We start from the raw sequence: 56,577 nt of genomic DNA, 5'->3' as shown, positions 1-56,577 counted from the left end.
GCGCTGCGGGAGCTGCGGCGCGTCACCAAGCCGGGCGGGCGCATCGTGATCTGCGAGTTCTCGACCCCCACCTGGGCGCCGTTCCGGGCCGTCTACCACCAGTACCTGCGGCTGCTGATCCCCGCGTTCGCCCGCCTCTCCAGCGATCCCGACGCGTACAGCTACCTCTCCGAGTCCATCCTCGCGTGGCCGGCCCAGCGGGATCTCGCCGACGCGATGGCCGACGCCGGCTGGCACGACCTCGCATGGCAGAACCTCGCACTGGGGGTGGTCGCCATCCACCGCGGGTGGGCGTGATGACCTGGTCGCTCGGCGTCGACGCCACCCACACCTGCCCGGTCAAGGTCCGTCATGCCTTCACCTCCGGTCTCGCGACCCCACCCCCGCGGCCGCTGCCGTCGTACGCCTTCTCCACCCGGGCGGCCGCCGCACGGCTGCTGGACGAGTTCGTCGCCGCGCAGGAACCCGCCTCGGTCGCCGATCTGCGTCCTCTGTCGCATCTGCCCGCGGCCGAGCGGGAACACGCCTGCTCGCGGGCGATGACCGACGGCGCACGGGTGATCGTGGGCGCCACGCTCCCCTCCGACCCGGCCGGGCACCGGCACGGGACGGCGGACATCCTCGTGCGCGGTCGTGCCGCGGCGACCGGGCGTCCCGGGTATCGAGCCGTCCAGGTGCACGGCCGCAGGGTGCTGGACGCGCGCCCCCAGAGCGCCCTCCTCACGAGCACGTTCGCGGCACCCCGTCCCGGCACGGGGCATCGGCTCGACGGGGTCGACACCCGGCTGTCGCGCGTCGGCGACCGGCTCGAACTCGCACATCTGTGGCACCTGCTGGACGCCGCGGGCCACGCCAGCGAGGGCGTCCGTCTCGGCGGACTCGTCGGGACCGACCGGCAGGGGGTCATCGCGTGGATGCCGCTGGACGAACCGTGCGTCCCGGACAGCCCGCGGGTGTCGGACGGCAGCGAGGCCGTGTCCGTCATGGTGCGGTACGCGGAGGAGTTCGGATTCCGGCTCCGCACGGCCCGAGCCGCCAGGGTGGATGCGCCCGGCCAGATCGCCCCGATCCGGACCATCGAGTGCGACAGATGCCAATGGTGGCCGGTGTGCCGGAGGATGCTGGACGGCGACGACCTCAGCCTGCGCATCGCGAAGTGGCCGCTGGACGTCCATGAGATCTCGGCTCTGCGGTCGCTCGGCGTCACGACCGTGGCCGACCTCGCGGCAGCCGATCTGACGACGCTGCTGCCCCGCTACCAGGCGCTCGTCGCCCATCGGGCGGGCGTCGACGAGCGGCTCGGCGCCGCGGCCCGCCGGGCGCGCATGATGGTCGGCGGCATCGAGCTCGAACGGACGCGACCGGGCCCGATTCCGTTGCCATCGGCTCCCGTCGAGATCGACCTCGACATCGAGGCCTCCGCCGACAGCCGCGTCTACCTGTGGGGCTTCCTCGTCCATGACCGGAGGACGGATTCCGAGCCGTACTACCGCTCGTTCGCCCGGTTCGCCGACCTGACCGAGGAGACCGAGGGCGAGTTGGCGCTCGCGGCGCTCACCTGGCTGCGGGATCTCGTGCTCGCAACCGATGCGCGCGTCTATCACTATTCCGACTACGAGCTTGTCCGCCTGGCCGCCATCGCGGCCGCGACGCCTCGGCTGGCCTGGGCGCCGGCCTTCGCCGCCGAGCGGTTCGTCGACCTGTTCGCGTCGGTGCGGGAGCATTTCTTCGGGGTCCACGGACTCGGGCTGAAGAACGTCGCCCATTCCGGACCGGGGTTCCGGTGGCGCGATCCCGAGCCGGGCGGGCTGAACTCCCAGTCGTGGTTCCGCGCGGCCGTCCACGGACCCGCTACGGGCCGGGAGGCGGCACGGCGCCGGGTGCTCGCCTACAACGAGGACGACGTCCGGGCGACCTGGCACCTGCGACGCTGGCTGCGCGACCTGTCCTGAGCCCCACCGAACGCTCCAGAACCACCGGAAATTCGCGAAGAACCGGCAGGTTGAGAGCGTTCGGCGGGGCTCAGTGCCGGTTTCGGAGCGTTCGGTGAGGCTCAGGACCGGGTTGCTGCCGCCGCCACCGCCGCGGCAGCCCGTCCGGGCAGCGACGACACGCGTTCCCGCAGCCGCGACGCGTCGACCGGGACGACGATCACCTCGATCCCGCGCGGTGGCTCCCTGAGCGCGACGAGCGCCTCGTCCACCGACGCGCGCCGCGCAGGCACCCCGTACCCGGTCGCGAGCGCGACGAGGTCGACGCCCTGTGCCGTCCGGTACACGCGATCGAACGTCTCCGGGTCGACCGCACCCGATTCGAGCGTCGCGAAGATCGAGCCGCCGTCGTCGTCGGCCACCACGATCCGCAGGACCGGCTCGGGACCGGACCCTCGCAGCAGGCCGTTGGAATCATGCAGGAACGTGAGATCCCCGCACACCAGGGTCACCGGGGCGTCCGCGCCCAGCGCCACCCCGGCCGCGCTGGACACCACGCCGTCGATTCCCGCGAGTCCGCGGTTGGCGTACACGAGCGGCGACCGGGCGGGAACCGGGGCCAGGTCGAGGTCGCGGACGATCTGGGACGGCCCCACGAACAGGGCGCCCGCCTCGTCACCGGCGGCCGCAAAGCACGACAGTATCCCGGCGGCGAGGCGCCACCCCGTCTCGCCCTCCCCGTACGAGCGGGCGACGTCCGCGGCGAGAAGCGCATCGGCGGCACGCCACCGAGACGTCCAGGCCCCGTCCTCCGGGTCGAGCCGCACACCTCCGGCGACGGTCCGCACCCGCCAGGTCGGATCCGGCCACGTGGGGCGCCCGCTCACGGCCACGATCTCCACCCCGTCGCGGGACAACAACCGGGTCACCGGACGCGACAAGGTGGGATGCCCGAAGACGATCACTCGCTCCACGGCCGCCCCGAGCTCGGTGTCGAGCAGCAGCCTGCCGCACGAGAGCGCGGCACCCGAGCGGGCATTGCTCGACGGCTCGGCGATGAGCGGAAGGTCGGCGACGGCGGCGAACGCCGCCGCCTCCATCCCGATCGCCGCAGACGCGTCCCCGGCCACGACCACGGTCGCCGGTCCGCCTCTCAGCTCGACCGGCGCCGGGCCGGGTCGCGGAGACGCGACGAGAGGTGACACCGCCGGCGCGGCGGCAGTGCCGAGCAGCGGGTCGGCGAGCTCGACGTTGACATGGACCGGGCCCGGGTCGGCGCTGAGCGTCCCGGCCGCGGCGACGACGGCACGGGCCACGTGCGCGCCCCAGGAACGGGGATCCTCCGACGACGCGACACGCACCGCGTCGCGGACGAAGCCCGCGAACACCCCCACCTGCCGGGTGGTCTGGTTCGCGCCCGTTCCCACGAGCGAGGACGGTCGATCCGCCGACACGACGACCAGCGGGACGCCCGCGTGATCGGCCTCCATGACCGCCGGGAGCAGGTTCCCGACCGCCGTGCCGGACGTCGTGACGATCGCCACGGGACGTCCCTGCGCCCGCGCGATCCCGAGAGCCAGGAAACACCCCGAGCGCTCGTCCACGCGTACGTGCAGCCGCGCCGCGGACCGGGCGGCCGCCACGGCGAGCGGACCACTGCGCGACCCGGGCGCCACGACGATGTCGGTGACCCCCTGCGCCACCAGGTGAGCCACGACGGCGGCGCCGAGGGACGACGAGGCGCTCATGCGCGTACCGGGGTGGCCGCGGACGCCGGCGGCGGCGCGACCGTCGCGCGCCGCTGTTCCCAGGCAGCAGCCACGTCGGGCGGCGCCTGCCAGCGATCGAGCAGCGCCGGATCGACGGCGACATCGCGAACGGGCAGTTGGCCGTTGACGGCGACGAGCGGCTGCACCGTCACGTCCCCGGCGAGCAGCGGAACGGTGTTCAGCCCGCATGCGAACGGCAGGTCGGGAAGGGCGGCGGCCAGCGCCAGGCCGGCACGGATCCCGACCGACGTCTCCAGCGCGCTCGACACCACCACCGGCATCCCCAGCTTCTCCACCAGGGCCAGCGCCCGGCGGACGCCGCCGAGCGGCTGCACCTTGACGACCGCGATGTCGGCGGCGCCCAGACGTCTCACCTCCAGCGGGTCGGACGCACGCCGGATCGACTCGTCCGCCGCGATGCGCAGGTCGTACCCGGTGCGGGCGAACGACAGCCGCAGCTCCGCCAGCTCCGCCACCGTCGCGCACGGCTGCTCGGCGTACTCGAGATCGAATCGGTTGAGCTGGCGCAGACCGCGATCCGCCTCGGCCACCGACCACCCGCCGTTGGCGTCCACCCGGATCCGGCCCGACGGACCCAGCGCGGCCCGGACGGCCTCGACGCGCTCCAGGTCGGCGGCGATGCCCTGCCCTCGCTCGGCGACCTTCACCTTGGCGGTGGCACAGCCCGAGGACCTCACGATATGGAACGCCGCGTCGGGCGCGACGGCCGGCACCGTGACGTTCACCGGAACCCAGCGCCGCACCGGCGGCGGGTACTCACGGGTGGCGGCCTCCACGGCGCAGTCCCACCAGGCGGAGGCCTCTGCCGGCGGGTACTCGGGGAACGGACTCCACTCCGCCCACCCCGCCGGGCCGCGGAACAGCATGCCGTGCCGAACGTCCAGCCCGCGGAACCGGACCCTCATCGGGATCTGGTAGACCCGGACGCCGTTGATCATGTGGCCAACACTAGGCGAACGACGGGTGCTTCCGGATCGGCAGCCGGCACACGGGCCCGGGTGTCCCCGGACCAGGCGCGGCGCACGGCCTCAGCCCGCGTCGGTCCCTGAAAGGGGGTTGTGCCCGGCAGGCACCCGTTCGCCCGAGGGGACCGGCCCCGGCGGCGTCCCGTCCCCCCATGGGCGTCCGCCGAGGGACTCCCTGCCGTGGGGAGTGAGGAACCCGGCGAGGTCGGGTCCCCTGGGCACGACCTGGGTCGGGTTGATCCCCGTGTGGACGATGTAGTAGTGCTGCTTGATCTGGACGAAGTCCGTCGTGTCCCCGAAACCGGGCGTCTGGAACAGGTCCCGCAGGTACGCCCACAGCACGGGCAGCTCGGCGATCTTCTGCCGGTTGCACTTGAAGTGCCCGTGGTACACCGCGTCGAAGCGCACAAGCGTGGGGTACAGCCGGACGTCCGCCTCGGTGATGGTGTCGCCGACCAGGTAGCGACGTGTGGCGAGCCGCTCCTCCAGCCAGTCGAGGGCGGTCCACAGGCGCTCGTAGGCCGCGTCGTACGCGTCCTGTGACGTCGCGAAGCCGCACCGGTACACACCGTTGTTGACCTCGGTGTAGACGCGGCGGCTGACCTCGTCGATCTCGTCACGGTGCGCCTCGGGGTACAGGTCGGGCGCCCCGGGACGCTGGTGGGCGCGCCACTGCGACGAGAAGTCGAGCGTGATGCGTGCGAAGTCGTTGGTCACGACGGCGCCGGTGGGGACGTCCACGACCGCCGGCACGGTGATGCCCAGCGGGTAGTCGGGGACGCGGGCGAAGTAGGCCTGCTGCAACCGGTGGATGCCCAGGACCGGATCCACCCCGCCGGGGTCGAGGTCGAAGGTCCAGGACCGTTCGTCGTGCGTGGGAGCGGCCAGCGCCAGCGAGATGACGCCCTCCAGTCCGAGGAGCCGGCGGACGATGACCGTCCGGTGCGCCCAGGGACAGGCACGGGCGGCGGCCAGCCGGTAGCGACCGGGCTGGACCGGCCACACCATCTCACCGATCCTCTCCCCCGTCGGCCCCCCGGGCGGGGCGTCGGCGGTGATGCGGTCGGTGATGTAGCGCGCGTCGCGTACGAACTCTCCGGTGTCAGCCATGCGTGGGTCCTCCCGTCGGTGGCAACTCGCTGACCCCAGCCAACCACGCCGCCGTCAGGAGGCGAAGCGCCCGCCGCCGGATCGTGGCGGCTCGGCCGACTCGGCGGTCACCTCGACCCCGGCCCGGGCGGCGAGTTCGGTCGCGACCGCCGCCACCCAGGCGGCGGTTCCCACGACGTCCAGGTCGCGACGGGCCACCGATCGTCCGCGGCCGACCTCCACCGCGAGCGACGCGAGGCCGCCCGGCCATCGGCGAACCGCGACCGCCTCGATCCGATCCCAGCCGACCCGGCGGCCGACCAGCGGCGAGACCCCCGCCTCGGTGAGCCGCAGCACGAGCGTCCCGGCGAGCACGAGCGTCCCGAGGCCGGCGAGCGCGAACGCGGCGGTCAGCACCAGGCCCCAGGTGTCGTGCGCCATGAGCAGACCGGTGACGGCCGCCCCGAACCACCCGAGCGCGATCACGAGCGTGGCGACCGCGACGGGGCTCACGACGAGACGGCGGGAGGAGCTCACCCGATCACCAGACCGAGGGCCAGCCCGACGGACGCGACCAGCTCGGCGATGCCGGTGAGCCGCAGCACGCCGATGAGGCGACGGCCGAGCGCCCCTCGGACGATCACGACCGTCGTCCATCCGAGCAGCGGGGCCGCGGCGAGCCCGAGCAGCGCCCACGGCGTGGTGACCAGCGCGGCACCGGCCACGGCCACGAGCGCCGTGACCGCCAGGGACGCGTACAGCCAGCGCGTCCCCTCGTCCTTCATGATCGTCGCGAGGGTCCGCTTCCCGGCGGCGATGTCGGTGTCGATGTCGCGCAGGTTGTTGGCCACGAGGACCGCGCAGGCGAGGTTGCCGACCGCGACGGCGGCCCACCACGCCGCGACCGGGACGCCGCCGGACTGCACGTACACCGTCCCGAGCACCGCCACGAGGCCGAAGAAGACGAACACGAAGACCTCCCCCAGCCCGGCGTAGCCGTAGGGATGCCGGCCACCGGTGTAGAACCACGCCGCCAGGATGCAGGCTGCGCCCACGGCGAGCAGCCACCAGTGTCCACTGCGCTCCACGACGACGAGGCCCGCGCCCGACGCGACGCCGAAGCAGCAGAACGCGGCGTTCTTCACCGCCTGCGGCGACGCCGCTCCCGACCCGACCAGCCGCAGCGGGCCCACCCGCTCGGCGTCGGTTCCCCGGATGCCGTCGGAGTAGTCGTTGGCGAAGTTCACGCCGACCTGGAGGGCGAGCGCGACGACGAGGCAGCCCACGGCGATGAGCGGATCCCAGGCCCCGGCATGGTAGGCCACAGCCGTGCCCGCGACGACCGGCGACAACGCGGCAGGCAGAGTCCGCAGACGGACTCCCTCAATCCACTGGGCTGCCGTCGCCATCCGTCGCACTCCATTCCGCCGCCATCTTCTGCCGGTCCAGCTTTCCATTCGCCGTGCGCGGGAACGCCGCGAACCGCCGCAGCTCCCGCGGAAGGGCCGCCGGCGCGACGTCCAACAGTCTGTGCAGCTCGGCGAGAGCGATGCGGCCGGTGGTCGCCGCGACCACCCGTGTCCCCCAGTCTGCGTCGGGCACGCCGAGCACGACCACGGGGACGGGGGCGGCGGCGTCGAGCAACCGCTGCAGGTGGGCCAGATCGACGTTGACGCCCCCGCTGATGACGACGTCGTCGGCGCGTCCCAGCACGCGCAGCCTCCCGTCGGGGTCGACGATCCCCCGGTCGGCGGTGCGGAATCTGCCGCCGGCGAGCGCCTCGGCCGTCAGGTCGGGACGCAGCCGGTAGCCCGAGAACAGCGTCGGGCCGGCGATCCACAGCCGGCCGACGGCGTCGGTGCCCACCTCCACGTCGGCGAGGGGGCGCCCGTCGTACACGCAGCCTCCGCACGTCTCGCTCATCCCGTACGAGGTGACGAGCGCGATCCCCTCCTCGCGGGCCCGCGCGACGAGACCCGGCGGGATCGCCGATCCGCCCACGACGACGGCGGCGAAGTCGCGCAGCCGAGCCAGCACGTCCGGCCGTTCCAGGGCGCGATGAAGCTGCGTCGCGACGATCGACAGGTACTCGCGGCCGGACCCGGGAGCGAGGTCGCCGAGATCGGGCCGGGCGAATCGCGGCCGGGTCCCCGCGTACCGGCTCCGCACCAGCGTCATCATCCCCGCCACGAAATTGACCGGCAGCGCACACGTCCAGACACCGGTTCCGCCCAGCCGGTCGTGCAGCGCGTCGGTCGCCGCCCGGAGCGCGGCGCGCGACAGGACGACCGCCTTGGGCGCGCCCGTCGAGCCGGACGTCACGGTGAGGATCCCCGCGTCGGCCTCGGCCACGGGGATGTCGGGCGCCAGCGTCGCGAGCGCCGCCGCGTCCCCCTCGGCGACCGTCGCGAGAGGGGCGCCGTCCTCCAGCGCCGGGCCGAGCGCCGGCCACACCTCGTCGGCGGCCACCACCCGCATCCGCTGCACGCGGCCACTGTAGACCCGGAGATGGATCCGACGACGCGGCCGTAGAATAGGGGTATGCCTCGGGTCGTGATCGTGGTGGTCGTCGTGATGCTGATGATCTATTGCGTCGTCGACATCGCGATGTCGGGCCCCTTCAAGGTGCGGCTGATGCCCAGATGGTTGTGGCTGGCCGCGGTCATCTGCCTGCCGCTCGTCGGCTCGGCGGCGTGGCTGATCTTCGGCCGCCCGCGTGTCGAGCCCCCGCCGAAGAAGCCGACGGCGCCCGACGACGACCCCGATTTCCTGCGTCGTCTCTGACCGCCACCGCTTGTCAGCGCAGACGTGCTGTCTCATTCCGCGAAAGCGCGCATTTCGAAATCGCGCCGTGGGCCCCTTGCGGAACCTGACACGATGTACGACATGAAACCTGTCAGTAGCGTCGACGATGACGTGATTGGGCCCGTTCGGCGGGCCCAAGGCACTGTGTCCGCGTCGGCCCCGAGCGGATACTGAGGAGCAGCCCATGATCGGTCTGGTCGTCGTCTCACACAGCCATGCCCTCGCCAAGGCGGCGGTCGGCCTGGCATCGGAAATGATCCCCGCGGATTCCGACCTCGCGATCGCGATCGCCGCGGGCCTCGATGACGTCACCATCGGCACCGACGCCGCGAAGATCGAGGAGGCGATCCTCGAGGTGGACAGCCCCGACGGCGTCCTCGTCTTCCTCGACCTCGGCAGCGCGATCCTGAGCGCCGAACTGGCTCTGGAGTTCCTCGATCCCGACGTCGCCGAGCGCGTCCGGCTCACACCGGCACCTCTCGTCGAAGGCCTCGTCGCGGCCGTCGTCACGGCGGCCGCGGGCGGAACGCTGGACGAGGTGGAGGCCGAGGCGCGCGCCGGCGCGTCTGCGAAGGCGCAGCATCTCGGCGGTGACGCGGCCGCACCGGTCGCCGCCGCCGAGGAACTGTCGGCCGCGGATCGCATCTCCGCCCAGTTCGCCGCCCCGCACCCGCACGGGCTCCACGCCCGGCCCGCCGCCGCGCTCGTCGCGGCGCTGCGCGGTCTCGACGCGACGGTCCGGATCGTCAACCTCTCCTCGGGCACCTCGGCGAGCGCACGCAGCGTGACACAGGTCGCCGCGCTCGGTGCACTGGCGGGCGACCAGCTCTCCGCCGACGCGGCCGGGCCCGACGCGGACGCCGCGCTCGAGGCCCTCACGGCCCTCGCTGCCGTCAACTTCGGCGATCCGATCGATGACGAGAGCCCCGCCGCCGACAGCGCGGAGGAGATCACGGTGACCGAGAACGCCGGCACGGGCATGGCGGTCGGGCCCGTCCACCGCGCGGCGCTGACGGTCTCCGTCGACGGCTATGTCGACGCAGGGGCGCCCATCGAGCTCGAACGCAGCGCCGCCGCCCACGCCGAGGCGCTCGCGTATCTCAACCAGTACGCCGACGACCCGATCTTCGTGGCCCAGTCGGCCATGCTCGACGATCCGGAGCTGGTCACGGCCGTCGAGGGTGTCATCCGCAGCGGTGTGAGCGCCCCCCGCGCGTGGCAGGTGGAATGCCAATCGCTGGCGCAGCGGTTCGAGTCGCTGGCGACCCCGTACCTGCGCGAACGTGCGGCCGACGTGCGCTGCATCGAGCGCCTCATGCTGCTGGCCCTCACCGGGCAGGCCCTGGCGCCGACCAACCCGACCGAGCCGTCCATCGTCGTCATCGACGAGTTGGACGCTGCGACGGCGAAGTCGGCCGACGCCGAACTCGTCCGCGGCTTCATCACCCTCACCGGCGGACGCACCGGGCACGGCATCCTCGTCGCCTCCGGCCGCGGCATCCCGGTCGTCGCCGGCGTGCCCGGCGCCGCGCAGTTGCGCACCGGCGACATCGTCGCGATCGACGCGACGCAGAACACGCTGCTGGTCAACCCCGACGACGACGCGCTGGCCGAGTGGCAGGCGCAGGCCGACACCCGGCTGCGCGTGCACGAGGACGCGATGGTCCATGCCGCGGAGCCGGCGGTCACCCGGTCCGGCGTGCGGGTCCTCGTCGAGGCGAACGTCGCGTCGCTGGCGGACGCCGCCACCGGCCAGGCATACGGCGCCGAGGGGTCGGGCCTCGTCCGCACCGAGTTGCTGTTCGCCGAGCACCCCGTACCCCCGTCGATCGCCGAACAGGCCGAGGTGTTCGTGGGCATCGGCGAGGCGCTGGGCGGGCGCATGATCACGATCCGCACCTGGGATGTCGGCGGCGACAAGCCGCTGCCGTTCCTGCCGCAGGAGCAGGAGGAGAACCCGTTCCTCGGCGAGCGCGGGGTGCGAACGATGCGTCGCGTCCCCGAACTGTTCCGTGACCAGCTCGCGGCCATCGTCGAGGCGTCCAAGCGGACGCCCGTGCGGGTGCTCGTGCCGATGGTGACGAACCCGGACGAGGTGCGATGGGTGCGCAGGCAGCTCGACATCGTCGCCGAGACCCATCCCGAGGCGCTCGATCTGCCCGTCGGGATCATGGTCGAGGTGCCGGCCGTGGCGGTCCGCGCCTCCGACTTCCGATCGCTGGTCGATTTCGTGAGCGTCGGCACGAACGACCTGACGCAGTACGCGCTGGCCGTCGACCGCGGCAACGCGACCGTGGCCGAGCTCGCGCAGGGGGCCCATCCGGCGGTGTTCGACCTCATCGAGGCCGCGCATCACGGACTCGGCGCCGACGTCCCGATCGCCGTCTGCGGCGACCTGGCCAGCGACCCGGCGTTCACCACGCGACTCATCGAGTGCGGTGTCACCGAGCTGAGCGTGCAGCCGCTGCAGGTGCCGCTCATCAAGCGGTCCGTGCGGGCCGCGGGCTGACGGAGGGGACCCGCCCTTCGGCCGTCAGACGAGCGGCCGGACGGGCGGGACGATCCCGTCCTCGATGGCGCGCTTCAGCAGGTCGAGCTTGTTGTTCGCAGGCCGGTTCGCCTGGGTGTATTTCATCCGGATCCGCTTCAGGTACTCCTTCACCGAGTTCTCGGTGATGTACAGCCGGCGCGCGATCTGCGGGATCTCCAGACCGCCGGCGTACAGCGACAGGACCTCCTTCTCGCGGGCTCCGAGGTTCGCCTCGACGTACGGCGCGTCGCCCTCGATCGCGGCCAGCACCTCCTGTGAGATCACCATCTGGCCCTCGGCGACGAGCAGGATGCCCGCGGCCATCTGCGCCAGCGGCTCGGCCTTGCGGCACACGCCGTGTGCGCCGCCGGCCAGCGCTCGGCGGAGGGCCCGCGGATTGTCGGCGATCGAGTAGATGAGCACCTTGTAGCCTGCCTCGATCAGCGCCTCGGTGTTCGTCTTGGGATCGGAGTCGTCTCCGAGCTGGAGGTCGAGCAGGACGACCTGTGCGCGGCTCCGGGCGCCCAGGAAGCACTCCACCGTGCTGGCACCCGGAACGATGGCTATGCGCGGCTCCGATCGCAAGGCGCCCGCGATCCCGAGCCTGATGGCCTCGTGGTCATCGATCACTGCCGCCTTGATCGGCATCGAGACGCTCACGTCTGCGTCACCTGTCCTTCTTGGTCGATCGAGATGAGTGTATGGCCACCGTCGGTGTCGGTCATGATCGTGACGAGATCCCGATAACCCTCGGGCGCCACCCTGGCGACGATCCTGCCCTCCGACGACGCGTCGGCGGCGGCCGCGAGCCGCCGGTGGGCCGCCTCCCGCGCGGGCTCGGGGAGAGCCCCCTGCCGGTTGTCGATGAGCGTCACCGAGACCCCTCGCTCCCGCGCGGACTCGACCGCCTGCGCCACGAGCGGCGCGGCCAGGTTGCGCGCCGTGATCGAGTCCCGCAGCCGGGCCTCGAGCCGCAGGCAGTGCGCCCGCTCGCTCTCGGAAAGGGGGACGCTCGTGTCGGAGAGCCGTTTCAGCATCGGCTCGACCGATGCCCGGACGCCCGCCATCCACACGTCCCGCCGCAGCAGCGCCGAGAAGAGGCCCGCCGCGCGGGAGGTCGCCTCCTCGAACTCGGCGCGGGACTGCTTGACCTTCACTCCGACGAGGGCGAGCCAGCGCAGCAGATTGTCGGCCAGCAGAAGGCCGACGAAGAGCGCCGCCAGCGAGATGAGGTGGGCGATCAGCGACGACCCGGTCCACAGTGTGGCGAGCACGCCGGCCGCGGAGAGCAACGCCAGCACCGACCACGATCCGCGGGAGGTCCCCCGGGCCCGCACCGCGAACAGGATCACGACGGCGAGCAGGATGCTGCTCGCGTTCCAGCCGCCGCCGCTCGCGCCCTGCAACGCCGACGCCCCGGCGAGCAGCACGGCGATCGCCGACGTCTCGCCGACGCGCAGGCGCGCGCGCACGCGAGGCCCGAAGGCGAGGACGCCGGCAGCGGACATCAGGAGGAGCGTCAGCCATTCGCCCGTTCGCCCCGCGACCGCCGCGTCCGCCACGCCCAGCGCCATCATGAAACCGGTCTGGAGGCGCCCGATCCACACGAGCCCGTCGACGTCCACCTGCGCGCCGAGGGTTCCGGCGATGTCGGACGGGATCTCGCGCGCCGTCCCGTCCACGTCGCCGGTCCACGTGAGACGGACGGTCGTCCCCTCCCCCGGCCTGGACGTGACGACGGCGGACCCGCCGACGCTGTTCATCCGCTCCTGCACGGCCAGACGCACTCCGAGGCGCCGCTCGGGCACCTCGGAGGGGTCGAAGCCGACCCCGTCGTCGCTGACCGTCAGCCGGACCTCGACGGTCCGCTCGTCGCCGCCCACCACGCCGGTGACGGCGATGTGTGCCGCGGACGCGTGCCGCACCGCGTTGCGGACCCCCTCCTGCGCGGCGCGGGCAAGGGCCAGCCCGACGTGGTGCGGCACCGACACTCCGGGCTCGCAGGTCACGTGGACGGTCGCGTTCACCGACGCGTCGGCCACGAGGCGGGTGATCAGCTCGACCGTCTCGGGCCCGGTGAGCTGCTCGGCGGGGTCGCCGTTGTCATAGCTCCTCAGCGCATCCCGCGCTCCCGCAGCCATCTCGGCGATGCGGTCGGTGCTGATGGTTCCCCGGCCCGCTGCCGCGAGCGTCGTCATCACACGGTCGTGGAGGAGCGCGTCCAGGATGCGCTGCTCGCGTCGCATGGAGGCGCGGATCGCCGTCTGCTCGGCGATCGCGGCCGCACGGTCGGTGGACGCGTCGAGCTGCTCCGCCGCGCGATGCCCGACGCCCAGTGCCAGCGACCACCCGACCGCCTGGGCGAGCAGCACGAGGGATTCCTGCGTCGCGAGCAGCACTCCGACCGCGCCGCCCGACTGGTCGAGGCGCAGGAAGCCCCACGCCAGCGCAGCGGCCGGCGTCACGACCATGGTGACCCACGTCTCGCGTCCGGCCCACGCCAGTGCGATCACCGCGATGCCGATGACCGGCCACAGGAAGGGCCGCACCGACGACGCCGACCCGTGCCAGGCGACCTGCCAGGTGGACAGCGCCGCGAAGACGGTCGCGGCGTACAGCGCCTGGATGACCGGGGCGGCCTGCGGCCGGGCCGTCGAGAGGACCATCCCCAGCGTGCAGGCGACCAGGAGCAGCGCGACGACGCCGAGCCACGGGCCGTCGACCGAGGCCGGCTCGCCGAACCCGACCCCGACCACGGCGATCCCCGCGACGACCGCGTACAGCGCCAGGGCACGGTTGACGGACACGTCGAAGGCACGGGTGGCCAGGTCGGAGCGGTCCATCAGGGGGGATTGTGCCACGGCCCGGTCTCCTTACGAGGAGACCGGGCCATGAAGACCGCGTTCGGCGATCGAATCAGCTTGTGACCTGAGGTTTGCCGCTGTCGCCACCGCTGCCCTTGACGAAGCTGCCGATGATCTCCTGCAGATCGACTCCGGTGGTGTTCTTCAGCAGTTCGGTGATCTGAACCACGTTGTCGGTGACGGTCTTCGGCAGTTCGCCGGCCCCGTCGGTGGAGACGACGGTGAGCTTCTCGATGGCCGACATCGGCGCGGCCACTTCCTTGGCGACCTGCGGAAGCACGCTGACCAGCATCTCGAGCACCGCGGCCTGGTTGTAGCGTGCGTAGGCGTCGGCCCGCTTGTGCATGGCCTCGGCCTCGGCCTGGCCGGTCGCGAGGATGGCCGCACCCTTCGCCTCGCCCTCCGCCTGCAGCGCCTCGGCCTCGGCCATGCGCCGCGCCTTCTCGCCCGAACCGGTCAGCCGCAGCGTCTCGGACTCGGCCTCGGCGCGCGCGATCGCCGCGAGCTTCTGCGCCTCGGCCTGCAGCACCGAGGCATTCCGGTTGGCCTGCGCCGCCGTCTCGACGCGATACCGCTCGGCGTCGGCGGGACGCCGCACCTCGGTGTCGAGCTGACGCTCTTTCAGTGCGGCCTGCCGGACGGCGACCTTCTCCTGTTCGGCGAGGATCGCCTGGTCCCGGTCGGCCTGGGCCAGCGGACCCGACGACGCGGCCCGAGCGGAGGCCGCGTCCGTCTCGGCCTTGATCTCGGCCTGCTTCAGCATGAGCTCCCGGTGCGCGATCGCGATCTGCTGCTCGGCCGCCAGGCGCGACTGCTCCGCCGCCTGGCGTGCGGCGGCCTCGGCGACGGCGGCGACCTGGCCCACCCGGGCCGACTCCGGTCGTCCGAGGTCGGCCAGGTAGGTGCCGTCGTCGGTGATGTCCTGGATCTGGAAGGCGTCGAGGACGAGACCCTGGCCGGTGAGGGACGACTCGGACTCGTCGGCGACGCGTTGGGCGAAGGCGGCGCGGTCGCGGATGATCTGTTCGACGGACAAGGAGCCGACGATCGAGCGCAGCGCGCCGGCCAGGGTCTCCTGCGTGAAGGTCTCGACCTCCTCCTGCTGGGTGAGGAAACGCTGGGCGGCCGCCCGGATGGAATCCTCGTTGCCACCGACCTTGACGATGGCAACGCCGTCGAGGTTCAGTTTGATCCCCTGCCCCGACACGGCGCCGCGGATCTGGACGGGAATGCGGCGGCTGGACAGGTCGAGGACGTGGAGACGTTGCACGAAGGGGAGCACGAAGACGCCGCCGCCCATGACGACCTTCTGCCCCGACAGGTCGGTCGAGACCGTGCCCGTTTCGAGGTTGGTCACCTCTTTGCCCTTGCGACCGGTGATGATGTACGCCTCGTTCGGGCCGGCGACCTTGTAGCGGCTGACGACCAACCAGCCCAGGAGGACGAACAGGACGACGAGACCGATGATGGGGATGATGAAAGCAGGCATTGCTGCGGGTTCCTATCGATAGGTCGGGCGGACCCGAACGGATGTCGGGGACAGGACGTCTGTGACGGTCACCTCGGTTCCCTGGGCGATGGGAACCGTCGAGCGAGCGTTGAGTTTGTGCAGCGAGCCGTGGGCGGAGATGCTCACCTCGCCGTACCCCTCGGACGGGATCGCGCTCACGACGGTGCCCACGGTGCCCACGAGCGATTCGGTGCGTGGGCCGCCCGCGTCGCCCAGGCGACGCAGCTTGAGCGTGGCGACCGTCACGATCGCTCCCACGCCGAGCCCCACGACTAGGCCCGTGCCCACGGACGCCGGCATCGAGGAGGTGAGCCCGAAGACGATGGCGGCCGCGAAACCGAAGGCACCGACGAAGCCTGCCAGACCCGCGCCGGTGAACCACTCGCCGCCGCCGAGGCCGTTGAACAGGCCGTCGAAGTGGTCGCCCACCACGAGCATCAGCAGCAGCAGGGCGATACCCACGCCACCCAGGGCCAGGAAGACCTCCATCGCACCTCCCACGTCGTGGGCCAAGTCTACTGGGCATGGGGGACCCCCGCCCGGAGCACGGCCCGGTAGGCCTCCCGTCCACGCCGAGCGCTCTGTAACTGCCGGATTTCGGCGAGTTTCCGGGGGTTTGGGAGCGTTCGGCGGATCGGTTCGGCCGGATGTCGGTGGCAGCGGTCATGCTGGAGTCATGAACCGACACCCCTGCCACGTCGTTCCGCCCTATCTGCTGGACCGGCTCGCCCGGTCGTCCGACCCCGGCACGGCAGCGTTCGCGGCTTCGACGCTGCGGGCCGACCGAACGCTGCGGGCCGACCGGACGCTGCGGGCCGACCACCCGGCCGCACGCGCCGCGGTCGTCACGGCCGCCACGTCCCCACGGCGCACCGTCCACGACGCGCAGGGCGCCGAGACCCTGCCCGGCCGCCTCGTGCGCGCCGAGGGGGCGCCGCCGTCCGGCGACGCCTCCGTGGACAACGCCTACGACGGCTTCGGCACGGTGTGGCGGTTCTATCGCGAGCAGTTCGGGCGCGACTCGATCGACGGCGCCGGGCTCCCGTTGATCGGCACCGTCCACTACGGCTCGGAGTACGACAATGCCTTCTGGAACGGCGAGCAGATGGTGTTCGGCGACGGCGACGGCGAGATCTTCGGCGACTTCACCGCGTCCCTCGACGTCATCGGGCACGAGCTCACCCACGGCGTGACCGAGCACACGGCCGGCCTCGCCTACGCGGGTCAGTCGGGAGCCCTCAACGAATCGGTGTCGGACGTCTTCGGCGTCCTGGTCGCACAGTTCTCCCTCGGCCAGGACGCCGGCGACGCCGACTGGCTGATCGGCCGGGACCTGCTGCTGCCCGGTGTGGAGGGCGTCGCGCTGCGCAGCATGCTCCGACCCGGGACCGCCTATGACGACCCGCGGCTCGGCACGGACCCGCAGCCCGACTCCATGGCCGGCTACGTGCAGACCGCCTCCGACAACGGCGGGGTCCACATCAACTCCGGGATCCCCAACAGGGCGTTCGCCGAGGCGGCCGTGGCTGCCGGTGGAAGAGCCTGGCTGACGGTGGGTCCGGTCTGGTACGACGTGCTCACCGGCGGTGACATCCGGCCGTCGAGCGACTTCGCCTCGTTCGCGGCCCTGACGATCGCCGCGGCGACCGCGCGGTACGGCGCCGCTCATGCGATCACCGGGGCGATCTCCTCCGCGTGGACGCTGGTCGGGGTGCTCCCCGCGGACCCGGCCCGTACCGCGGCCCCGGACGACGAGGGCGCCGCCGCGACCCTCACCCTCACCCGGTCCGGCGGCGTGACAGGCATCGTCCGCCGCCGCACCGTCGCGCTCTCCGAGATGCCCGCCGCCGATGCCGCGGAGTGGACCGACCTGCTCGCCTCACGCCGGCTCACGGCGCTCGCCGACGACTCCGACGCGTTCCCCGACGAGTTCCGCTACGAGATCACGTGCGAGGGCTACGAGGTCGACCTGACCGTTCCCGAGACGGCCCTGCCCCTCGGCGACCGCGACCTGTTCCGCCGCACGCTACGCCCGTGACCGGTCGGCGTGCTCCCGAGCGACCCGGCCGGGCCCCACGGCCGCCGGACGCCGTCACCAGGCGATGATCTCCGTGCCGTCGTAGGTCCCGTCGGGCCACACGACCCGGACGATCCCCGCCGCGGCGAGCGCCTTGCGGCAGCCCGGGCAGGGGGGATCGGTGATGTAGGCACAGGCTCCCTTGGTGTCACGGGTGGCGAACAGCAGGGCGTTCACCTCGGCGTGGATGGCGATGCAGAATCCCGGCGTCCCCGGGCGGTCGTAGTCGCCGAGCCCCGGAACCTGGTCGTAGGAGAGCCGCCCGCGCGGGCACGCCCCGTCGAGGCAGTCGGGGACCCCCGACGCCGCGCCGTTGTAGCCGGTCGCGATGATCCTCTTGTCCTGCACGAGCACGGCCCCCACCCTGCGCCGCGTGCACTTCGCGCGCACGGCGACGGCCTGCGCGATCCCGAGGAAGTACTCGTCCCAGCCCGGCACCTGCTCACTCACCGGCGCCTCCTTCATGTGCCCTGTGGGCAAATCTAACGGCCCGGACGGGCCGCCGTGGCTCGCGGGCGGGATGCCCTCCCGCCGAGCGGCGCAGCGCGCCACGCCGCCCGGTCACGCCTCGGGGTCGACCAGCGGGACGAACACGAACTCGCCGGGCACGACCCGGTCGACGAACCCCGCGGGCATGCGCGTCACGAGGTGCATCTCGTGCCCGACCGGACCGACGAGCCGGCCGCCGACCGCCAGTTGCTCGCACAACTCGACGGGAACCCGCGCCGCGGCGGCCGACACGAGGATCCGGTCGTACGGGGCGTGCTCCGGAAGACCCAGCACGTCGCCTGCGTCGTGCACCGCCACCTCCGCGAAACCCGCGGCGACGAGACGCGACCGGCCGTACTCGACGAGACGCGGGACGATCTCCACCGCATGGACGACTCCCCCGGGCCGCGTGAGGACCGACAGCAGAGCGGACGTCCAGCCCGACCCGCTGCCCACGTCCAGCACGCGGTGCCCGGGGCGTGCGTCGAGGAGGGCGAGCATGTACGCCACGGTGCTCGGCTGCGAGCAGGTCGCGCCGTCGCCGATCGGCAGCGCCGCGTCCTGGCCGGCGAGCGCCCGGACGTCCCGCGGCAGGAAACCACGCCGCGGCACCGCGGCGATGGCCTTCCGCGCTCGGCCCGACGGGGCCCGGTGACCACTGGTAGCCATGCTCCACCGTACGCACCACGCGCCCTACAGTGGGCCCGTGACGACGATCGCCGCTCCGCTGACCGCCTGGTACGCGGCGCACGCGCGTGACTTGCCATGGCGCCGCCCGGACTGCGGCGCATGGGGCGTTCTCGTGAGCGAGTTCATGCTGCAGCAGACGCCGGTGACCCGGGTGCTTCGTCCGTGGCGGGAGTGGCTGGACCGCTGGCCCGCACCCGAGTCCCTCGCCGCCGCCCCTGTCGCGGACGCCGTCCGCCTGTGGGGCACCCTCGGCTACCCGCGGCGCGCGCTGTGGCTGCACCGCACCGCCGCCCGCATCGTCGAGCGCCACGGCGGAGTCGTGCCGCGCGACGTCGCCGACCTGCTGGAACTGCCCGGCGTCGGTCCGTACACGGCGCGCGCGATCGCCGTCTTCGCCTATGGGGAACGCCACCCGGTCGTCGACACCAACACCCGCCGCGTCCTCGCCCGGGCCGTCGCCGGACGCAGCGGTCCGCGCGCACCGTCCCCGCACGACCTCGTGGCGATGGAGGACGTCCTTCCGCGAGACGCCGCCGGCGCCGCGATCGTGAATGCCGCAGCCATGGAGCTCGGGGCGCTGGTGTGTGTGGCCCGCGCGCCGCGCTGTGGCGACTGCCCGCTGGAGGACAGGTGCGCCTGGCGTGCAGCCGGGTACCCCGATACCGGGGACGGCCGGCCGCGCCAGGCCCGCTACGAGGGCAGCGACCGGCAGGCGCGCGGCGCCGTCCTGCGGGTGCTGCGCGATGCGGCCGGCGGCACCGTGCCCCCCGCGCGGCTCGCCGGGGCGTGGCCCGACATCGTGCAGCGGGATCGCGCCGTGGCCTCCCTGCTGGCCGACGGGCTGGCCGAGACGACCGCCGGCGGCCTTCGTCTCCCCGGATAGACCCCCGTGAGACAGCACATCCGCCCACCAATCAGCGGACAGCCACGGACGCGGCGATCCGTGTCCCGCCGGTAGACTCACGCCGACGAGGGGGATCATGCAGGGTCTGGTGGAGGCACTCGCGCTCACGGGAGCGATCGACGCGACCACCATGTCGGAACTGCTCGCGGAGTTCGGCGACACCCGCGACGCCGGCCAGCACCTGCTGGAGCGCCGGATCATCACGGCCGACCAGCTCGCCCAGGCCGTCGCCGAGCAGACGGGCTGCGAGTTCTTCGATCTCACCAGCGTCGATCTCGACCCGGCCATCATCGCGCTCGTCCCCGGCCAGGTCTGCCGCAAGTACGAGCTGATCCCCATCGTCCGCCGCCCGGCGAGCCAGCGCCCGCTCCCCCGCCGCCCCATGGAGGCGCTGACCGACACCGCTGTCGACGAGCTCGTCCTCGGCATGGTGGACCCGACCGACATCATCGCCATCGACGACGCGGCCAGCCTCACCGACCTCGTCATCGAGCCGGTCGTCGTCAGCAGGGACGCGCTGCGCCAGGCCTTCGAGCGATACGTCCGCTCCGACGACGAGCTGAGCGAGCTGTCCGCCGCGCTGGAGGACAGCGCCGCCACATCGTCCGCGGCCACCGAGACGCTGGAGGCCGGAGCCGACGACGTCCCGGTCGTGCGATTCGTCAACCTGCTCATCTCCCAGGCCGTGAACGACCGGGCGAGCGACATCCACATCGAGCCGGGCGAGCAGTTCCTCACCGTGCGGTATCGCATCGACGGCGTCCTCCACGAGATGCAGCGCGCCGACCGCAGCATCCAGGACGGGGTCATCTCGCGACTGAAGATCATGTCCCAGATCGACATCGCCGAGCGGCGCCGCCCGCAGGACGGTCGCATGTCGATCCGCCACGAGGGGCGCCTCGTGGATCTGCGCGTCGCCACGCTGCCCACCGTGTGGGGCGAGAAGATCGTGATGCGGATCCTCGACAACTCCGCCGACTCCATGACGATGGCCGACCTCGCCCTGTCCGCCGGGAATCGCAGGCCCTTCGAGCACGCCATCGCCAGCCCGCACGGGATGATCCTCGTCACCGGACCGACCGGATCCGGCAAGTCGACGACGCTCCGGACCGCCCTCAGCGTCGTCGCCAAGCCGGAGGTGAACGTCCTCACCATCGAGGACCCGGTGGAGTTCCGCATCCCCGGGATCAGCCAGGTGCAGGTCAACCCGAAGGCGGGCCTGACCTTCCACAACGCACTGCGCGCCATGCTGCGCTGCGATCCCGACGTGGTGCTCGTCGGCGAGATCCGCGACCAGGAGACCGCCGTGACCTCCATCGAGGCCGCCCTGACCGGCCACCTGGTGCTGTCGACGCTGCACACCAACGATGCGCCCAGCGCGGTCACGCGGCTCGTCGAGATCGGCGCCGAGCCGTACCTCGTGGCGACGGCGCTCCGCCTCGCCGTCGCCCAGCGGCTCGCCCGCCGTCTGTGCATCCATTGCCGCAAGCCGGTCGAGGTCGAGACCGAGAGCCTGGACCGGCTCGGGTTCGGCGAGCTCGCCGACCCGCAGTTCTTCCGTCCCGGCGGGTGCAGCACCTGCTCGGGCACCGGGTACAGGGGGCGCATCGCCCTGCACGAGGTGATGGTCGTCACCGAGGAGATCGAGCAACTGGTCGTGGGCCACGCGACGGGCAAGGGGATCCGGGCTGTGGCCGAGCAGCAGGGCATGACGTCGCTGCGGCAGGACGGCTGGGTCAAGGTCGCGCAGGGGCTCACCACCATCGAGGAGGTCCTCCGCGTGACGGTGTGACGCGGATGCGACGGCGGAGCGTCATCACGGCGACGCCCGCCGCACGCTCACCTCATCTCGTTGAGCTGGGAGTAGATGCTGAAGATCGGCAGGTACAGCGTCAGGACCATGCCGCCGATGAGAACGCCGATCAGGACGATCAGGATCGGTTCGAGGGTGCTGGCAAGCTGCTCGGTGGCCGTCTTCGCCTCGGCGTCGTAGAGCTGCGCGATCGAGCCCAGCATGTCGGGCAGGGTCCCCGACTCCTCCCCCACCGAGGTCATCTGCGCCACGATCGGAGGGAACACCTCGGCCTTCGCCAGGGGCGCCGCGAACGAGCGCCCGTCCCGCACCGACTTCTGGACCTCGGTGACGGCCTGCTCGATCGCGTAGTTGTTCGACGCCCTGCCCACGGTGTCGAGCGCCTGCAGCAGCGGGACGCCGGCGCGCAGCATCATCGACAGGTTCCTCGTGAAGTGGGCGACGGCCACTTTGGTGGTGAGCTTGCCGAAGACCGGCATCCGGAGCTTGAACGGGTCCACCACCTGGCGGACCGCGACGGTGTCGCGGTTGCGCCGCCACCAGAACACGCCCGCCGCGACGACCACGGCGAGCAGGGGAAGGACCCAGACCATGTTGTGGGAGATCGCCACGAGGATCCTGGTCGGCAGCGGCAGCTCGCCGCCCAGGGACGCGAACATCTTCTCGAAGACCGGGACGATGAAGGTCACCATGCCGAGCACGGCCAGCACGGCGATGACGAGCACGACGGCCGGATAGGTGGACGCCGACTTCAGCTTGTCCTGGAGCTCGGCATCGGCCCGATAGGTCGCGGACACCAGCTCCAGCGACTGACCGAGGAAGCCGCCGGTCTCGCCGACCTTCACGAGGTTCACCATCAGCGACGGGAACGCCGTGGGCCGCTTGGCGAACGCGGCCGACAGCGACAGGCCCGCCTCCAGGTCGGCCTGCACGCCCACGAGGGCCGTGCGCAGCCCGGCGTCCTCGGTCTGCTCGACGGCGATCGTGATGGCGCGCATCAGCGGCAGCCCGGCATTGATCATGGCCGACAACTGGCTGGCGAACAGGGCCAGGGGCTTCAGCTTGACCCGCCGCTTGTCCGCGCCGGGCAACCGGATCTCGCGGTGGATGCCGGTGGTGGCCACGGGCTCGACCTGCAGCGGCAGGAGGCCCTGCGCACGGATCTTTCCGAGCACGGCGCCCGCGCTGGCCGCCTCGATGGTTCCCTTCGACACCGCGCCGCCGCGCGGATCCACGGCCCGGTACGCGTACTCCTTGAGCAACGCCATGACTAGTACACCCGCCTCGCGTAGGCCTGCTGGTCGGCGTGGTGGGTCCACGATTCGGCGTCCAGGTCCTGCACCTGGACCCGGACGAGGTCGAGTCCCTGCGGGTCCACCGCGACGCCCTGGGCGACCTGCCGCGACACGAGGCCGCCCGCCACCAGTCCGGCGAGGCTCTGGTCGAGGGTGTGCATCCCGAGCGAGGACCCGGCCTGCATCGCGGAGTAGAGCTGGGCGACCTCTCCCTCGCGGATGAGGTTCGCCACCGCCGGGGTGTGGACGAGCACCTCCGTCGCCAGGACGCGCCCGGCGACCTGTGCGCGCGGCAGGAGCGTCTGGCTGATGACGCCCTGCAGGGTGTCGGCCAGTTGGGCGCGCACCTGGTTCTGCTGGTACGCCGGGAAGCTGTCGATGATCCGGTCGATGCTCTTCGCCGCACCCTGGGTGTGCAGGGTGCTGAGGACGAGGTGACCGGTCTCGGCCGCCGTCAGCGCGGTGGAGATCGATTCCGGGTCCCGCAGCTCGCCGATGAGGATGACGTCGGGATCCTGCCGCAGGATGTGGCGCATCGCGGAGGCGAAACTCGGGGTGTCCCTGCCGAGCTCGCGCTGGTGGATCAGCGCCCGCCTGCTGGTGTGGAGGTACTCGATGGGATCCTCGATCGTGATGATGTGCAGCGGGCACTCCCGGTTGACGACGTCCACCATCGCCGCCAGGGTCGTCGACTTGCCCGAGCCGGTCGGCCCGGTGCACAGGACGAGGCCGCGCGGCTTCAGCGCGAGGTCTCGCGCGATGGCCGGGATGCCCAGCGACTGGAGCGTCGACACGGCGCTCGGCACGAGCCGCAGGGCGGCGGCGACCCCGCCGAGCTGGCGGAAGATGTTGACGCGGAAGCGCGCACCCGTCCCCAGCGTGTAGGCCAGGTCGACCTCGCCGATCTCCTCGTACGTCTGCCGCTGGGCCGGGCTCATGATCGCCAGCAGCGCCGACTCCAGCCACTGCGCGGGCACCGGCTCGGGGAACTCCGGGACTCCCGTCAGGGCGCCGACGAGGCGCATCAGCGGCGGCGCGCCCGACGAGAGATGCACGTCGGACGCCTCCCGGGTGATGGCCGAGACGAGGATCCTGTCCAGCCCTTCTGCGGCGGTCATCGGTCTCTCCCCTCAGGCGTTCCGCACGAAGGCGTCGGCCGTGACCGTGGCCAGCATCTGGTCGCCGATGCTGGTGTCGTCGACGCTCACCATGTCGACGCGCAGCAGCCGCGGCTCCTGCTGCAGACCGGCGAGGAACTCGGTGACCTTGTCGATGGACGCGGCGCGGACGGTGAACACCACCCGCACCTGTTCGCTCTCGGCCTGGTTCGTGGCGGTTCCGCCCGCGGCACTGCTGCTGGAGGTGCTCTTGGCCGATGCCGGCGCGGCGGACGGCTCGGAGCCGTCGGCGACGACGAAGGCCGCCGAGTCGGAGACCTTCATCGTCACGAGGGTCGCGTCGACCCGCCGCGCCGCGGCCACGGCCGCCTGCAGGATCGTGTCCACGCTCCGGCTGGACGGGATCTGGCCCTGGAGGCTCGTGACGTCCGCGTCGAGCGAGGCCCGCTGCGTCGCCTGGTTGCGCAGGACCTCCACCTGGACGGCCCGCACGTCGTTCGCCGACTTCGCCTGCTCGCGCTGCGCGTCCAGATCGGTCGACGCCATGTACACGGGCACCGCCGCCAGGGTGATGCCGGCCACGAGCACGCCGAGCACGACGGCTCCGCCCATGAGGTTGATCAGCTTCCTGGGCAGATTCATCATCGTCCCTTCACGACGTAGCGATCGGTGTAGAACGTCTGGTCGGCCGCGACGAGGACGACGACCGTGTACCGCCGCTCGGTATCGCTCAAGGTGACGTCGCCGGCGTCCGCCGCGAGGATCCCGGACACCGTCCGCAGGCGCTGGACCGTCAGGTACAGGGCCGAAGGGTCCGCGCTCGCGACGGTCAGCGTGCCGCTGACACCCACCTGCGTGGACGGATCGGCTCCGGTCGGGGCGGCACCCGGCACCAGGGCGCAGTCGACGATGGTCGCCCCGCTCGCGAGCCCCCGGTTCAGGCTCTTCCACAGGGCCGGCCAGTCCAGTTCGTTCGCCGACGCGTCGCTGCGGTACTTCTGCAGGGCCGAGCGCTCCGACAGCGCCCGGGTCACGTCCTGATAGGTCGCGAGCTCGGCGTCCAGGGACGAACTCCGGCTCGTCTCCTCGGCGAGCCGCTGCGCGGCCGCGGCCTGCAGGAGGCAGGCGCCGCCGATGAGCACGGCGAGGACGCCGATCGCGGCGACGAGCGCCACGAGCCAGCGGCGCAGCAGGGTGAGCTGGGCACGCCGCTCCCGCTCGCGGGGAGGCAGCAGGTCGACACGCAGCGATCCGGTGACGAGCGGCGGCGGTGCGGAGCGCAGACGGATGTTCACTTCTTCGGATCCCCCAGTGCGATTCCGACGGCGTTGAGAAGGCTCGGCGGCGGAGTGCCCTTCTCCGCCACGGGCTTGGCGACGCGGACGACGTCGGTGACGGCGAGCGGGCCGATGTCCATGCGGACCTCTCGCGCGATGGCGGCCGCGACGTCCCACGTGGCCATGGCGCCGGTCACGAAGAGCGCCGCGACGGGCGTCGCGCCCTCCCGGCCGGCGTGGAAGTCGAGGGTGTTGCGGATGCGCGATGCCAGGTCGGCGTGCGTGGAGTCGGGCATCGCCGGGCCTGCGGCCTCCGGCATGATCCGGCGGGCGGGCCCCTCGCCGCCGGGTGCGGAGGCGCCCTGGTCCGCGGGCACGGGCAGATGCTCCGGAGTCAGGTCCACCGGCACGATGCGGACGAACGACGGCAGACCGGCCTCCACGACGACGACGGACGTCGTGTGCCCGCCGATCGACGCGACCGCGACCGGCTCGGGCCGGATCCCGACGGCGGCGTTCAGCGCGCGCACGAGGCCGAACGGGACGAAGTCGACGGCGTCGGTGCGGAGCTTGGCCATGGACAGGGTGGAGATCAGCCGCTCGATGCCGTCGGCCACGGTTGCCACCAGCAGCCCCGACACGTCCTCGGCGGACTCGCGGATCGGCAGGAAGTCCAGCACCGCCTGCTCGAGCGGCACCGGAAGCAGATCCTGGACGGCGAACGGGAGCGTCTCGCGCAGCACGGCGCGGTCGAGCCGCGGCGAGACGTACTCGCGGACGAGGAGGCGGCGGTTGGCCACACCCAGGACGACGTGCCGGGAGGAGAACCGGCACTGGCTCCACAACTGGGCCAGCGCCAGCGTCACGGCGGTCGGATCGAGGACCTCGGAGTCCTTCGCCGCGTCCTCGGGCAGGGGGACGGCTCCCGCCGCGAGCAGGGTCGGGGTCCGCGTCGTGCTCACCTCGGCCGCGCGGATGCCCTCCTCGGCGATCTCCAGACCGATCACGCTGCCCGCCATGGGGTGTTCCCTTCTCTCATGCCGCCCCGACCAGACGCAGATAGCCCGTCGCCACCGGCTCGCCCAGGACGATCCCCAGCCAGGCGCCCGCGAGCATCCAGGGCCCGTAGGGGATGGCCGACCGGCGCCCGGCCCTCCCGAACGCGATCAGCGCGATGCCGAAGAGCCCGCCGAGGACGAATCCGGCCAGCGTCCCGACGGCGAGCGCACCCCAGCCGAACCATCCCAGGTACAGCCCGAGCAGCCCGGCGAGCTTGACATCGCCGCCGCCCATCCCGTCCGGCCGGATCAGTCTCAGGAGGCCGTAGAGACCGGCGAGGATCGCCATTCCGGCCACGGCACGCCCCAGCGAGGGCCACGGGGCGCCGAGCAGGCAGGCGACCAGCAGGCCGGCACCGGCCACGGGATACCCGGGCAGGACGATGACGTCCGGCAGCCGGTGGGTGTCCAGGTCGATGACGGTGAGGATCACGGTGACGGCCGCGAGCCACCACAAGGCGACCGCGACGGCCACGTCGGCGGGCGCAGGTGACCGCGCGCCCGCGAAGAGGAACCAGGTCACGAGGACGAACAGCGCCGCGCACGCGGCCTCGACGAGCGGGTAGGTCCACCGGATCGGCGCGCGGCACGTCGCGCATCGCCCCCGCAGAGCCAGCCACGACGCCACGGGGACGTTCTGCCACCACCGCACGGGTGCGTCGCAGTGCGGGCAGTGGCTGGGGCGTGTCAGGGAGAGACCCGCGGGCACCCGGTAGGCCACGACGTTGCCGAAGGAGCCGATCGCCAGGCCGAACAGCCCGGGGATGCACAGCAGCCAGCCGGGCATCAGATGTCCCGTCGATCGAGCAGCCCGCCCAGGGAGCCTTCGCCGGGCGAGACGACGGGTCCGGCCTCGACGTTGAGCGACGGCAGCGAGACGGCCGTGTAGTAGAGCTGCATGCCTGCCTCGGCGGAGCCGCCGTTGCCGCCCCAGGTCAGGTTTCCGGCGTACACCTGGCCGTTCCACCGGACGTTCGTGACGCCGGCGCTCTGCCCGAGGTGGATCTCGCACGGCGAGTAGGCGAGCCCGGTGATCTCGGCGGCCATGTGGACGTCGTCGAGCTTCATGAGGCCCTGGCCGGCGGCGCACGTCGGCGTGCCGTCGGCGGTGTTGTCGGGGACGACGAGGCTGAACGCGTGCGCCCCGCCGTCGGCCGAGGTGAGGGTCAGCCCCTGCGCGGAGGAGATCTTGTTGGCGACGAAGATGACGTCCGTCTTGAGGTTGAACGGCACGGCGTACAGGTTGACGTCGTTGCAGGCGCGCGCGTCGACCACCGTGGGCCTGCTCAGCGAGTCGATCAGCGAGGTGAGACTCGCGTTGCCCTGGAAGTTGCACTGGGCGCTCGTCAGCTCCAGCGGCGCATAGGTGCCGAGCGCACCGCCCGCATAGCCGTAGTCCACCCACGAGAAGCCCGCGTCCTGCAGGTCCTCGGGCAGAGTGATGGTCGGGGCGGTCACGCTCGCCGAGCCGGTCGTCTTGGTGCCCTTGACGGTCGGCCCCGAGCCCCAGGTGTCGAGCGTCCCGCGCAGTCGCAGGTTGCCGTCGATGGTCGTCGTCGGCGCGATCGAGTTCGACCCCGTCCCGGCGGCGAGCACGGTTCCTCCGACCGTGGAGTCCTGGAAGCTGCTGAACGTGCCGGCGATCTTCACCGATCCGCCGATCGTGCCCTTGTAGACGCTGGACGTGCCGGAACCGGTGCTCGTCACGTCGCCGCCGACGCCGGCGCTGTTGATCGTGACGCCCTTGACGGCCTCGACGCTGCCGGCCACCGTGCCCTGGTGGACGTAGAAGGTGCCGAGCGTGACGATGCTGCCGTAGATGAGGTTGTTGTTGTTGATCGTGACGTCCCCGGTGGCGTGGAGGTCGCCGACGATGCTGCAGGTGTTGCTCAGGCTGACGGAGCCGTGGGCCATGAACAGGTCGCCCGACACGATGGTGGTGTTGTTGCAGTCGAGATTGCCCGACCCGATGACGAAGTCGCCGCCGTTTCGGATGTAGATGGACGAGATGTTGATCGCCCCGCCGGCCAGCCTGGCGGACACGAGGGCGCCGGTGACGCTTCCGGTGGTGACGTTGGTGGTGTAGGCGTAGACGGCCCGTGTCCTGGTCCGCGCCGTGCCCGAGGTGCCGGTGATCTCGAAGGCGATCTCCCCGGTCTCCTCGCAGGACGCCTCGCCGTGGTAGGCGGGAGGGTCCTCCGAGTCGACGACGGCATCGCAGTCGACACCCTCGCGACGGGCCGTCGCGACCATGTCCGCGAGCCCGGCGTCGGCCGCCTGCTGCGACTGGACGACGTCGCGACTGGACACCACCGACTGCGTCGTCGTCACGACCAGGGCGGTCAGCGTCAGCCCGACCATGGTCAGCACGAGCATCACGACGACGACCGAGATCAGCGTCGATCCGCGCTCACTGCGGCCGGGCAGCCCGCGGCGCCGACCGATCCGGCCGGCGTGATTCCGGGATCTCAGCATGTCTCCCCTCCCCCGTCGCGGTCCTTGCCCTGCGCGGTCACCGAGCCCTGTGCCTCGGCCCGGGCCGATCCCTCGGCGACGGCGAGGCCGTACTCCACCGTCCCGGCCGACCCGCTCACGACGGAGAACGCCCGTCCCCTCTCGTCGAGGGTCCCGCTGACACCGGTGGCCAGCACGGCGGGCCCGGCCGTCGACGAGGCGCGGTACGTGAGATCTCCGCCCGCCAGCTCCCAGGTCCGGCACACCCAGCCACCCTCGGTGGAGACCAGCGCCGACAGGCGTGTGGCGTCCACCGTGACGCTGGTCACATCGGCGTCGCGAATGGAGGTCTGCAACGTCATCGCGATCGTCTGTGCCCGCGCTGTGGTGGAGTCCCGGTCGAGCGAGGCGGCATTCGTCTGCAGACCGTTGATGAACACTCCGGACAGCACGATCAGCAATACGGCCGAAACGGCCGAGACGACGATCAGCTCGACGATCGTCAGCCCGTCCTGCGCGGTGTCCGAGTTGGCTTTCCAGCGACGATGCACGGTTGTTGTCACCTCATGTGGAATCGACGACGATCTTCGTGCTGAGCGCGGCGAGGGTGCGATCCGGATCGGTCTGCGGATAGACCCGGACCGACACGTCTATCGTGCCGGGGAATGAGGTCGGGCAGCGACCCACCGTCGCCTCCGCGACATTGCCGTCGACGGGATCCGACGTGGTCACCTCGGTCTTCCACGTGGTGAGGGCGGCGCAGGTGCTCGACAACTCGGCCGCCTGGCGGGCATCGTCCAGCGACGCTCCGGCGAGAGTCGTGGCCGCCGCCAGTTCACGGTTCGACTGGGTCGTGCGGACCGCCCCCAGGAGCATCGGGAGCAGCCCGATCGACATGAGGGCGAGGACGAACATGGCGACGATGATCTCGACCATGCTGAAGCCCGCGTCCGTCGAAGGACGGCGTGCATCGCGCGCCCGGCATCCGCCTGCTGTCCTCACTGCTCCCCCTGGTCGCCCGAGCCTCCCGGGGCGCGGCGTCCTCCCTCGTGGATGCCGCATTCCGTGGCGCTGTGGGGCCGGGCCGGCGAGACCCGGCCCCACAGCGGCGGAGGCCGGGAGTCGCCCCATGCCTCCGGCGCCGGTCAGGCCTTGCAGGCCGATCCGTCAGCCTCCGCGCCGTTTCCACCGAAGAACTTCTGGTCGTTGAACCCGGTCGCCGAGACACAGATGTCGTCCAGCGTCGCATCTTCGTTCTCGAGCGTCACCGCGGTGACGTCGGTGTTCACCAACGACGTGAGGTCGGCCTCACTCGCCGACTTTCCACCGGCAAGAGCTCCCGCGACGACGTTGGCGCCGTTGGCGGCGACGGCCTTCAGGGAGTTCTCCTGTGCCTTCTGCTGGATGCCGGAGAACACGGGGATGGCGATGGCGATCAGGATGCCGAGGATCGCGACGACGACGATGAGCTCGATGAGCGAGAATCCCTGCTCATCGGTTTCGGAACGGCGCCGCACCGCATCGCGGTAGCGCCGAATGAGTGCATTCATGATGTCTCTCCACAGTACGAGCGAACGAGTGGCTCACACCGCGGCTGATGTCCCGTCGGACTCGCCCGCGGCAAACAGATGCACATTCCCCCCGACTGCGCGTCAATACCGTTTCGCTTCGTCGCGTTCTTCGCAAGCCGTCTCATTCCACACAGAACGCGACTGGCGCCGCCCGACGGCGCGTGCTAGGCATTGCGCCACGATTCTTCCCGGCAGGATTCCGCTGCCGCCGAACCGCGCAGGCGGAATGTTCTGGCGAGCGGGGACAAATCCGGCTCCGAGACGATCGCGCCGCAGCAGCGGCGGCCGGCACTCCCGCTCTCGAAGGGCGGGCCGCGCCACGGCAGACGAGCAGCCTCGGCACGCTCGACCGCGACAAACACGGCCCCGACGGCGACCGTGCCGCCGGGAGACGGGACGTCCCGCCGGTGGCCCGCACCGCCGTGCGCGACGTTCGGAGACGTCGCACCGCCCGTCGGCACCGGCGGCGGCGTCCTGCAAAATCATGACCCTGCGGACGTCCCGGCGGACGACTGTCGAGGCGACGTCCGGTCCTAGAAATCCATGACGCCGCGAACGACGAAGCGGCCCTCCCGCCGTGCGGCCCGGAGGCCGGTGGGCGAAGAGAGCCGCCGGAGGACGGACGGGTGGGTCAGATCTCGGGGATCAGGTCGGCCACCGAGTCGATGACCTGATTGGGACGGAACGGGTACTTCTGGATGTCGGCCGCCGTCGTCAGCCCGGTCATCACGAGGACGGTGTGGAGGCCGGCCTCCATGCCCGCGATGATGTCGGTGTCCATCCGGTCGCCGATCATGGCGGTGGTCTCGGAGTGGGCCTCGATCCGGTTCATGGCGGAGCGGAACATCATGGGGTTCGGCTTGCCGACGATGTAGGGCTTGCGATTGGTCGCCGCCGTGATCATGGCCGCGACGGCACCGGCGGCGGGGAGGATGCCCTCGCGGCTGGGACCCGTCGTGTCGGGGTTCGTCGCGATGAAGCGGGCCCCGTCGCTGACCATGCGGATCGCCTTGGTGATGGTCTCGAACGAGTAGGTCCGGGTCTCGCCGAGCACGACCCAGGCGGGATCCTGGTCGGTGAGGACGAAACCGGCTTCGTGGAGGGCGGTCGTGAGCCCGGCCTCCCCGATGACGTAGGCCGTCTTCTCCCCGGACTGCTGCTCGAGGAACGACGCCGTCGCGAGGGCGGACGTCCAGATGTTCTCCTCGGGGATGCTGAGTCCGGACTTCTCCAGCCTGGCCGAGAGGTCGCGCGGGGTGAAGATCGAGTTGTTGGTGAGGACGAGGAAGCGCCGGGAGGTGTCCACCCAGCGGTTGATGAGCTCATTGGCACCGCGGATGGCTTCGTTCTCATGGACGAGCACGCCATCCATGTCGGTGAGCCAGCATTCGATGTCGCGAATCTTTCGCATGCACCCATTGTCCACTATTTGTCATCACAACCAAAACTGACGCGGTGCGCCGGGGGGACACCTGGGCGCCGACGCGCGCCCTATCCGCTCAGTTGCGCGAAATCTGACAGTTCCCTCAACGGGGCCGCATGTGGTTGTCTAGACTTGGCTATACAACCACGCATCAAAGGAGCTGCCCGTATGCACAGCCCAAGCTTCACCGCCCGTGTCCGCTCCCTCGGCCTGCCGGTCGTGCGGGGCGAAGAGGACTACGTCGCCCGCGTCCTCGACCAGGAACTCGCGCCGAAGCAGTACCTGGACCTGAAGCAGGTGGCCCAGTACATCGGCGTCACGCAAGAGTTCAAGGACGTCGTCGACTACTTCAAGACCCCCGCCGGGCACACGCCCGCCGGCTTCCGCGTCGAGTACACGCTCGCTGCGGACGGCGTCCTGCAGGTCGACCTCGCCCGCGACATCTCCCGCGACACAGACGGCGCCCCGCGGCCGACCGGGCTGCTGTTCTCGGCCGACAGCGCGAACCCGTACGAGGTCGAGCCGATCTCCCCGCTGCTGGCCAACCTGACCTGCAACCCGGGAATCATCTACGACCTGTTCATCAACAACCCCAAGGCCAACGTCGGCGGCGCCTACAAGACCCGCGACGAGGTCATGGCCGAACTCGGTCGCATCCTCGGCCCGGGCTGCGACATCTCCGTCGAGCTCAACAACCCCTTCGAGGAGGACTTCAACAAGATCCTCGAAGAGGCCGAGAAGTTCAAGGAGATGCTGTCCAAGTGGCGCGTCGTCATCAAGGTGCCGCACACCGGTCCCGTCAACAAGGACAACGTCGGCCAGCTTCTCACCGGCGACGCCCGTCTCGACACCCGCTACTCGGCCGCGGCCACCAAGGATGCCCTGCGGGGGCACAACCTGACGCTCAAGCTGCATGAGAACGACTACCGCGTGAACTTCACGCTGATGTTCGAGCCGTACCAGACGCAGCTCGCACTCCAGGCGCGCCCGTACTTCATCAACTCCTTCGTGCGGCACCGCCTCGTGCAGTCCGAGGCGATCGCCAAGCACCTGAGCGCGTACGCCGCGACCCAGGACGAGGCCGAGCTCACGGCGCTGCGCGCGTTCATGATCAAGACCGACTACTACGCCGCAGGCGAGGACGACGTCGATCTGAAGACCGTGTTCGAGGACGCCAACTGGATCGTGAACTACCGCGACATCGAAGGCGGCGGCGCGGACGGGCTCGACGGCCTGCGTCACAACCTCGAGGTGCTGCGCGGCTGCAACATGGACGACACGCGCCTCATCGTGTGCTCCATGGAGGGCCCGTCGATGTACCCGGATCTCGATGCCGTGCTGGCCGACCCGGCCTACTCGGACATGGCCGACCGTGTGGTCATCACCGCCGAGCCCGGCTACCTCGCCCGGTTCACCTCGACCAACCAGGTCGTCTCCTACCAGCGGCGCTTCATGAAGGCCGCCCAGGGACAGAGCTGACCTGCTCTCTTCCGCCACTCGCGGGCCCGGTCGCCTCGGCGGCCGGGCCCGTGGCGTATCGGGACGCCCTCCGCCGCCGTCAAGGCGCAGACGTCCGCGTCCGCCGGACGATGCCCAGGATCAGCAGCGCGATGCCGACGATTCCGAGGACGCAGGCCGCGACGGCCGGCAGCACGACCCCGGTCAGCACGTCCGGCGGCGACTCCTGCGGCGCGAGCACGGCCACCGACGCACCGGCCTCGATCGTCTCGGGGACCGTCACCGAATACGTCCCGGCAGCGCCGGTGGTGAACGTGCCCGCGATCGCGGCCGTGTACCCGCCGGCATGTACATCGCGCGACGTCCTGGGTGCGTCGTCCGCGTCGCGGGTCGTCCCGTCGGGTGCGGTCACCGTCGGCCGGCCCCGCATGCCCCAGTGGTCGGGGGCGTCGGCGAACACCAGGTACAGGATGTAGGTCTGCGACCCCTCCAGGTCTGCGGTGATCTCGCCTGGCGCGGCGCTGCTGCCCACGGCCGCCGAACCGGGCTTCCCCGCGCCGGTGACGACGTCCGGTTGCCGCAGGACCCTCGCCGCCGCCCAGACCACGACGACGAGGGCGACCCCCAGGCAGATCGCCCCGATCACGAGGAGGAACGGTGCTCTCGACCGGCGTCCGATGGCTGTCATGAATGCGTTATAGCAAGTCGTGGGGACGTCCGTGACGAGGTTGGGCCGTTCTGCCGTTCTCGGGCATGCCGGCACCCCACCTCCATGCCGAGCGCTCACATCCCTTGACAGGAAGGGATGATCGGGAGAGGCTCCCCGCATGGGCACTCGTCGACCGCCACCGCCAGGAGGCGACCCACGGCGGACAGGATCAGCCGAAGCCACCGGTCTCACACGTCCCACCCGCCGCCCGCAAGGGTGGACGCTCACGAGTCTCGCGGCGATGCTGGCGGTCCTCATGCTCACGAGTTGCGCGCCCGCTGCCGGACCCACCTCCGCCGGCCCCACAGGAGGCGGAGCGGCGCCGTCGGTCAGCACGTTCGTCGACATCGGCCCCGCGTCCGACGCCGCCTTCCCGACCCGGCTGTACACCGACGGCAACGGGTGCGTCCGAGGAGTGTTCGAGGGCGAAGGTGACGAGTACTCGCCCACGGGCGACCTTCCGGTGGTGTTCCCTGTCGGGACCACCGCCACCAGTGCGGAGGTCACCCTTCCGAACGGCGACACGCTTCGCTTCGGCGAGGACCATTCGAGCGGCGGGGCTCTCCTTCCACTCGCGACCCACCGGGAGAAGACCGGGGCCAGGATCGAGCCTGAATGCGTCGCCGACGGCGACTTCTGGTTCCTGACCGGCAAGGGTCCCTCTGACGGCCGCCGCGGCGCCGCCGAGTCCGACATTGGTCAGCTCTCCGCGGAATCCGGCTCCCGAGCACGAGAGTTGGTCACGTGCTGCTCGCCCGCCGGGCAGAGGCCGGGGCGGTGCCCGCGAGCAGGAGATCCACGACTCCCCTGTCTCGCAGGCACCGCCCTCGGGAACCCTCCCCGGAGATCCCCGTCGATCGCCGGTTCGGAGGCTTGCTCAGCCCTTGCGCGTGGCCACCAGTTCGGCGATCCGCCGTTGCAGGCTCGCCGCGTCCAGCCCCAGCGACTGCTGGATCTCCGCGTACGGACCCGTCGGCACGTACGACTGCGGCACGGCGATGCGGTCCAGCGGCGCGACGGCGTTGCCGGACAGCAGTTCGGCGACGGCTCCGCCGAGCCCGCCCACCTCGTAGTGCTCCTCGACCGTGATGACATGCCCCGTCTTCGCGGCCGACGCGAGGATCGCCTCCTCGTCGAGCGGCCAGGCGGTGCCCAGGCCGAGCAGTTCGACGTCCACACCGGACGTCCGCAGTGCGTCGGCCGCCTCCAGGACGTCGGCCGCGACGTACCCGGTCGTGACGACCGTGACCGCCGAGCCCTCCCGCAGCAGGCGTGCCTTGCCGATGACGAACTCGGCCGGCTCGGCGATCTCGGGGATCGGCGCGTTGCCGATGCGCATGTACACGGGGCCCTCGTGGGCGAGCATCGCCTTGACGGCGCCCCGCATGTCGTCGGGATCCATCGGCGCGAGAACCGTGACACCGGGAATCATCCGGGTGACGGCGTAGTCCTCCAGCGAGTGGTGCGTCGAGCCGAGATCGGCGTAGGTGAAGCCGCCGTTGCGGCCGACGATCTTGACGTTCTGCCGCATGTACCCGAGGTCGTTGCGGAACTGCTCGAAGTTGCGCAGCGTGACGAACGGCGCGATGGCGCAGAACACCGGGATCTTGCCGGTCGTCGCGAGACCGGACGCGACGCCCGTCACGCCCTGCTCCTGGATTCCGAACTCGAAGTAGCGCTCGGGGTGTTCCTTCATGAACGTGCCGAAGCCGCTCGAACCGCCACTGTCGGCGGACAGGATGACGATGCGCTCGTCGGTGGCCGCGATCTCGCTCACCGCCGCCCCGAACGTCTTCCTCGGGTCGTGACGGTCGCCGATCATGCGTTGGCTCCTTCCAGGTCCGCGATGCGCGCCTCGATCTCGGCCTTGGCCGCGGCCAGGTCCTCCGGCGTGGGTTTCCAGTAGTGGGAGGGCACCGTGCCCTCGAGGTTCGACAGGCCCTTCGCCTTCACCGTGTGTGCGACGATCGCCGACGGCTTCGCGCCGGTCCTGGGCAGCGATTCGAGGAGTCCGACGATCTGGGCCATGTCGTTGCCGTCGATGTCGTAGACGTCCCAGCCGAACGCGGCGAACTTCTCGCCGATCGGGGACATGTCCATGACCTTCGCCGTGGGCCCGCTGATCTGCAGCCCGTTGACGTCGATGAACGCTACGAGGTTGCCCAGCTCGTGATGCGAGGCGATCGAGGCCCCCTCCCAGTTCGAGCCCTCCGGCAGCTCGCCGTCACCCATGACCGTGTAGACACGGGCGGCAGAGCCGTCGAGACGCAGCCCGAGCGCCATTCCGCAGGCGATGGGCAGCCCGTGCCCGAGCGCCCCGGTGTTCGCCTCGACCCCGGGCAGCTTGTACATGTCGGGATGGCCGGGCAGAGGGCTCTTGAAGGTGCCGTAGGTGTCGAGCACCTCGGCGGGGAAGAACCCGGCCTCGGCGAGGACCGCGTACTGGCCCATCGCCTTGTGTCCGGCCGACAGCAGGAACCGATCCCGCTGGGGGTCCTTGGGGTTGGCGGGGTCGACGCGCATCTCGCGCAGGTACAGCGCGGTGATGATGTCGATGGCGGACAACGCGCCACCGAGGTGACCTGACCGGGTTGCCGTCAGCATCCGCAGGACGTTCAGCCGGGCCCGTTCCGCACGGACCTTGAGCTCACCGACGGTCGGTGTCATGGGCTACTCCATCTGCCGGCGCCCGAGTTCCGACCAGCTCTGGGCGGGCGGGGACCGGCGGTCTAGGAACCGATTTCGTGCAATCCCGCCGAGTTGGCATAACTTGATTGCACATGTATAGCCTAGCTGGTCCTCGCATCGGTGAACAGCCGAAGCCCCGCCATGAGAGGCCCCGTCACCGGCCGCCCGGAGCACCCACCGCGTCGATCAGCCGACGTACGCGTTCGTCATGGCCTGCGCCCCGTCGACCTCCGTCGAGATGATCCCCTGCGCGTACAGGAACGACGCCATCTCCCGGAACTGCGCCTCGTCCAGTTCGCCGGTCGGCCCTCCGTCGGCGGTGAGCAGCGACGCCGTCGCGCTGAGGGTCGCCTTCGCGGACGCCCGGGCCTCGTCGCCGGTCAGGTTCGGCACGAACGTGGCCGAGATGTCCAGCGTCTTGTCCGTCTCGGTGGTGGCGAACGTGATCCCGCGCAGCATCCCCGCCACGACGGCCCTGGCGATCTCCGGATGAGCCGTCGCGTAGCTGCGCGTGGTGACGAGCGACGCACTGACGAGCGGGACGTCGTCGGCCACCGGAAGGCTGCGCACCGCGAATCCGGCGAGTTCGAACGACACCGCGTCGTTGTTGACGTAGCCGACGACCGCGTCCACCTTGCCGGTCGTGAGGGCGGCCTGCTGGGTGTACCCGATCTCGACGATCTCCACGTCGCTCTCGCTCAGGTCGCCCGCCTTCAGGAACGCCTGCAGGCCGAACCACGACTCCCCGTACCGTCCGGGCACCCCGATCCTCTTTCCCTTGAGGTCGGCGGCCGTCCGATACGCCGACGACGCCGGGACGATGATGCGCACCGGGTACTCGCGGTAGTAGGAGGCGATCGCGATGAGGTCGGCACCCTCGGCGCGCGCCTGCATCATCTCGCCGGCGCCGGCCAGCACGAAGTCCTCCTCGCCGGCCAGCAGCGCGGTGAACAGCCCTTCGTTCGAGCCGTGATGGCGCAGGGTGACCGACGCACCCGACGCGGTGAAGTACCCCTGCGACTCGGCGGCGTAGAAGGGGGCGAACTGCACGTTCGGGATGTAGGTCAGGCCCACTGTCGTCGACGGCGCCGCCGTGGTCGTCGCCGCCCCTCCCGGGGCGGCGCAGGCACCGAGGAACAGCACGGCGAGGGTCACACACAGGACCTTGAGCTTGGACACGGTTCTCCTTCCCGACCGTCACACGGGCAGTCGGCGTTCGATGGCGTGGATCAGGGTGTAGGCGCCGGAGGCGATGAGACAGAGGATGAGGATCGACGAGAACATGCCCGCGGTGTCGACCGCGTCGCGCTGCACGGTGAGCAGCATCCCCAGACCGCTGCCGCCCATGACCATCTCGCCCACCACGGCGCCGGTGACGGCCAGCGTGAACCCGTTGCGCAGGCCGGCGAGGACCGACGCCAAGGCGAGCGGGGCCTCGATGAGCAGCAGCAGGCGCAACCCGCCCGCGCCGTCGATGCGCGCGGCCTGGACGATCTCCTCGGGGACATGCCGCAGACCGTGGACCGACGAGATGAGGATCGGGAAGAACACCATGAGGGCGCACAGCGTGACGACCGCCCACAGGCCGTAGCCGATCCACAGCACGAGCAGCGGGGCCAGGGCGATCGCGGGGATCGCCTGTGTGGCGCCGAGGAACGGGTTCACGGCCGCCGCGACGATCCGCGACTTGTGGATGAGCGCCGCGAGCGGCAGCGCCACGAGCGCGCCGACGAGAGCGCCCAGGACGGCCTGCGCGACGGTCAGGCCGATGTAGGGCCACACCTGGGGCGACGTGAGATCGGCCACGAGGCGACGCCCCACGTCCGCGGGACCGGGCAGGAAGTAGCGGGGCACGCCTCCGCCGGAGACCGCGAGGCCCCAGGTCACGACGAGGACGACGGCGAGCACCAACGGTGCCAGCCAGGTCTGCGTCCGCGACATCGAGTTCCTCCGGTCAGGGCACCGGGGACGCGCGGATGAACGACCGCGTGCGTGCAGACGCACACGCCCGCACGCCGTGCTGCCTCCCATCCGGACTTTGACCGTCGGCCCTGGAATCTCACCAGGTCAGCCGCGTCCGTGAGGACGCGGGTCGCGGGCTTTCACCGCCGGTTCGGAGTTTCACCGACCCCGGAGCACGTTTCGCCGCCGACTATACCCCGCACCGGGGCGCCGGTCTCGCCACGCTCACGTCCCACCCGGCCCGCCCGGCCCGCCGACCGACAGACCCGGCCCCGCCGAACGCTCCCAAACCCGCGGAAACCGGCCAGAAACCGGCAGAAACGGAGCGCTCGCCGGACGCTGCCGGGGACAGACCGATGCCCGCCGTCCACGGAAGGACGACGGGCATCGGTCAAGAAGGACGGGGACGCGGAAGGAGCAAGCGGACGCGTCGCACCGCCCTGCGTTCAGACGAGGATCCGCAACGGCGCCTCGACGAACGACTTGAACACACCGAGCCACTTGGCGGCGAGCACGCCGTCGACGGGCCGGTGATCCACCGACAGGACGACCTTGAGGACGCTCTTCACGACGACCTCTCCGTCCTCGACCACAGGCGTCGGAGTGGCAGCGCCGACAGCCAGGATCGCAGCCTGGGGCGGATTGATGATCGCCGCGAACTCCTCGATACCGAACATGCCGAGGTTCGTGACGGTCATGGTCCCGCCGGCCAGTTCGGAGGCCTGCAGTTTGTTGTCGGCCGCCCGCGTCGCCAGATCCTTGATGGTGGCGCTCAACTCCCCGAGGGCAAGCCGGTCAGCGCCGCGCACGACAGGGGTCATGAGACCGCGATCGGTCTGCACGGCCACCGCAACGTCGATGTCGGCGAACTGACGGATGGCCTCGTCGGTCCAGATGACGTTCATCTGCGGGAACGCGGCCAGCGCCTTCGCCGCTGCCGCGACGATGAGGTCGTTGACCGAGATCTTGACATCGCCCGCCGCGTTGATCTGCGCGCGCAACGCGAGCAGGTCGTCCACGACGAGGCTGGCCTTGAGGTAGAAGTGAGGTGCGGTCGTCTTGCTCTCCACCAGCCGCGAGGCGATCGCCTTGCGCATCTTGGTGTGCGGCGTGTCGGAGTATCCGCCCTCGGTCGCCCGGGCCGGAACCGCCCGGACCGCCGGAGCCACCGGGGCCGGCGCGGCCACCGGGGCCGGCGCGGCCACCGGGGCCGGAGCCGCAGCAGGCTGCGGCGCGCTGGCGACGACACGCTCGACATCGGCCCGGACGACGCGGCCGTTCGGACCCGTGCCGGCGATGTCCTCGACACGCAACCCCGCCTCGGCGGCGAGCCTGCGGGCGAGCGGCGAGCTGAAGACGCGCGTGCCCGACCCGCCTGCCGCTGCGGACGCTGCGGGTGCGGCCTCCTCGACCGCCTCGGCCTGCGGCGCGGCGGCCTCGGCCGGCGCGGACGCGGGCGCCCCGCCACCAAGATCGTCGACGAGCTTCTGCCCTGCGGCGGCGTCATCGCCCTCGTTGAGGAGGACGGCGATCGGATCGCCCACGGTCACGGTCGCGCCGGCCTCGGCCAGCAGCCGGAAGACCGAGACATCGGCCTCGGAGTTGACGTCGACGTTGGCCTTGTCGGTCTCCACCGCGCACAGCGGCGAGCCTTCGGACACCGAGTCGCCCTCCGCGACGTACCACTCGCCCAGGACGGCGTCATCGGCATCGGCCGACACTCCGGGCATTCTCAGGTAGGTAGCCATTCTCTCTTATCCCCCGCTTCTCAGAAGGCCTTGAGCGCGGCCACGATGTCTTCGGTCTGTGCCAGGGCCGCGTACTCCAGCACCTTCGAGATGCTCGGCGACGCCTCGCCGCCGCTCACCCGCTCCACAGGGGCATCGAGCCAGTCGAAGAAACGTCGCTGGATCGCGTCGCCCAGCCACACACCGTAGGAGGTCTGCTCCGAGCCCTGCTCGACGATCAGAACCCGGCCGGTCTTGCGGATCGACTCGCCGATGGTGTCCCAGTCCAGAGAGGCATGGTCGAGCCACCGCAGGTCGATGACCTCGGCGTCGACGCCCGACTGCTCCGCCGCGTCCACGCAGCGCTGCACCATCGACAGGTAGGACAGCACGGTGACGGCCGAGCCGGACCGCCGCACAGCGGCCTTCCCGAACGGGATGCAGTAGTCGAGGTCCTCCTTCGGGACGCTGCCGACGAAGCGGTAGAGGTCGGCGTCGTGCTCGAGGATGGCGACCGGGTCCTTCAGCCGCATCGCCGTGTTCAGCATGCCGACGTAGTCGAGCGGCGTCGACGGGGCGATGATCCGCCAGCCCACCGAGGTCGCGAACATTCCGGCCGGGTCCATGGAGTGCTGGGAACCGTAGCCGGTGGCGGTGCCGATCTTGATGCGCATGGCCATGGCCATGTCATGGTCGCCGCCGAACATGTGCCGGGCCTTGCCGATCTGGTTGAAGAGCTGGTCGGCCGCCACCCAGATGAAGTCGCCGTACATCAGCTCGACGATCGGGTAGTAGCGGCCGTCGAGAGCGATGCCGCCCGCGAAGCCCGTGAAGGCGTTCTCGGAGATCGGCGTCCCGATGACCCGGCCGGGGAACTCGTCGGCCAGGCCTCTGGTCGCGCCGCGGGATCCGCCGTTGAGCTTGTGGATGTCCTCGCCGAGGGTGAGGACGTGATCATCGGCCTCCATGCGGTGCCGGAGCCCGTCGGCGATGGTGTCCAGGAAGCGCTTGTCCTCCAGCTCGTCGGCGCTGAAGTCGGCCGCCTCCTTGAACGTGGCGCCCTCCAGCCCGGACAGGTCGCCGCGGATGCCGACGTCGATGAACCCGGGATCGGGCCACAGCTCGGGACGGATCCGCTTGGAACCCGGCTTGCCCTCGGGATCGGGCTCGGTGATCTCGCCGGAGACCGCCACCATCGTGCTCTTCGCGATCTTCCGCGCCGCCTTGCACTCGTCCTCGGTGAGGATGCCGCGCTTCACCAGCCAGTGCTCGACCTGCTCGATGGAGTCGCGCTCCCGCCAGCCCTGCTCCTCCTCCTTCGAGCGGTAGCCGAACGCGCTGCCCGGGAAGGGGCCGTTGTGGTGCAGGTACCGGTACGCGACGGCCTCGATGAGGGTCGCGCCGCCGCCGTTGCGCATGTAGCTGACGGCCTGCTCGGTCGCCAGGTACAGCGCGAGGACGTCGATGCCGTCCACGCGCCACGAGGGCAGGCCGAAGCCCGGCCCGCGGGCGGACAGCCGCGGATCGCCCGTGGCCTCCTCGACGCTCGTCGAGACGGCGTACTGGTTGTTCTCGATGAAGAAGCAGACCGGAAGGGTCCAGGCCGAACCGAGGTTGTACGACTCCAGCGCGGAGCCGATGTTCGCGGCGCCGTCGCCGAAGTAGGTGACCGAGACGTTGTCGGTGGCCGCAGCCTTGTGCGCCCAGGCGAAACCGGTCGCGAACGGAACCTGGCCGCCGACGAGGGCGTTGGTCCCCATGCAGCCGGCTTCCTTCCACTGCAGGTGCATGGAGCCGCCGCGCCCGCGGCAGTATCCGGCCTTGAGCCCGGCGATCTCGCTCATGGCGCGGTAGATCACCGTGCGGACGTCGTCGGAGTACTCCGCGCGGGGGTCCAGGCCGTCGGGCGCCACGTAGCCGATGGCCTTGGCCAGGAACTGGTGGTGTCCGCGGTGGGACCCGTTGATCTGGTCGGGGCCGACGAGCGGAAGGGCGGACCCGACCGCGACGGCCTCTTGGCCGATGCTGGAGTGGGCCGGACCGTTGATCAGCTTCTGGCTGGCGAGGTCGAGCACCTCCTCCTCAAAGGCTCGGATGAGATGCAACATCGCGTGCATGTTGAGAAGCAGCTTCGGATCCGCTGCCTCCCAGTCTTCATCAGTGGTACGAAGCTCTACCCAGGGTGCTGAGGCAGAAAGCGGCGTGATCTCCGGCATTGAACTCCCCATCGAATTTTGCTCTGCAAAGCCACGCGCGCATCGGCGACGCGGTATGGCATACTTGACTATACAAGACTATACAGGTACGTGCTGCCACTTGCGACGTTAGGTGCGCAAGTCGTGCCGGTCAAGCCTTGCGCGGCTTCCCCGCACATGTTGTGTATGCTCAAACCGTTTACCTCAAGTTCGAGACCAGGTGGCCGATGACATCCCTGCTGGACCGCGACAGCGCCATCCCCCTGTACGCGCAGCTCTCGGAGATCCTCCGACAGAAGATCCTGTCCAGCGAATGGAAGCCGTCTCAGAAGATACCGTCTGAGAACGAGTTGAACCAGATCTACGGGGTCAGTCGCATGACGGCTCGTCAGGTCATCGCGCAACTGGCCAACGAGGGACTCGTCTTCCGGGTGCAGGGCAAGGGGACGTTCGTCGCCCCGCAGAAGATCAAGACGCGCTCTCCTGTCGGCTACCAGGGGATTCGCCGGCAACTCGAACAGCAGGGCTACCAGACCGACACGCGGCTGTTGTCCCGCGAGGTCGTCCCTGCGGCCAGCACCACGGCCACGGCGCTCGGCGTCGACGTGAACGCGCCGGTGTACCTCATCAAGCGGCTGCGCCTGGCCAACGGCGAGCCCATCAGCCTGCACACCTCCGAGGTGCCCGAGGCGCTCGCGCCCGGCCTGGAGGAGGTGGACGTCATAGACGTCCAGCTCTGCGTCGCCCTGGCCGAGCACTACGGCCTGCTCATGGGCGATGTCGAGGAGACCCTCGAGATCACCAGCGCGTCGTCCGCCGAGTCGCGGGCGCTGCAGGTGCCGCGGCACAGTCCCCTGCTGCTGCTGACGCAGACCATCGCGTCGTCCAACGGCACGATCTTCGAGCGTTCGCGGATCGTGTTCCGCGGCGACAAGATCCGGCTTCAGTTCAGCTACAGCGCCGACTGACCCGCCCGTGGGCCCGCGGACACGGGCCCACGTCCCTCAGCTCGCGAGGATTCGTTCCAGGCTCGCGCGATCGATCAGGCCGGCCGCGTTGCGGACATCGAGGCCGTCCTGCACCCGGACGGGAACCCCCGGATCGCCGAGCGAGTCCACGACCGCGGTCGCATCGGGGAAGGCGTCGGTACCCGTGAACGAACTCAGCGTCACGAGGTGCTTCAGGCCCGCTGCGTGGGCCGCGGCCGCGCCCGCCTCGGAATCCTCGATGACGACCGTGTCCGCGGGGTCGAGCCCCAGGGCGTCGAGCGCGAGAAGGTACACGTCCGGGGCGGGCTTCTTGTTCTCCACGACGTCGCCGGCGAAGATCCCGGCGACCCTCGCGAACGCCTCCGGATCGACGACCGCCCGCAGAACCGATCTGACGCTCTCCAGCGCCGACGTCGACGCCACGGCGACCGTCCACCCCGCGTCCAGCACCTCGTCGACGAGTCGCCGGATGCCCGGACGCTCCGGAAGCCGGCCGGTCGTCACGAGCTCGATGTAGATCTCGGTCTTGCGGCGGTGGATCGCGGTCGAGGCGACGACGAGGTCGCCGTCGAACCCCAGGTCGACGCCCGTCGCGGTCGCGTAGGCCCGCACGCGCTCCTTGCCGCCACCGACCTTCAGCAGCCGGGCGTACTCCTCCTTCGACCACCGGAACGGGTATCCGAACTCGTCGAACACCTGGTTGAAGGCCACGAGGTGTCCGAACTCCTCGGTGTCGGCGAGGACGCCGTCGCAATCCAGGAGCAGCGCCTTCCCCACGTTCAGATCTTCCCGCCCGAGCCGAACAGCGCGATGTGGGCGCCGATCTCGGTCACGAGGGCGAGCTTGACCTGGTCGAACATCTTCACCGGCTCCCACTTGCCGACGCGCTCGGCCTCTTCGAGGTGGGCCTTGCACGCCTTCATGTACGCCAGCTTGAGCGCGGTCGAGATGTTGATCTTGCCGACGCCGGCGGCGATGAACTCGCCGAAGTCGGCCGGCGACAGGCCGGTGCCTCCGTGGAGGACGACCGGGATGTCGCTCAGAGCACGGATCTCGCGCACCCGGTCGAAGCGCAGGACCGGATCCGCCTTGTACAGCCCGTGAGCCGTGCCCAGTTGCGGCGCGAGCAGGTCCGTGCCCGTCTCCTGCGCCACCTCGAGCAGCGTCGGGACGGAGTACGAATGGGTGAGCTCGTCGCTGCCGACGCCGTCCTCGACCCCGACGATGTTCTCGATCTCGGACTCGACCGTGACTCCGGCGGCGTGCGCCTCGGCGCACACCTCCGCCGTCTCGGCACGGGCCGCGTCGAGGGGCCGGTCCGACGCGTCGAACAGCACTGACGACCATCCGCCCTCGATGGCGGTCGTGATGACCGCCCGGTCGGGGCAGTGGTCCAGGTGCAGGGCGACCGGCACGCTGGACCGATCGGCGAGGTGGCTCGCGAGGAAGGACAGGGGCTCGGCCCCCGACGCCTTCACGGTCTTGACGGACGTCTGCAGGATGATCGCGGACCGCGCCTCCTCGGCCGCCTCGACGACCGCACGCATGGAGAGTTCGTCGACGATGTTGACCGCAGGGATCGCATACCCGCCGGCCTGGGCGGCGCGGACGAGTTCGAGGGTGTTGGCGACAGGCATTTCGTGACTCCTAGCTGCTTGTGGCGGCGCTGCTCGCGGCTGCGCTGCTCGTGGCGGCGCGGACTTCGGCGAGGGTGGCGAGGAAGCCGTGAGGATCGAGGCCGCTGCGCCCGAGGAAGATCCCGTCGGGGACCCCTGCCGGGTCGTCGGCGGCGGCCGCGATGTCGCTGAACGTGCCGACCGCGGCGCTGCCGCCGTAGACGATGCGCGTGTCGGCGTCGAATCGGGACAAGACGTCGCGCAGGATCGAGACCACCCTCACGATGTGGGACGGAGGCGCGGGCTCGGGCTGTCCGATGGCCCACACCGGCTCGTACGCGATGAGCACCTCGGCGCCCGACGGCAGGCCGCCCAGCGCCGACTCGCACTGGTGCTGGATGATGGGGCGCGAATCGTCGTCGGGCGACGGCTCGCCCACGATGAGGACGGGCACGATGCCGGCGTTCACGGCCTGCATGGTCTTCTTGGCGATCATCTGATCGGTCTCACGCAGGTACCGCTTGCGCTCCGGGTGGCCGAGCATGACGTAGCGGACGCCCATCTCGGCCAACAGGCCCGCGCTGACCTCACCGGTGTACGCGCCGAAGCCGTACTGCGACACGTCCTGGACGCCCACCTCGGCGGCGGTACCGGCGAACGCGTCGGTGAACAGCGGGACGAGCGGGTACGGAACGCACAGGTAGACGCCGTCACCGCCGTCCTCCAGAATCCTGGGCCGGGCGACCTCCGCCCAACGACGCGCGTCCGCGAGTGAGAAATAGCTCTTCGAACTACACCCGATCAGCTGCTTTGGCAACATATGCAAAGTCTCTCCCATGAGCACTTGACTGGCCACACCCTACCTGTATGGTCATGTACAGACCATTACCAAGGGCGGCAATATGGTGTTCGACGTGCACGTGTCCATCGAGGCGATTCGCCACGAGGACTTCCTGCTTGCAACCTACTACCTCGAACTGGACGCGTCCGTCGACGTCACGGCCAAGGCCCGTGCGTTCGCGATCGGCCAGACCATCGGCACCTGGGTGGAGGTGCCCGGCGTCACCGACGAGATGCGAGAGCGACACAGTGGACGTGTCGTCTCCATCACGCAGGTACCGCCGATCGACGTCGACGGCCCTGAGCCGCCGCAGCGCCTCGGCTACCTGCTCACCATCGCACTGCCGACCGTGAACTTCGGGGCGAACTTCCCGATGCTGTTCACCACACTGCTGGGCAACGACGCCTCCACGTCCGTGACGGCCAAGCTCGTCGACCTCCAGTTCCCCGACGGCTACGCCGAGCAGTTCGGCGGGCCGCGGTTCGGCATGGCGGGCGTTCGCGACCTGGTGGGGGTGCACGACCGTCCCCTCCTTCTGAACATGATCAAGCCGTGCACCGGGTTGTCGCCCGAGGCGGGCGCGGCGATCTTCCGCGAGGTGGCCCTCGGCGGCATCGATCTCATCAAGGACGACGAGCTGCTCGGCAACCCGCCGTTCTCGCCCATCGCCGACCGGGTCAAGGCCTACACGACCGCAGCCCGGCAGGCCTTCGAGGAGACCGGTCACGAGACGATCTACATCTGCAACGTGACCGACAACCCGAGCCGGGTCCGCGACAACGCGAGGCGTGCGGTCGATGCGGGCGCACGCGCCGTCATGGTGACGTACGCGACCGTCGGGTACGGCACGGTGCAGGAGCTCGCCGCCGAGATCGGCGTGCCCGTCCTCGGGCACTTCGCCGGTTCGGCCGTGTACTTCGAGGGTCCCGATTCGGGGACCACGGCAGCGCTGGCCACCGGCCTGTTCCCGCGGCTCGCCGGGTGCGACCTCGTCCTCGTGACGACACCGTTCGGCGGCTACCCCCTGCGTCGGCTCGCGTACCTCCAGACCACCCGGGCGATCTCCACACCTCGCCCGGGGCTGAAGCCGGCCATGCCGGTCATCGGTGGCGGGGTTCACCCCGGCACCTTGAAGCGCTACCTGGACGATCTCGGCGCTGACATCGTCCTGGGAGCGGGTGGCTCCATCGCGGGCCATCCCCAAGGCCCGGCCGCAGGCGTCCGCGCCTTCCACCAGGCCATCGCCGCCGTTCAGGAAGGGAGGGACCTCCGCGAGGCGGCACGGCAATACGCCGAACTCGGGGCTGCCATCGATCTGTGGGGGGTGCAGGACTAGCGGGCAGCCCGTCCGTCAGCCCGGGACCGTGACGTCCCGGGTGCGGTCGAACGATGCACGACGACCGACACGACTAGTCCCCCCAGCACCACCGGACGGGTTCCACGCACCAGGCCCCGTCCATATTCGAAGACCGGCCACTTTCACCGTTGAAAGGCAAACACATGGCTAAGTACATCCTCGGCATCGACGAGGGCACGACCGGCGCCCGCACGTTCATCATCGACGAGAACAGCAACGTCCTGGGGCTCGCTGCCGGCGAGCTCACGCAGCACTACCCGCGGCCGGGGTGGATCGAACACGATCCGATGGAAATCCTCACCGTTCAGTACGAGACGATGCGTGCCGCCCTGCGGCAGGCGAAGCTGACGCCCGCCGATCTCACCGCGGTCGCCATCACGAACCAGCGCGAGACCGCGCTGGTGTGGGAGAAGGACACCGGCCGCCCGATCTACAACGCGATCGTGTGGGCCTCCCGCCAGAGCACGCCCGTCGTCGAGAAGTGGGTCGAGAAGGGCCTCGCCGACAAGATCGAGGAGAGCACCGGCCTGATCCCCGACGCCTACTACTCGGCCTCCAAGATCGCCTGGATCCTCGACAACGTCGAGGGCGCCCGCGAGCGTGCCGAGAAGGGCGAGCTCCTCGCCGGCACGATCGACACGTGGCTCATCTGGAACCTCACCGGCCGCAAGTCCTTCGTCACCGATGTGAGCAACGGTGCCCGCACGATGATGATGAGCATGGAGGACCTCGACTGGGACGCCGAGCTGCTCGAGGCCTACGGCATCCCGCGGCATCTCCTCGCCGACATCGTCCCGTCCGACTCGATCTTCGGCGACATCGAGGCGTCCTTCGGCTCGCCCGTGCCCATCGCGTCGGTGCTGGGCGACCAGCAGGCAGGCCTGTTCGGCCAGGCGGCGTACTCGCCGGGTCAGTGCAAGATGACGTACGGCACCGCCGGCGTGTTCGACATCAACGTCGGCGCCGAGGTCGCCCGCGTGGACGGCCTGACGGCGTCCGTCGCATGGAAGGTGCAGGGCCAGAAGACGTACGAGATCGAAGGCGTCCTCTTCGCCATGGGCAAGACCATGCAGTGGCTGCGCGACGACCTCAACCTGATCCACGCCGCTCCCGACTCGGAGTGGTACGCGGGCCAGGTTCCCGACACCGGCGGCGTGTACCTCGTGCCCGCCTTCACCGGTCTCGGCGCCCCGGCGTGGGATCCCTACGCCCGTGCGGTCATCGCCGGCATCAGCAACGCGACCACGCGCCTGCACATCATCCGCGCCGCGGTCGAGTCGATGGCGTACCAGACGCGCGACCTCGTGGACGCCTTCCTGGCCAGCGGTCTTCACGCCATCCCCGAGCTGCGGGTCGACGGTGGCGCCGTGAAGAACAACCTGCTGTGCCAGTTGCAGGCCGACATCCTCCAGATCCCGGTCGTGCGGCCGCGGATCTCCGAGGCGACGGTCTTCGGCACGATGCTGCTCTCCGGCCTGACGACCGGCATCTTCGAGTCGCTCGACCACCTGGCCTCCCAGTGGCAGGCCGAGCGGGTCTTCGAGCCGCAGCAGTCCAAGGACTGGGCCGATGCGCACTACCACGGCTGGCGTGAGGCTCGGGAGCTCACGATGGGCTGGACGAAGAAGATCGGCCAGGAGATCTGAGCCGAGCGGGGGCCGTGGGCAGCAGGTGCCCACGGCCCCCTTCCACGAAGACAACACAGGCGAAACAAGTAACCGAACGCAGAGAAGGAACGAACCGTGAGCGTGATCGATGCCGCTCTTCCACTGGCGACACTGACAAAACAGGTGGTGATCGGGCCTGATGCCCTCACCCATCTGGCCGAGGTCGTCACCACCCACTTCGGGGACGCGGCCGTGGTCGTCGTCGCCGACGACATCACGTGGGGGGTGGCCGGGGAGCGCGTCGACGCCGCCCTTCGTGCCACCGGCCGCCCGGTGCTCGACGCGCTCCGCGTGCCGGGCAACCCGACGCGCGTGCAGGCGACGGCCGAGAACGTCGAGTTGGTGAAAGCCTTCCTCGAGCCGCTCGACGTCGCGGCCATCGCGGTCGGATCCGGCACGATCAACGATCTCGTGAAGCGCGCCTCGTCGCTTCTGGGACGCCGCTACATGGTCGTCGCGACGGCGTCCTCGATGGACGGCTACGTGGCGTCCGGCGCGCCGATCACCGTCAACGGGTACAAGAAGAATCTTCCGTGCGACGCGCCGATCGCCCTCGTGGCCGACTCGGAGGTGCTCGGTTCGGCCCCCGCCATCATGCGCGCCAGCGGCTACGGCGACCTCTTGGGCAAGATCCCGTCCGGCGCGTGCTGGCTGATCGCCGATCGCCTCGGCATCGAGGCCATCGACTGGACGCTCTGGCCGTTCCTGCAGGAGCCGTTCCGCCACGCGCTCGCGCGTGCCGGCGAGGTCGCAGCAGGCGACCCCGACGCGACCGCGGAGCTCGGGCAGGCGCTCATCCTGTCCGGACTCACGATCCAGGCCTACAACTCGTCGCGGGTCGGCTCGGGCGCCGAGCACATCATGTCGCACTACTGGGAGATGCTGCACCTGGGCGGCGACTGGGACCCGCCGCTGTCGCACGGGCTCAAGGTCGGCCTCGGCACGGTCGCCATCGCGGCACTGTACGAGCGGATCCTCGCCCGCGACCTCAGCACCTTGGATGTCGAGGCCCGGCTGGCATCCTGGCCGACGGAGCAGGAGCGCGAGGCGTACGTCCGCAGCGTCTTCCCGCACCCCGACCTCGTGGACGAGGCGGTCGCCCAGAGCCTCGCGAAGCACGTCGACGCCGAGGCCATGCGCGCACGGCTGAACCTGGCCAAGGAGGTGTGGCCGACCCTGTCGCAGGAGCTGCGGGAGCAGTTGCAGCCCGCCTCCGAGTTCGCCGACCAGCTCCGGGTGCTCGCCGCGCCGACGCATCCGCGCGATGTGGGCCTCACGCTGGCCGACATGCGCGCCGCCTACCTCGCGGCCCAGACCATCCGGAACCGGTACACCGTTCTCGACTTCGCCTACGAGACGGGCATCTTCGACGAGTGCCTCGACGAGCTGTTCGCCGCCGACGGATACTGGGGCTCCCAGGGCGACTAGGCACGACGCCACAGAGCCGACAAGGCCGGATCGACGGACTCGCCGATCCGGCCTTGTGCCGTCTCCGTTCGTGCGCGCCGGTGACCGCGAACGGGCCGCACGACGCACATCGCCGGGAGGGCCGTGCGGCCCGTCCCGGCGATATCGGTCAGAGATCGTCCCCGTGCCTCACGACGACGGGATCAGGCTCATCAGCAGACCCTGCCCGAAGTAGATGAGGAAGAGCACCGCGACCACGTACAGCAGCCAGTGCACCTGCCTGCCCTTGCCGGTCACGAGCTTGATGAACACGTGCAGCAGGAACCCCGCGCCGATGCCCGCCGTGATCGAATAGGCGAACGGCATGAGGATGATCGTCGCGAACGTCGGGATGCCGATCTCGGGATCCTGCCAGTCGACGTCCTTGACCGCGCTCATCATCAAGAAGCCGACGAAGACCAGGGCGGGCGCCGCCGCCTCCGACGGGACCATCTGGACCAGCGGCGACAGGAACAGGGCGAGGATGAACCCGACACCGGTGACGACCGACGCCAGACCGGTCCGTGCACCCTCCCCGACACCCGCGGCGGATTCGATGTAGGACGTGTTCGACGACACGGACCCCAGGCCGCCGGCTGCGGCGGCGATGGAGTCGACGAGCAGGATCTGACCCACGCGCGGCGGATTCCCGTCGGCGTCCAGCAGATTGCCCTCCGCGCCCACAGCCACGACGGTGCCCATCGTGTCGAAGAAGTCGGCGAGCATGAGGGAGAACACCAGCAGCACGAGGCCGAGGACGACGGTCGGGCCGCCGGTGAAACCACCGAGCATGTCGACGCGGCCGATCAGCCCGAGGTTGGGCACGACGAAGTCGCTCGCCTGCGGCAACGACGGAATGGCCAGGCTCCAGCCCAGGCTGTCCTCCGACTGGCCGGGCAGATGCAGGAACGCCTGCAGGACGACGGCGAGAACCGAGCCCGACACGATCGCGATGAGCATCGCCCCCTTGACCCGCTTCACGTAGAGCACGACCAGCAGCAGCAGGCCGATGACGAACACGGCCAGCGGCCACCCCATGAGGCTGCCGTTGACGCCCAGTTCGAGCGGGGTGCCGGACGCCTTGCGCACGAAGCCGGCGTCGACGAGGCCCACCAGGGCTATGAACAGGCCGATACCGACGGAGATGCCGGTCCGTAGATGCGCGGGCACGGCCCGGAACACCATCTGTCTGAATCCGGTGAGCACGAGGATCGTGATCAGGATGCCTTCCCAGACGACCAGGCCCATGGCCTGCGCCCAGGTGATCCGCGGAGCGATGACGTACGCGAGCACGGCATTGAGGCCGAGGCCGGTCGCGATGCCGATCGGGAACCGGCCGACGACACCCATGAGGATGGTCATCAGTCCGGCGATGAGGGCGGTCGCAGCCGCGACCATGATCTTCGTCGTGTCGACGTTGTCCTGGATGACGGCACCCGTCGCGTCGTTCAGGGGAAGCCCGCTGACGAGATTGCCGTCCTTGTCTGCTGTGGTTCCGATGATGAGGGGGTTCAGGGCCACGATGTAGACCATCGTGAACAGGGTCACAAGACCGCCACGTACCTCACGGCCGATGGTCGATCCCCGCTGTGCGATCCCGAACCAACTCTCCAGGAAACCGGGTGCTGGAGGAGGCGGCTTGGGAGCCGCCTTCGGAGACTTGGTAACCATGCGGGCAGCCTAGTGGTCGTACAGTGTTCACCATGGCGCGTCCCGAACCACTGCTCGTGCAGGCCCCGGTCAAGGCGCTGGACGAGGATGGGCTGAATGTGGCCATCGCCGGAACGGTCGTGTTCGCGGTCGCGGCCGTGGTCCTGGCGGTCGACGCGGAGACGCTGGAACGCACCGGCCATCAGTGGTGGCTGTGGGTGGCGCTCACCGGCACCGGCATCGGGGTCGCGTTCCTGGCGTACTGCCTCATCCGGCGCCTGCGCCGCGCCCGCCGGAACGCGGGCGAGTGAGGCCGGGGTTCAGGAGAACAGGGACGTGTCGACCGAGATCGTGTCCCAGACCGGCGGCGCGGTTCGCTCGGGGGACGCGGGAGGCGTCACGTCCGAGTGCCCTCCGCAGCCGTGGTCGCGGCTCACGGCCTTGCCGTCGCTCGCCGAGTACTCGTTCGCGCAGACGCCGAACAGCCGCCCCAGGCTTCCGCTGAGGGCGACGAGGTACCCGCACGTGTGACAGTGCGCGGGCGCCGTCTCGCTCAGCTCGTTCACGGGCCCGCCGTCGCCGGCGAGCCACCGCCCGACCGCCAGGTCGCGTCCGTCGGCCGACAGGACGCGTTCACGGCCCAACCCGAGCTCGGCGGCGACGCCGCGGGTGAACGACCAGTCGACGGGATCCTCGTCGGCGGCGAGTTCGCCCCCGGTGAAACCCGGCTCCAGGCGCGGATCGGAAGGATCGGTGGGCAGGATGAAGCCGGGCGTCATGTCGCCCGGCCGGACGCGTTCCTCCCACGGCACCCAGCGCGGCGCGAGAAGCGCACCGTCGCCCGGCACGAGCGTGACCTCGTCGACGGTGACCTGCCGCGCGCGGGAGGCGCGGGCGACCGTCACGGCCCACCTCCACCCCGGGTACCCGGGGTGATCGCAGGCGAAGTAGTGGGTGGCGACACGCGTCCCCTCGGCGGTCGCGCCCAGATGCTCGGCCACGCCGAACACGTCGGCGCGGCGCACGGCCGCCTCGCGAGCGAGGTCGACCGCGTCGGCACATGCCTGGTCCATCACGGGAGCAACCATGAGCGCCATTCTCGCACGTCGCGGAGGAGCGGACCGCACGGGCCACCGTCGCGCACGGAGCGTCCGATCACAACTCGAGCTCGTCGGCGACGCCGCGCAGCATCGAGGCGATCTTCGGCGCGACCTTGGGATCGGGGTGCCGACCGCGCCGGTACCCGGTCTCGAGCCCGTCGAGCAGCTTGATGAGGTCCTCGATGATCACGACCATCGTCTCGGGGGACTTGCGGGACGCCTTCGACAGCGACGGCGGCGCCTCCAGCACCCGCACGGACAACGCCTGGTCCCCCTTGCGGCCCGCGACGACCCCGAACTCGACCCGCTGGCCCCGCCGCAGCGTCGCCACGCCGGTAGGCAGGGCACTGGCACGGACGAAGACGTCCTCACCACCGTCGTCACGGGTCAGGAACCCGAACCCCTTCTCCGCGTCGTAGTAACGCACCTTGCCGATCGGCATCGAATCGACTCCTCTTCAGAACTTCCCCTCAGCCTAGCCGGGAGGCAACCTGCGCGGGCGCCCAATCAGCGGCATCCGTCCGCTCGGATAGCATGGCGTCATGGCAAGCTGGGAGGACGGGCCGGAGTACGCGCCGACGCAGCGACCCGCGGCGTTCACCGCCCCGCGCGTGGCGGAACTCCCCGCGCCTGCGCCCCCGTCGTCCCCCGCCGTCGGCGCGCCGGCCGAACGACCTCACGACTTCACACAGCCCGACCGGCCCACACCGGCCCTCGCCTCGCTCGTCCCGGCGCCCGCCGCGTCCCGCGACGCCACGGTCCCCTTCGCTGTCGCGGCCATGACCCTCACCCAGGAGTCCTCGGCGTGGGGAGCGGCCCACTCGTCGATGCTGCAGCAGCCCGGTTCGGTGACGACGTCCGGGTTCGACCCCACGCGTCCCATCATCACCTCGGGGCACCGGCCGGCCGCGGCGGCACCCACGCCGTCGGCACCGGCGGTGACACCCGGTGAACCGTCGGCTCCGCCCGCGACGGCGACGGCGTTCCCGCCGCCGGGCCAGGCACAGGGCGCTGGCGGTCCCATGCCGGCGCCCGGGTATCCGCCGCCCGCCGGCCGGATCGGGGTCCGCCAGGTCTGGGACGCCCTCACGCCCGGCGTGGCGCTCGGGCTCGCCTTCGGGTGTGTCCTGCCCGTGGTGTCGCTCATGACGTACCTCGTCGCGTTCGCGTTCTCGTTCCGCGTCCGCCATGGTCAGCCGGCGATCCGCAACACCTTCACGGGCGGCGTGGCGGTGCTCGCCACCGTCGCGCTGATCTCTTTGCTGACGACCGACGATTTCGGCGGATGGTGGATGTCGCTCGGCGTGTGGGCGCTCGTCGCCTCGTGGGTGACCCTGCCCCTGTGCGCCGTCTTCGTCTACCGCTCCCTGAACGGCGCGAGTGGTGGCCGCGCGCCGTTCTGACGGACCGCGGCGCGGTGTGCTCGTCGTGGCCGCCGTCCTCCTCGGGATCGCGGCGCTCCTCCTCAGCGCCCTCGACGCCCGGCTGACTCCCCGGCACTACGCGGTCGCCACGCCGAAGGTCGCCTCGCCGGTGCGGCTGATGCTGCTGACAGACCTGCACAGCGAGCAGTTCGGCCCCGGACAGCAGCGGGTGCTGGCGGCCGTCGCCCCCCAGCGTCCTGACGCCGTCCTCCTCGGCGGCGACATCTACGACGATGTGACTCCCCGCGACGGCGCCCGGACGTTCGTGACGGCCGTCGCCGGGCAGTCCATAAGAGAGGGCTGGCCTGTCACAACACTACCGTTTTCGGTATGGTTGTGACATGTCCGCCGAGGTGAAGTACAGGGAGATCGTGCGCGAGATTGCGCTCGATCACTACGGCTACGTCACGACGAAGAGGGCAGCGGAGGCGGGCGTGCCGACGGTGGAGTTGCCGAAGCTGGCCGCTCGCGGCGGGCTCGTGAATGTTGCCTACGGTCTCTATCGAGTTCCGGACGTCCCGCCGACCGCGTACGACCAGTTCGCCGAGGCTCTCTTGCGGTCCGGGGAAGGCGCTTACCTGCACGGCGAGTCGGTGCTGGCGCTGTTCGGGCTTGCCGATGTGAACCCTCGGAAGATCAAGGTGTCGGTGCCCCGCCGTGCTCGCCCGAAGCTGCCGCCGTTCGTCGAACTGACTCAGGTCAAGGAAGGTGCGCGCACGACGGTCTACGCGGGGCTGGCAGCCCAGCCTGTCGCGGAGGCCATCCTCGAATGCCGCGGTCGCATCGAGCGAGAACGGTTGCAGGACGCTGCCAAGCAGGCGCGCAGCGAGGGTCTGTTGACCACGGCCGAGTGGCAGCAGGTCAGGAAAGGGCTTCGGTCGTGAGTTACTCGGGTGCCCCGACGAATGTGCGCTCCTTGGAGCAGCGCATACGCAACCTAGAAGGCAGCGACGGCCTGGAGTTGCGGCGTCGGATCGGCATGGCGTTGGTCGTGGTCGGACAGATGCTTCCCGAGGGCGCGATCAAGGGCGGCAGCGCAATGGCGCTCAGATACGGGCGCGGCACTCGGTTCACCCAAGACCTCGACGCTGCGCGGGTCCAGTCGCTTGCTGCCTTCCGCAGCGACTTCGAGAAATCGCTCGCGTCCGGATGGGCAGGATTCACAGGCAGGCTGGTCGAGAAACCTGCGCCTCGCCCGCCGGCCGTGCCGACGGCGTACGTTATGCAGCCCTTCGAGGTGAAGCTCGACTACCGAGGCAGGCCGTGGTGCACGGTGAAGTTCGAGCTGGGCCACAACGAGATCGGCGATGCCGACGAGCCCGAATACCAACTGGCTGCCGACCTCGCCGAACTCTTCACCGAGGTCGGGCTCGAAGCACCGAAGCCGGTCCCGGTCATGCGCTCCGACCATCAGGTCGCCCAGAAGCTCCACGCCGTGTCCGGCGAGCGAAGCGAACGCGCCCGCGATCTAGTCGACCTCCAACTGCTCGACAAGGGCGAATGCCTCAACTTGGGGCAGGTGGCCACGACGTGCGTCCGGCTCTTCGACTACCGCCGCCGACAGCCATGGCCCGGCGTGGACGACCCCGAGGTCGGCGAGGAGGAGTTCGCCGCCCAGGTACAGGCGACAGCGGCGGCGAGCCCTCTGTTCACCCTGCTGCTCGCCCACCGGCCCGAGCGGATCGAGCAGTACGTCCGCGCCGCGCATCCCGACATCGTCGCCTCGGGCCACACCCACGGCGGACAGGTGCGACTCCCGTTCGGACAGGCTGGCCTGTGGGCGCCGAACCAGGGCTGGCTGCCCACCTGGTCCGGCGGCGAGTACGCCGTCGGCGACACGCGGCTGATCATCTCCCGCGGTCTGGTGACGGCCCCCGCGCCGCGGGTGTGGAACCCGCCCGAGATCGTCGTCCTGGAGGTGAACCCGGCATGACCGGACCGGAACCGTTCCGCACACGCGGCAAGGCCGTCGACCCTGCACTCCGGCGGGTGAAGTCTCGCCGGGCCGTCCGGATCCTGCTCCGTTCCCCTGACAGCGTCCTGCTGTTCCACGACTCCGATCCCGGCCTGCCCGGAACGACCTGGTGGACGACGC

54 protein-coding genes and 1 riboswitch (2 of these 55 cut by a window edge) are annotated in these 56,577 nt (G+C 70.6%); of the genes, 18 read left to right on the top strand and 36 right to left on the bottom strand.

What is annotated here, in order from left to right; translation table 11 throughout:
• Positions 1-297 carry the 3' end of a demethylmenaquinone methyltransferase gene (locus tag G555_RS0112385; RefSeq protein WP_028709101.1) on the top strand. Its footprint begins 402 nt before the window's first position, so the window shows 297 of its 699 coding nt (coding positions 403-699); its start codon lies beyond the left edge, outside the window; its stop codon occupies positions 295-297.
• Complete coding sequence (locus G555_RS19830; RefSeq protein WP_084635230.1) at positions 297-1,952, top strand: TM0106 family RecB-like putative nuclease; 1,656 nt, start codon at positions 297-299, stop codon at positions 1,950-1,952. The genes G555_RS0112385 and G555_RS19830 overlap by 1 nt, the downstream gene beginning before the upstream one ends.
• 101 nt (positions 1,953-2,053) lie before the next feature.
• On the opposite strand, the gene menD is transcribed toward G555_RS19830, so the two are convergent.
• From menD to G555_RS19815, 6 genes are read right to left on the bottom strand one after another with little or no spacing between them, the layout of a single operon-like run.
• Positions 2,054-3,679, bottom strand: coding sequence for a 2-succinyl-5-enolpyruvyl-6-hydroxy-3-cyclohexene-1-carboxylic-acid synthase (gene menD, locus G555_RS19825; protein ID WP_036922542.1), 1,626 nt, complete (start codon positions 3,677-3,679; stop codon positions 2,054-2,056).
• Positions 3,676-4,734, bottom strand: a complete 1,059-nt coding sequence (locus G555_RS19820) for an o-succinylbenzoate synthase (protein ID WP_281168201.1) — start codon at positions 4,732-4,734, stop codon at positions 3,676-3,678. Before G555_RS19820 ends, menD begins: the two co-directional genes overlap by 4 nt.
• Before the next feature lie 15 nt (positions 4,735-4,749).
• Positions 4,750-5,796, bottom strand: coding sequence for a glutathione S-transferase family protein (locus G555_RS0112365; protein WP_028709100.1), 1,047 nt, complete (start codon positions 5,794-5,796; stop codon positions 4,750-4,752).
• A 54-nt stretch (positions 5,797-5,850) separates the two neighbouring features.
• Entirely contained in the window at positions 5,851-6,312 is a 462-nt protein-coding gene (locus G555_RS0112360) for a hypothetical protein (RefSeq protein ID WP_028709099.1), read from the bottom strand.
• A complete protein-coding gene (locus G555_RS0112355; RefSeq protein WP_028709098.1) occupies positions 6,309-7,184 on the bottom strand; it encodes a 1,4-dihydroxy-2-naphthoate polyprenyltransferase in 876 nt (291 codons plus the stop codon). The genes G555_RS0112360 and G555_RS0112355 overlap by 4 nt, the downstream gene beginning before the upstream one ends.
• Positions 7,159-8,253 (bottom strand): AMP-binding protein, encoded by a 1,095-nt coding sequence (locus G555_RS19815; RefSeq protein WP_084635229.1) that lies wholly within the window; start codon positions 8,251-8,253, stop codon positions 7,159-7,161. Before G555_RS19815 ends, G555_RS0112355 begins: the two co-directional genes overlap by 26 nt.
• Positions 8,254-8,316: 63 nt before the next feature.
• Between G555_RS19815 and G555_RS0112345 the strand changes: the two genes are divergently transcribed.
• Positions 8,317-8,559, top strand: coding sequence for a PLD nuclease N-terminal domain-containing protein (locus G555_RS0112345; protein ID WP_028709097.1), 243 nt, complete (start codon positions 8,317-8,319; stop codon positions 8,557-8,559).
• Between the two features lie 205 nt (positions 8,560-8,764).
• Positions 8,765-11,089 carry a dihydroxyacetone kinase phosphoryl donor subunit DhaM gene (dhaM, locus tag G555_RS19810; RefSeq protein ID WP_051208990.1) on the top strand — a complete coding sequence of 775 codons (2,325 nt, stop codon included), beginning with the start codon at positions 8,765-8,767 and terminating at the stop codon, positions 11,087-11,089.
• Between the two features lie 24 nt (positions 11,090-11,113).
• Here dhaM and G555_RS0112335 read toward each other — a convergent pair whose 3' ends face one another.
• Genes G555_RS0112335 through G555_RS0112320 form a run of 4 tightly spaced genes read right to left on the bottom strand, consistent with a single transcriptional unit; the run spans position 11,114 to position 15,985 of the window.
• Positions 11,114-11,770 carry a LuxR C-terminal-related transcriptional regulator gene (locus G555_RS0112335; protein WP_211223247.1) on the bottom strand — a complete coding sequence of 219 codons (657 nt, stop codon included), beginning with the start codon at positions 11,768-11,770 and terminating at the stop codon, positions 11,114-11,116.
• Positions 11,767-13,971, bottom strand: coding sequence for a sensor histidine kinase (locus tag G555_RS0112330; protein WP_156887541.1), 2,205 nt, complete (start codon positions 13,969-13,971; stop codon positions 11,767-11,769). Before G555_RS0112330 ends, G555_RS0112335 begins: the two co-directional genes overlap by 4 nt.
• A gap of 55 nt (positions 13,972-14,026) precedes the next feature.
• Positions 14,027-15,463, bottom strand: a complete 1,437-nt coding sequence (locus tag G555_RS0112325) for a flotillin family protein (protein WP_028709094.1) — start codon at positions 15,461-15,463, stop codon at positions 14,027-14,029.
• A gap of 12 nt (positions 15,464-15,475) precedes the next feature.
• Positions 15,476-15,985 carry an NfeD family protein gene (locus G555_RS0112320; protein ID WP_211223246.1) on the bottom strand — a complete coding sequence of 170 codons (510 nt, stop codon included), beginning with the start codon at positions 15,983-15,985 and terminating at the stop codon, positions 15,476-15,478.
• A 175-nt stretch (positions 15,986-16,160) separates the two neighbouring features.
• On the opposite strand from G555_RS0112320, the gene G555_RS0112315 reads away from it, so the two are divergent.
• Complete coding sequence (locus tag G555_RS0112315) at positions 16,161-17,522, top strand: protealysin inhibitor emfourin (RefSeq protein WP_028709092.1); 1,362 nt, start codon at positions 16,161-16,163, stop codon at positions 17,520-17,522.
• 54 nt (positions 17,523-17,576) lie between these two features.
• On the opposite strand, the gene G555_RS0112310 is transcribed toward G555_RS0112315, so the two are convergent.
• Both G555_RS0112310 and G555_RS0112305 read right to left on the bottom strand, forming a co-directional pair.
• Positions 17,577-18,011, bottom strand: coding sequence for a deoxycytidylate deaminase (locus G555_RS0112310; RefSeq protein WP_425413847.1), 435 nt, complete (start codon positions 18,009-18,011; stop codon positions 17,577-17,579).
• Positions 18,012-18,122: 111 nt separating this feature from the next.
• Entirely contained in the window at positions 18,123-18,719 is a 597-nt protein-coding gene (locus G555_RS0112305; RefSeq protein ID WP_028709090.1) for a protein-L-isoaspartate O-methyltransferase family protein, read from the bottom strand.
• A gap of 37 nt (positions 18,720-18,756) precedes the next feature.
• Between G555_RS0112305 and G555_RS0112300 the strand changes: the two genes are divergently transcribed.
• Both G555_RS0112300 and G555_RS0112295 read left to right on the top strand, forming a co-directional pair.
• Positions 18,757-19,623 carry an HhH-GPD family protein gene (locus G555_RS0112300; RefSeq protein WP_028709089.1) on the top strand — a complete coding sequence of 289 codons (867 nt, stop codon included), beginning with the start codon at positions 18,757-18,759 and terminating at the stop codon, positions 19,621-19,623.
• A gap of 97 nt (positions 19,624-19,720) precedes the next feature.
• Entirely contained in the window at positions 19,721-21,436 is a 1,716-nt protein-coding gene (locus G555_RS0112295) for a GspE/PulE family protein (protein WP_028709088.1), read from the top strand.
• A 47-nt stretch (positions 21,437-21,483) separates the two neighbouring features.
• Here the strand turns inward: G555_RS0112295 and G555_RS0112290 are convergent, their stop codons facing one another.
• The 11 genes from G555_RS0112290 to G555_RS0112240 form a co-directional block, all read right to left on the bottom strand.
• On the bottom strand, positions 21,484-22,725 hold the full coding sequence (locus G555_RS0112290; protein WP_028709087.1) for a type II secretion system F family protein: 1,242 nt from the start codon (positions 22,723-22,725) through the stop codon (positions 21,484-21,486).
• A 2-nt stretch (positions 22,726-22,727) separates the two neighbouring features.
• Complete coding sequence (locus G555_RS19805) at positions 22,728-23,870, bottom strand: type IV pilus twitching motility protein PilT (RefSeq protein WP_084635228.1); 1,143 nt, start codon at positions 23,868-23,870, stop codon at positions 22,728-22,730.
• Between the two features lie 12 nt (positions 23,871-23,882).
• Positions 23,883-24,512: a hypothetical protein gene (locus G555_RS0112280; RefSeq protein WP_028709086.1), complete on the bottom strand. Its 630-nt coding sequence runs from the start codon at positions 24,510-24,512 to the stop codon at positions 23,883-23,885.
• Entirely contained in the window at positions 24,512-25,165 is a 654-nt protein-coding gene (locus tag G555_RS0112275; protein WP_028709085.1) for a hypothetical protein, read from the bottom strand. Before G555_RS0112275 ends, G555_RS0112280 begins: the two co-directional genes overlap by 1 nt.
• Positions 25,162-26,166, bottom strand: a complete 1,005-nt coding sequence (pilM, locus tag G555_RS21345) for a pilus assembly protein PilM (RefSeq protein ID WP_051208986.1) — start codon at positions 26,164-26,166, stop codon at positions 25,162-25,164. The genes G555_RS0112275 and pilM overlap by 4 nt, the downstream gene beginning before the upstream one ends.
• Positions 26,167-26,182: 16 nt before the next feature.
• Positions 26,183-26,992, bottom strand: a complete 810-nt coding sequence (locus tag G555_RS0112265) for a prepilin peptidase (RefSeq protein ID WP_028709084.1) — start codon at positions 26,990-26,992, stop codon at positions 26,183-26,185.
• A complete protein-coding gene (locus tag G555_RS0112260; protein ID WP_028709083.1) occupies positions 26,992-28,680 on the bottom strand; it encodes a hypothetical protein in 1,689 nt (562 codons plus the stop codon). Before G555_RS0112260 ends, G555_RS0112265 begins: the two co-directional genes overlap by 1 nt.
• Positions 28,674-29,210: a PulJ/GspJ family protein gene (locus G555_RS0112255; RefSeq protein WP_028709082.1), complete on the bottom strand. Its 537-nt coding sequence runs from the start codon at positions 29,208-29,210 to the stop codon at positions 28,674-28,676. The genes G555_RS0112260 and G555_RS0112255 overlap by 7 nt, the downstream gene beginning before the upstream one ends.
• A 13-nt stretch (positions 29,211-29,223) precedes the next feature.
• Positions 29,224-29,721: a type IV pilus modification PilV family protein gene (locus tag G555_RS0112250; protein WP_342662677.1), complete on the bottom strand. Its 498-nt coding sequence runs from the start codon at positions 29,719-29,721 to the stop codon at positions 29,224-29,226.
• An 83-nt stretch (positions 29,722-29,804) separates the two neighbouring features.
• On the bottom strand, positions 29,805-30,209 hold the full coding sequence (locus G555_RS21940) for a type II secretion system protein (RefSeq protein ID WP_036922539.1): 405 nt from the start codon (positions 30,207-30,209) through the stop codon (positions 29,805-29,807).
• 652 nt (positions 30,210-30,861) lie between these two features.
• On the bottom strand, positions 30,862-31,641 hold the full coding sequence (locus G555_RS0112240) for an HAD-IIA family hydrolase (protein WP_028709080.1): 780 nt from the start codon (positions 31,639-31,641) through the stop codon (positions 30,862-30,864).
• A gap of 180 nt (positions 31,642-31,821) precedes the next feature.
• On the opposite strand from G555_RS0112240, the gene G555_RS0112235 reads away from it, so the two are divergent.
• Positions 31,822-33,132 (top strand): transaldolase family protein, encoded by a 1,311-nt coding sequence (locus G555_RS0112235; protein ID WP_028709079.1) that lies wholly within the window; start codon positions 31,822-31,824, stop codon positions 33,130-33,132.
• Positions 33,133-33,211: 79 nt separating this feature from the next.
• On the opposite strand, the gene G555_RS0112230 is transcribed toward G555_RS0112235, so the two are convergent.
• From G555_RS0112230 to G555_RS0112200, 7 genes are all read right to left on the bottom strand, one after another.
• Positions 33,212-33,799: a hypothetical protein gene (locus G555_RS0112230; RefSeq protein ID WP_028709078.1), complete on the bottom strand. Its 588-nt coding sequence runs from the start codon at positions 33,797-33,799 to the stop codon at positions 33,212-33,214.
• 898 nt (positions 33,800-34,697) lie between these two features.
• On the bottom strand, positions 34,698-35,642 hold the full coding sequence (locus tag G555_RS0112225; RefSeq protein ID WP_028709077.1) for a transketolase family protein: 945 nt from the start codon (positions 35,640-35,642) through the stop codon (positions 34,698-34,700).
• Positions 35,639-36,487, bottom strand: coding sequence for a transketolase (locus G555_RS0112220; protein WP_028709076.1), 849 nt, complete (start codon positions 36,485-36,487; stop codon positions 35,639-35,641). The genes G555_RS0112225 and G555_RS0112220 overlap by 4 nt, the downstream gene beginning before the upstream one ends.
• A 207-nt stretch (positions 36,488-36,694) precedes the next feature.
• A complete protein-coding gene (locus G555_RS0112215; protein WP_051208984.1) occupies positions 36,695-37,687 on the bottom strand; it encodes an ABC transporter substrate-binding protein in 993 nt (330 codons plus the stop codon).
• Positions 37,688-37,705: 18 nt separating this feature from the next.
• A complete protein-coding gene (locus tag G555_RS0112210) occupies positions 37,706-38,449 on the bottom strand; it encodes an ABC transporter permease (protein ID WP_028709074.1) in 744 nt (247 codons plus the stop codon).
• Between the two features lie 72 nt (positions 38,450-38,521).
• Positions 38,522-38,651, bottom strand: a riboswitch (FMN riboswitch).
• 265 nt (positions 38,652-38,916) lie between these two features.
• The gene (locus tag G555_RS0112205) at positions 38,917-40,218 is read right to left on the bottom strand and encodes a dihydrolipoamide acetyltransferase family protein (RefSeq protein WP_028709073.1); all 1,302 of its coding nucleotides are present in this window, start codon (positions 40,216-40,218) and stop codon (positions 38,917-38,919) included.
• A 20-nt stretch (positions 40,219-40,238) separates the two neighbouring features.
• A complete protein-coding gene (locus G555_RS0112200; RefSeq protein WP_245581266.1) occupies positions 40,239-42,305 on the bottom strand; it encodes an alpha-ketoacid dehydrogenase subunit alpha/beta in 2,067 nt (688 codons plus the stop codon).
• 314 nt (positions 42,306-42,619) lie between these two features.
• Here G555_RS0112200 and G555_RS0112195 point away from each other — a divergent pair, with 314 nt between their 5' ends.
• Entirely contained in the window at positions 42,620-43,360 is a 741-nt protein-coding gene (locus G555_RS0112195; protein WP_036922535.1) for a GntR family transcriptional regulator, read from the top strand.
• A gap of 36 nt (positions 43,361-43,396) precedes the next feature.
• Here G555_RS0112195 and G555_RS19790 read toward each other — a convergent pair whose 3' ends face one another.
• The 3 genes from G555_RS19790 to G555_RS19785 are packed head-to-tail and all read right to left on the bottom strand — an operon-like array spanning position 43,397 to position 45,817.
• Positions 43,397-44,158, bottom strand: a complete 762-nt coding sequence (locus G555_RS19790) for an HAD-IA family hydrolase (protein ID WP_036922532.1) — start codon at positions 44,156-44,158, stop codon at positions 43,397-43,399.
• A gap of 2 nt (positions 44,159-44,160) precedes the next feature.
• Complete coding sequence (locus G555_RS0112185; protein ID WP_028709070.1) at positions 44,161-45,018, bottom strand: class II fructose-bisphosphate aldolase; 858 nt, start codon at positions 45,016-45,018, stop codon at positions 44,161-44,163.
• 10 nt (positions 45,019-45,028) lie between these two features.
• Positions 45,029-45,817, bottom strand: coding sequence for a triose-phosphate isomerase family protein (locus G555_RS19785; RefSeq protein WP_051208982.1), 789 nt, complete (start codon positions 45,815-45,817; stop codon positions 45,029-45,031).
• A gap of 82 nt (positions 45,818-45,899) precedes the next feature.
• On the opposite strand from G555_RS19785, the gene G555_RS0112175 reads away from it, so the two are divergent.
• From G555_RS0112175 to G555_RS0112165, 3 genes are all read left to right on the top strand, one after another.
• Positions 45,900-47,174 (top strand): RuBisCO large subunit C-terminal-like domain-containing protein, encoded by a 1,275-nt coding sequence (locus G555_RS0112175; protein ID WP_028709069.1) that lies wholly within the window; start codon positions 45,900-45,902, stop codon positions 47,172-47,174.
• A 164-nt stretch (positions 47,175-47,338) separates the two neighbouring features.
• Positions 47,339-48,841 carry an FGGY family carbohydrate kinase gene (locus G555_RS0112170; RefSeq protein WP_028709068.1) on the top strand — a complete coding sequence of 501 codons (1,503 nt, stop codon included), beginning with the start codon at positions 47,339-47,341 and terminating at the stop codon, positions 48,839-48,841.
• 96 nt (positions 48,842-48,937) lie between these two features.
• Entirely contained in the window at positions 48,938-50,290 is a 1,353-nt protein-coding gene (locus tag G555_RS0112165) for a sn-glycerol-1-phosphate dehydrogenase (protein ID WP_028709067.1), read from the top strand.
• A gap of 168 nt (positions 50,291-50,458) precedes the next feature.
• Here the strand turns inward: G555_RS0112165 and G555_RS0112160 are convergent, their stop codons facing one another.
• On the bottom strand, positions 50,459-51,979 hold the full coding sequence (locus tag G555_RS0112160) for an NCS2 family permease (protein ID WP_084635226.1): 1,521 nt from the start codon (positions 51,977-51,979) through the stop codon (positions 50,459-50,461).
• A gap of 32 nt (positions 51,980-52,011) precedes the next feature.
• Between G555_RS0112160 and G555_RS19780 the strand changes: the two genes are divergently transcribed.
• Complete coding sequence (locus tag G555_RS19780) at positions 52,012-52,269, top strand: DUF2530 domain-containing protein (RefSeq protein WP_051209189.1); 258 nt, start codon at positions 52,012-52,014, stop codon at positions 52,267-52,269.
• Positions 52,270-52,278: 9 nt separating this feature from the next.
• Here G555_RS19780 and G555_RS0112150 read toward each other — a convergent pair whose 3' ends face one another.
• Both G555_RS0112150 and G555_RS0112145 read right to left on the bottom strand, forming a co-directional pair.
• Positions 52,279-53,055 carry a DUF3027 domain-containing protein gene (locus G555_RS0112150; protein WP_051208980.1) on the bottom strand — a complete coding sequence of 259 codons (777 nt, stop codon included), beginning with the start codon at positions 53,053-53,055 and terminating at the stop codon, positions 52,279-52,281.
• Between the two features lie 58 nt (positions 53,056-53,113).
• Positions 53,114-53,500, bottom strand: a complete 387-nt coding sequence (locus G555_RS0112145) for a cold-shock protein (RefSeq protein ID WP_028709064.1) — start codon at positions 53,498-53,500, stop codon at positions 53,114-53,116.
• A gap of 100 nt (positions 53,501-53,600) precedes the next feature.
• Here G555_RS0112145 and G555_RS19770 point away from each other — a divergent pair, with 100 nt between their 5' ends.
• The 5 genes in view from G555_RS19770 to G555_RS19755 are tightly spaced (at most 32 nt apart) and all read left to right on the top strand, a layout consistent with a single transcriptional unit that may run on beyond the window.
• Positions 53,601-54,461 (top strand): hypothetical protein, encoded by an 861-nt coding sequence (locus tag G555_RS19770; protein WP_028709063.1) that lies wholly within the window; start codon positions 53,601-53,603, stop codon positions 54,459-54,461.
• Positions 54,462-54,477: 16 nt separating this feature from the next.
• The gene (locus G555_RS0112135; RefSeq protein ID WP_028709062.1) at positions 54,478-54,822 is read left to right on the top strand and encodes a metallophosphoesterase family protein; all 345 of its coding nucleotides are present in this window, start codon (positions 54,478-54,480) and stop codon (positions 54,820-54,822) included.
• A gap of 1 nt (position 54,823) precedes the next feature.
• Positions 54,824-55,366, top strand: a complete 543-nt coding sequence (locus G555_RS0112130) for a hypothetical protein (protein WP_028709061.1) — start codon at positions 54,824-54,826, stop codon at positions 55,364-55,366.
• A gap of 32 nt (positions 55,367-55,398) precedes the next feature.
• Positions 55,399-56,415, top strand: coding sequence for a nucleotidyl transferase AbiEii/AbiGii toxin family protein (locus G555_RS19765; RefSeq protein ID WP_169337914.1), 1,017 nt, complete (start codon positions 55,399-55,401; stop codon positions 56,413-56,415).
• Positions 56,412-56,577: the start of an NUDIX hydrolase gene (locus G555_RS19755; RefSeq protein ID WP_084635224.1), read on the top strand. It continues 425 nt past the right edge of the window; only the first 166 of its 591 coding nucleotides appear in the window; it begins with the start codon at positions 56,412-56,414; its stop codon lies beyond the right edge, outside the window. Before G555_RS19765 ends, G555_RS19755 begins: the two co-directional genes overlap by 4 nt.

Origin of the sequence: Propionicicella superfundia DSM 22317 (assembly GCF_000423465.1) — a bacterium.
Taxonomy (GTDB): domain Bacteria; phylum Actinomycetota; class Actinomycetes; order Propionibacteriales; family Propionibacteriaceae; genus Propionicicella; species Propionicicella superfundia.
The sequence above is the reverse complement of the archived record's forward strand: the minus strand, read 5'-3'. Positions and strand labels throughout refer to the sequence as shown.

Bases quoted from the DNA above. Each gene is read 5' to 3' on its own strand.
- G555_RS19830 (WP_084635230.1), top strand. From the start codon at position 297: ATGACCTGGTCGCTCGGCGTCGACGCCACCCACACCTGCCCGGTCAAG.
- menD (WP_036922542.1), bottom strand. From the start codon at position 3,679: ATGAGCGCCTCGTCGTCCCTCGGCGCCGCCGTCGTGGCTCACCTGGTG.
- G555_RS0112365 (WP_028709100.1), bottom strand. From the start codon at position 5,796: ATGGCTGACACCGGAGAGTTCGTACGCGACGCGCGCTACATCACCGAC.
- G555_RS0112355 (WP_028709098.1), bottom strand. From the start codon at position 7,184: ATGGCGACGGCAGCCCAGTGGATTGAGGGAGTCCGTCTGCGGACTCTG.
- G555_RS19815 (WP_084635229.1), bottom strand. From the start codon at position 8,253: ATGCGGGTGGTGGCCGCCGACGAGGTGTGGCCGGCGCTCGGCCCGGCG.
- G555_RS0112345 (WP_028709097.1), top strand. From the start codon at position 8,317: ATGCCTCGGGTCGTGATCGTGGTGGTCGTCGTGATGCTGATGATCTAT.
- dhaM (WP_051208990.1), top strand. From the start codon at position 8,765: ATGATCGGTCTGGTCGTCGTCTCACACAGCCATGCCCTCGCCAAGGCG.
- G555_RS0112325 (WP_028709094.1), bottom strand. From the start codon at position 15,463: ATGCCTGCTTTCATCATCCCCATCATCGGTCTCGTCGTCCTGTTCGTC.
- G555_RS0112315 (WP_028709092.1), top strand. From the start codon at position 16,161: ATGAACCGACACCCCTGCCACGTCGTTCCGCCCTATCTGCTGGACCGG.
- G555_RS0112305 (WP_028709090.1), bottom strand. From the start codon at position 18,719: ATGGCTACCAGTGGTCACCGGGCCCCGTCGGGCCGAGCGCGGAAGGCC.
- G555_RS0112295 (WP_028709088.1), top strand. From the start codon at position 19,721: ATGCAGGGTCTGGTGGAGGCACTCGCGCTCACGGGAGCGATCGACGCG.
- G555_RS0112290 (WP_028709087.1), bottom strand. From the start codon at position 22,725: ATGGCGTTGCTCAAGGAGTACGCGTACCGGGCCGTGGATCCGCGCGGC.
- G555_RS19805 (WP_084635228.1), bottom strand. From the start codon at position 23,870: ATGACCGCCGCAGAAGGGCTGGACAGGATCCTCGTCTCGGCCATCACC.
- G555_RS0112280 (WP_028709086.1), bottom strand. From the start codon at position 24,512: ATGAATCTGCCCAGGAAGCTGATCAACCTCATGGGCGGAGCCGTCGTG.
- pilM (WP_051208986.1), bottom strand. From the start codon at position 26,166: ATGGCGGGCAGCGTGATCGGTCTGGAGATCGCCGAGGAGGGCATCCGC.
- G555_RS0112265 (WP_028709084.1), bottom strand. From the start codon at position 26,992: ATGCCCGGCTGGCTGCTGTGCATCCCCGGGCTGTTCGGCCTGGCGATC.
- G555_RS0112260 (WP_028709083.1), bottom strand. From the start codon at position 28,680: ATGCTGAGATCCCGGAATCACGCCGGCCGGATCGGTCGGCGCCGCGGG.
- G555_RS0112250 (WP_342662677.1), bottom strand. From the start codon at position 29,721: ATGCGGCATCCACGAGGGAGGACGCCGCGCCCCGGGAGGCTCGGGCGA.
- G555_RS21940 (WP_036922539.1), bottom strand. From the start codon at position 30,209: ATGAATGCACTCATTCGGCGCTACCGCGATGCGGTGCGGCGCCGTTCC.
- G555_RS0112240 (WP_028709080.1), bottom strand. From the start codon at position 31,641: ATGCGAAAGATTCGCGACATCGAATGCTGGCTCACCGACATGGATGGC.
- G555_RS0112235 (WP_028709079.1), top strand. From the start codon at position 31,822: ATGCACAGCCCAAGCTTCACCGCCCGTGTCCGCTCCCTCGGCCTGCCG.
- G555_RS0112230 (WP_028709078.1), bottom strand. From the start codon at position 33,799: ATGACAGCCATCGGACGCCGGTCGAGAGCACCGTTCCTCCTCGTGATC.
- G555_RS0112225 (WP_028709077.1), bottom strand. From the start codon at position 35,642: ATGATCGGCGACCGTCACGACCCGAGGAAGACGTTCGGGGCGGCGGTG.
- G555_RS0112220 (WP_028709076.1), bottom strand. From the start codon at position 36,487: ATGACACCGACCGTCGGTGAGCTCAAGGTCCGTGCGGAACGGGCCCGG.
- G555_RS0112210 (WP_028709074.1), bottom strand. From the start codon at position 38,449: ATGTCGCGGACGCAGACCTGGCTGGCACCGTTGGTGCTCGCCGTCGTC.
- G555_RS0112205 (WP_028709073.1), bottom strand. From the start codon at position 40,218: ATGGCTACCTACCTGAGAATGCCCGGAGTGTCGGCCGATGCCGATGAC.
- G555_RS0112200 (WP_245581266.1), bottom strand. From the start codon at position 42,305: ATGTTGCATCTCATCCGAGCCTTTGAGGAGGAGGTGCTCGACCTCGCC.
- G555_RS0112195 (WP_036922535.1), top strand. From the start codon at position 42,620: ATGACATCCCTGCTGGACCGCGACAGCGCCATCCCCCTGTACGCGCAG.
- G555_RS0112185 (WP_028709070.1), bottom strand. From the start codon at position 45,018: ATGCCTGTCGCCAACACCCTCGAACTCGTCCGCGCCGCCCAGGCCGGC.
- G555_RS19785 (WP_051208982.1), bottom strand. From the start codon at position 45,817: ATGTTGCCAAAGCAGCTGATCGGGTGTAGTTCGAAGAGCTATTTCTCA.
- G555_RS0112175 (WP_028709069.1), top strand. From the start codon at position 45,900: ATGGTGTTCGACGTGCACGTGTCCATCGAGGCGATTCGCCACGAGGAC.
- G555_RS0112170 (WP_028709068.1), top strand. From the start codon at position 47,339: ATGGCTAAGTACATCCTCGGCATCGACGAGGGCACGACCGGCGCCCGC.
- G555_RS0112160 (WP_084635226.1), bottom strand. From the start codon at position 51,979: ATGGTTACCAAGTCTCCGAAGGCGGCTCCCAAGCCGCCTCCTCCAGCA.
- G555_RS19780 (WP_051209189.1), top strand. From the start codon at position 52,012: ATGGCGCGTCCCGAACCACTGCTCGTGCAGGCCCCGGTCAAGGCGCTG.
- G555_RS0112150 (WP_051208980.1), bottom strand. From the start codon at position 53,055: ATGGCGCTCATGGTTGCTCCCGTGATGGACCAGGCATGTGCCGACGCG.
- G555_RS0112145 (WP_028709064.1), bottom strand. From the start codon at position 53,500: ATGCCGATCGGCAAGGTGCGTTACTACGACGCGGAGAAGGGGTTCGGG.
- G555_RS19770 (WP_028709063.1), top strand. From the start codon at position 53,601: ATGGCAAGCTGGGAGGACGGGCCGGAGTACGCGCCGACGCAGCGACCC.
- G555_RS0112130 (WP_028709061.1), top strand. From the start codon at position 54,824: ATGTCCGCCGAGGTGAAGTACAGGGAGATCGTGCGCGAGATTGCGCTC.